Here is a 43565-nt window from a genome sequence, read left to right on the forward strand (position 1 = left end):
CGGGGCACCGGCTGGTGCCGTCGTTGCTGCCGGTCACCTTGCATTCCGACGCCCGCCGCCCGGCCGGGGAGCATGAGCGGGGCACCGGCCGAGCCGCCCACCGACCCGGACCGCGAGAAGCCCGCCGGACGGCATGTCGACCATGGTCGCGTCCTCTCCTCGGCCCGGGGCGGTCCGGTCGGTGGCCCGGTCGGCGATCGCGGCGCGGGGCGGATGGGTTCGGCCAGGTCCTCGCGGATCCGCTCTGCCGCGGGCACAGCGCGCTCAGTCGCGCGACGTGGAGGCCTCCATCCATGCCTGCGTCCGCTCGCGCACGTCGGCGTCGGTCACCGTGACCGTCTTCCTGCCCTGCTTGCCGCCCTGCAGGCGGACCTCCGGGCCGCGGCCGCCCGGGAGGAAGGCACTGTGGAACGCGAAGGAGAAGAGCCGCCACTCCCTGCGCTCCGGGTCCTCGACGAACCGGAACCACAGCGGTGAGGCGCGGCGCAGGTCCTCGCCGCCGTCGTAGGCGTTGACGACGTTTCCCTCCTTGAACACGACCGGGAGCCCGAGCGCCCCCAGCGGGAAGCGTGTGTCGTCGCCGTGTACGACCTCTTCGTACTCAGCGGTCTTGATGAAGGGGTCGTACCTGGCCTCTGTCGACCGGTTCGGACGCGGCGCCCGGAAGTGGCGGTACAACTCCCCGGCCTCGGCGGCCGCCTCGCGCCAGGTGCCGCCGCTCGGCTCGCCCAGCGCCGCGATGGTCGCCCCCTCCCCGAGCACGGGGTACCTCGGAGTGCCGCCGGTGCGCCCGTTCGCCTCGGGCAGGTAGTTCTTCGCGCACTCGGCCAGGGCGCCATCCGACACGGGGAGGTGGCCAAGGGCCCGGTAGTGGTCGATCCCCGGGGTGTCGGCGGAATGCTGCTGCCAGACCTTGGGCAGGGGGCCGTCCTGGTGGATCAGGCGCACGCCCCCGAACCCCTTCCGTGTGCGGGCACCGAACCCGCCGTAGGTGCACGCCAGCCACAGGCCCGCCATCGTCAGCGCGTCGGCGCGCTCGTCTCCGGAGAAGCCCACCTTGAGCGTGAAGGTGCCGCCGGGTTTGACGTAGGGACGCGTGTTGGAGAACTTCTTGGTCTCGCGGTTGTAGACGACGTGGCCCTGCCCGAGCAGGTAGGCGATCCATTTCCCGTCGTCGTCGGAGAGCGGCAGCGTCCCCGCGGCGCCCCGGTAAGTGTCCCTCGGCTGTGCGCTCAGGCGGAGCCGCACCGGGCACTTGCGCTCCGTGCTCCCGAAGACCGCCTGTTCGAGACGCGCCAGCCCTTTGACGTCGTCGCCGAACCGCGTCCCGGCCAGCGCGCGAAACCAGTACCGCATCGGGCCCTTGATGGACGCCACCCGCAGCCCTGTCGCGGTGTCGTCATGGTTGAACAGGGGCGTCGTGACCTTCAGCCCGAACGTCGTCCACGCCATCGGTGCCGCCCTCCTTTCTCAGACGTCTCGTCTGCGCCGTCGTCGTCTCCGCGTCTCTGCTCAGCGCTCCGAGCGCCAACGCTGATGGGACAGGGGCGCGGTGACCGGCTTGTCGTCCCAGAGGATCTGCGAGAAGACCCCGGCCGCCAGGCAGACCGAGGTGGCCAGCGCCAGGATCGCCGCGGGACTGCCCGGCCGCCTGGGCGGTTCCGCCGCCGGAAAGGCCTCCGTCGAGGCCCCGGAGGAGGGGGCGGCCGCGTCCCCGGTCCACGCGGTGCGCAGCCGGTCCCCGTCCTCGGAGAAGACCGGGGCGACGAGCACCATCCCCAGCAGCGCCACCAGAAAGGCGTGGGCCAGCCCCGTCCCCGTGGCCAGGGCGGCGCGGGCGACGACCCGCCCGCGGACCCGCGTCCGGCCGCCGCCTTCGGGCACTTGGCCGGAGTTGTGGTTGCGGACCTGGGTGAGCAGGTAGCCGAACGGCGCGGCGGCGATGAGCAGGGCCGTCCCGGCACTCGCCCACCCGAGGGAGAGCCCCGTCCACCAGTCGGGGTGGAAGGCGACCAGCACGATCAGCCCGACCACGGCGGCAGCGGGGAAGCGCAGCATCAGGGGCATCGCCCACCGGCGTCCGTAGGCGAGCGTTCCCGCCCCGATCACCGTGTAGGCCGCCCCCGCGAACGCGGCGGCGAGGTACCAGGAGCCCAGTGCTCCGGACGCGAGGGCCGCGACGGCGGCCGAGACCAGTGCCAGGAGGGCCGTGCCGAGTACGGCGCCGAACAGCAGCGCCTGCCCCTTCGCGCGCCAGGCGCCCGGCCTGCCCACGACCGCGGCCCAGGCCTCGACGACCGCGAACCGGGGCAGCAGGTGGTGCTCGACGGCGTCCTCCGTGACGGCCCGGTCTGCGGGCAGCCCGGTGGGGACGGCAAGGGTGGCGCCGCCCCGCCCACCCTGCTCGCACTGCGCGAGGTCGGCGAGAACGAGCGGACGCCCGTCGAACCCCGAGGCGAAGGCCAGCGCGCGCACCTCCTCTTCGACGGCGAACGGCGGCGCATGGTCGAACAGCGGCACGGACTGGTACCCGCCCAGGTGCGCGCGCCACGCCTCGCGCGCCTCGCGCGCGCGGCGGATCAGTTCGACCCCGGTGTCGTAGCCGAAGACCCGCCCCAGAGCGCTCGTCGACGCCCAGGACGGCTCCCACAGGCCGAGGTCCCGGAACGGTTCGGCCAGGACGAGGAAGCGCATACGGGCGATGAGCGGCTCCCACCGGCGGATCCGGTGCGCCCCCGCCGAGTCCCCCTGGGCGTACTCCCAGAGCGCGTCCACGGTTCCCGCCAGGACACACCACACGGACGGCCCCTGGGCCTCGGCCTCCTCCTCCGTGAGGTCCGGCCGGACTCGAAGCACGCGCGGAAGCCACGCGATGAACGCTTCCGGCCGGTGGACGAGGACGCGGGCGGTGTGCGGCTGCTCCTCCCAGAGGCGGAAGAGGCCCTCACCGGCCTGCCGGTAGCCGATCCCCTCGTCCTGCTGCGCCCTGTCGACCTGGAGCACGGCCTCCCGCAGCTCCTCCCCCGCCAGGGCGGCGGCGTCGTTGCCGGATGCCGCACCGCCCCGGCCGGCGCCGTCGCGTCCGGCGTCGGCCACGGCCCCAAGGCCGGTGGTGAGGCGCTCCGCCAGGGCGACGAGCATCGACGGCAGCGAAGGCCCAAGCGCGGCACGGTCCCCGTGCTCGGGGTGCGTTTCGCTCACGGCTCTTTCGTCGCCTCAGGGAGCATTTCGTTCAGCGCATACCCGAACGGGGTCAGGCGCCACTCCCGCTTGTCGCTGTCGAAGTCGTAGGCGAAACCCTGCAAGGGCTTCCCGTCGGGCGGCTCCGTCCTGAAGACCCCGTCCCCTCGTTCGACGCCCTTGAACTGGCGTTCCAGGAACTCCCTGTGGAACGACCGCAGCGGCATTTCGACCGCGCTGCCGGAGCTGAGCTCGTGTACGGCGTACGCCTTCACCATTCGGGGGCCGAGGATGCTGCGCAGTGCCTCGGCCATTCCGAGGACGAACGGCAGTGCGCCCTTGAAGCCGCCGGAGGTGTGGAAGCGGACCACGCGCTCACCGGCACCGTGCGCCCTGGCCCGCTCGACCATGCGGCGCACGCCCCGCCCCACACCGCCGAGGTCGCGCATGGCCTCGATGAAGCCCGCCGTGTCCCGAGCATCGAGTCCCGGGACGCGGACGATGACGATCGCGCCGTCGAGGGAGGCCACGGCGTCGGACGGGTCGTGCAGGTAGTGGACGCGCCCCAGGTCGCCGCCGGCCATGGCGGCGGCGTTGACCAGGGCGGCCCGCAGCCCGGGGCCGGTGTCGCTGGCGATGAGCACCGCCGTGTCCTGCGAGGGAAGGGCGCATGTGCCCGGGCCGGGTCCGTCGGCCGGGCGCCCCAGGTAGGCCGCCAGCGCGGACAGTTCGGCGCTCAGGCCCGGCTTCCACTCCTCCACGCGCACCTCGCGCAGGAGCGCGGTGAATTCGGTGTGGGCCTCCTCCCCCTTCTTCACGGCCCGGGCCACCCGCTCGGCCTGCCGGTCCCGGTCGCCGGAGTCCTCCGCGTCGCGCAGCCGCTTCCTCCGGGCATGGAGGCTCTCGGCGACCTCCCGGTCCAACCGGTGCCGCTCGGCCATCGCGGCCGGTTCCGCCCTGAGGTTGCCGAACAGGCTGAGGCCCACGCTGACGATGTGCACGGTCCCGGTGGCCGTCACGTGCGCTTCCCCTTCTTCGTCCCCTTGCCCGCCCCGGCCGGCCCCCCGGTGGAGGGGGCGGATGCCGGTCGGCACATGAAGTAGCCGTATCCGGCGGTGGTCCGGCCGCCGACGCCGCTCTCGTCCCCGGCGCGCTCCAGCCACTCGGCGGCGGTCCGCAGAGCGTCCTCGTCGTCGCCGAGCAGGTCCACGTGGAACGTGCCGCTGACCGACAGGAAGGGCACGGGGACCGGGTTGTGGTGCTCGGCGGGCGGGCGCGGTGCCGCGGGGCCACCGCCGGGCATGGTGTCGGTGTAGTAGGGCTGCTGGTGCGGGGTGATGACGTCGTCGTACACCCGCACCCCCTTCTCTCCGGGAAGGGCGTCCAGGAAGCGGACGGCTCCCCTCCCCTGGGGGCTTTCGCCGTCGGTGGCGGGGGACTCGCCGGGGCGGGGGCCGCCGAGGATCCGGCGGACCTTCTCGCGGAACGCGGAGATCCGCTCCGTCCGCTCCTCCGCCTCCGCCTTCCGCGCCTTCAGCTCCTCCTCCAGTTCCTTCTCCACGACGCGGGCGCCCTCGGCCGCCACGCCCTTGAGAGTCGAGGCGGGGATCACCGGCCACCCGTAGGTGCCGTGCATCGCCAGGCCGCTCTCCTGCTCGCCGTACTGCAGGCCCAGGCCGGTGACGATGCGCCACTCGGGCACCAGTTCCAGCCGTTCGGCGTAGCGCCGGGGCGTCTCCCCTGCCTTCCAGCGCTCGACGAAGGCGTGCCGACGTGCCAGAGCGCCCTTGAGCAGCTCCGCGTTGCCCTGCCCGAGCCCTGATTCGGCCGCCCACCGGTTGAGCAGCCCGCGCGCCTCGGCGACCTTGAGCTTCTGGTCCTCGTGCTCCTTCTCGAACGCCAAGCGCTGGAGGAGGACCAGGGCGTTGGCGCCCTTGTCGACGTCGCCCCCGCCATCCTTGAGGACGGTGGAGGGGCGGCCCTTCTTGCGATTCTCATCGACGGGGATGCGGCGCTCGACCTGCACCCGGGCGCCCAGCGGGCCGTACGCGCGGAACGGGTGGACCGTCTCGTCGTCCGGGTCGCCTCCCGCGCCCGGGGCGCGCTTATCTCTGGGCATTGTCGCTTCCCTCCCCGGTTCCCTCGTCGGAGCGGTCCCACAACGCGTCGGACAGCCGGGAGAGCCAGATGGCCAGGGCGTCGATCTCCGCCGAAGCGCGCGCGTACTCGATGGGGGTGGCGCCGGCCAGGTGCCTCAGGCACTCCTGCCGGGTCATGGTGTCCCCCGCCTTGCCGAGGATCCGCCTGTCCGCGAGGCGCTGGGCGATCTTGTCGGCGAGAAGGCCGTAAGCCTGCTGCAGCTTGTCCTTGGAATCGTTGGCGCGGGCGCAGATGAACGCGTAGGTCGCGGCCAGTCCTCCGCCTCTGAGGCGCGAGGGGAGCTGCCGCATGCGGGTGCGGACCTCCTTGGTCACCTTCTGCGGAAGGATCTCGTAGGCGGTGGCCGCCAGTTCCTGGTCGATGCGCACGGCTCCGCTCATACGGCGTCCGCCTCCCCCTTGACCAGGTGGGCCCACACCAGGCCCTTGCCCAGGGTCTCGTCGCCGCCGACCTGCAGGACCCGGCCGTCGAGCAGTTCGTCGACCCGGTCGGCCAGGCCGCTGGAGGCGGCGCCGTCGTCGCGCAGGGTCAGCACCGACACGAGCAGCGTCTCGGCGGGCAGGTACTCGCTCGTGAAGGGGCCGTTGGCGACGGTCTTGTTCTCCGCGTTCAGCTGCACGCGCACCGACAGTTCGGTGCACTCCCTGAGGAGCTGGCCCATGACCGTCTCGTCCACCACGATGAGGTCCTCGCGCAGCTTGCCCGCGAAAGGCGCGAAGAACGGCTCGTCGCCGATGCCCTCGCGGGCGATGAGGTCGGCCCACTCGGCCACCGGGTCGGATTCGCCCTTCTTGGCGCCGCGCACCGGCACCACGCACGGACCGAGCACCTGCCGGGCGTCCGCCCACTTGTCCTTGGCGCAGACGCCGCCGCCGTCGGGGACGGCGGGGAAGGGGCGGGTGCCGCGGTCGTCGCGGACGCGGGCGTGCTTGCGGGCCAGGCGGCTGAGCGCCAGGGCCGAGGTGGCCCAGGCGAAGGTGTCCTTCAGGGTCGGCACGGGGACGGCGAGGAGCTGGGCGTCGCCCACCACCAGGCGTCCCGCGTTGCCGTTGATGCCGGGGCCGTCGTCGCCGCCGGAGGTGGCGCGGCCGAAGAGCTCGTCCAGGAGGGTCCCGCCGTCGGCGGCGCCGTCTCGCCGGTCCCCCCACCCGGCGTCGTAGGCGGCCTGCCGGAGCGCGCCCTTGAGGCTCTGACCCCACACGAGGGGGTGGCCGGTCGCCGCCTCGCGCTGGATGGGCAGGTCGACCGAGCCGTCGGCCTCGGCTCCCCCGGCGTGCAGGGGCGATTCGGTGTACAGGTAGAGCAGATAGGTTCTCACGACCACACTCCGGTCAGGACGACTCCGAAACCCGCGGTGTCCATGCGCTCCCGTGCGGGCGGGCCGAGCGCGCGGGCGTGGTGCTCGGCGGCCCAGGCGGCGGCCTCCTCCTCGCCGGGGAAGCGCAGCAGGTAGAGCGATCCGGGCGGGACGGCCCAGGCGAGCACCCGCGTGTTCCAGAACCCCTCGTCCCCGGCCTTGGGCGAGGCGGAGGCGACCGCCAGGGGGTCGCCCACCACGGCCGAGACGAGTTCGGCCCCTGGGGGCGGTTCGGGGTGCCATCCCCGGGGCCACAGGGCCGGGGTGGCGACGTAGAGGAGGACGCGCCCGCCGGGGAAGCGCGCGGGGGCCCGGGGCCAGTCGGCGCCCGGGGCCGGGTCGACGTCGGCCATGCGGGCCAGCCCGCCGAACTGGACCGGGTCGGGCGGGCCGATGTCGACCTGGCGCTGCTGCCGGGGCTCGGGGGTCACGTGCGCGGCGAAGGCCCATCCCTGCCGCAGGCGCATGTGCGTGGTGCGGTAGAGCATCCCGGTGCGGACGGTGCGTGTGCGCGGGTCCAGCTCGATGCCGGTGCGCGGCTCGGGGACGACCGGGTCGTCGACCGCGTCGAGGACGTCATAGGAGGCGACGCTCCCGGGGGCGACCAGGGCGCCGTGGAGGTAGTCCTGGAGGGTCCCTCCGGAGAGGAGCGCATCGCAGGGCGCGGTCTTCTTGTCCTCGTCCTCCACGTCGTCGGGGAGGGCGGGCAGACGCAGGCCGCCGATGCCGCCCGCCTCGGCGGTGCTGTGGAGGTCGGTCACGGGTACCGCTCCGGCCCCGCCGGGCCCCGATCCGGGCTGCGCATCGGGGCCTCCTGGCAGGAACATGCGCCAGACCTTCGTGCGCACCGGGTCGGTATGCAGGTCATGGGGGGCGGGGAAGTAGGGCCGCCAACCGTCGCCCGTCCGCCGTACGAGGACGGGGCCGCGCACGCTCTGCGGGTCCTCACCTCCCAGGGCGGCGGCCAGGGCCCCGGCGATCGTGGAGGGCCACGGGCGCACGCTGTGGGCGATGCCTCCGGTCCCGGCGTCGAAGGAGCGCCCGTCCCGCACTTGGACGGTGTCGTGGGGCTGCACCACCAGCCAGCGGTCGGTCACGGGCGGGCGGGGTGTCCGTGCGTTCACAGCACCTCCTGGCGGAGGAAGACGGCCACACGCACGGCGTCCTCGTCGAGCAGGCGCCCTTCGGGCGCCAAGCGCGCGAGGGCCGCGACGGCGTCGTGCGCGAATGCGCGTTTCAGCTTCTCGTCGTCCTTTGGGGCGGCTTCTGGGGGAGCGCTGCCGCCGGGTGGCGGGGCGACGGTGGTGTGGCGCCGGATGAGGCGGCGCATTTCGGCTTCGGCGACCCCGCGCGGCAGCGGCCGGTGATCTTCCCCGGCGCCGTCGGCACCCCCGTCCAGGTGGGTCCGCTCGGCGATGAGGTCGGCCAAGAGGCGGGGCGAGAGGCGGATGCGGGCGCTGTCGCCCCGCGGCATGAAGACCCGCAGCGCCTCCTCGGGCGGGGCGCCGTCCGCCCAGCCGACGACGCATTCGGCGTGCGCGCCGCTGTTGCGGATGTAACCGATGCCCAGGCCGTGCTTGCCCTCCCTTCGCTTGGCCTCCGCGAGGAGTTCGTGCGCGCGGTGCAGGGCCTCGCGGAGCGAGGAGTCGTGGTGGAAGAAGAGCAGCCCGGTGCTGGCGGTGGGCAGCGGGGCGCGGACGGTGTCGTGGCAGGCGCGCGCCACGCCGAGGGCCTGGGCGGCGGGGACGAGCGCCAAGAGGTCGTCGCCCCCGGCGTAGACGACGGTGCCGAGGGCCTTCTCGACGGCGGAGCGCTGCTCTGCGGCGACCTCGGACAACTCGCGGGAGATCCGGCCGTGCTCCTCCGCCGTGACCTCCAGCGGTCCGCCGTCCTGGCCACGGCCCCTGCCGGACAGGAAGCGGCCCATGGAGTCGAGGTCCTGGACGAGCACGGCCAGGTGCGGAGACGGCGGCGCCAGCCCGGCCTGCTCGCCCGCCTGCGCCAAGGCCTTGGACGCCATCGCGCCCAGCCCGACCGCCTCCTCGAACAGCTCGGGCAGGCCGGATTCCCCGTCCTCTCCGGCCTCTCCGTCGTCGCCCTTGAGACCGAAGCGGTGCGCGAGCGCGTCGAGGTGCCACACCCCCGGGTAGACCCACTGCGCGCCCCGCCCGCGGAACCAGTCGGCGGCCGGGTCGCCGCCGCCGGCCCCCGTGACCTCCTCGGGGAACCCCGGTAGCGCCGCTTCGGAGATGTCCTGCCTGTCGACCTGGTCGACGCAGTCCTTGAGGTCCCTGACCGCCTCCGCGATCCCGGGCCGGTCCCAGTGGCGCAGGACCGCGGCGCGGTAGTGGGCCGACGCGATCCCCTTGGTAGAGGGGAACCCCTTCTGCTCGCCGCCGCCGCGCCTGTGCCAGAGACGCTTGACCCAGCTCGGGACGGAGAGGTCCTCGCCGCGCATGTGCTCGGGGGCGCGCTGAGGGGGCGGTACCGACCGCCAACGGGGCGAAAGCGTGCACAGCGGCCGGGAGGCGTCGAGGGGCTGGGCGAAGTCGCGGATGTTCTTGCGCCCGGCGAGCAGCCGCTGGGCCCGGCGCCACTGGGCGGCATGGTCACCGGCCTCCGCGGGAACGCTCACCCACTGGACGACGGGCCAGCCGGGGGTGTCCAGCTCTCCCCGGGCGCGCCTGCCGTCGTCCTCTCCGAAGACCTGCCCGACCCAGTGGGCCCACATCCCGTCGAGGTGGTCGCGCACCTGCTCGGCGGCCCGGGGTCCCGTCCCTGCCGCGACACGGGCGACGATGCGGTTGGGCATCCCGTCCTCGGCCCCGCGGGCGCGCCCTTCGACCGGGAAGACGATGCGGGCGTCCAGGCGGTCGTCCGCGAGCAGGCACTCGACACCGGCGGCGGCGAGCCCGGCGATGATCTGACTCCCCGACCGGAGGTCGGTGGTGGTGCGGGATTCCTCGATGTAGCGCTGCACCCCCGCCAGGGCGACGACGACGAGGTCACGTCCGGTCATGGGCGGTCCGCCAGGGAACACCTGCGAACCTCCCGCCCGGGAGGGGTCTGTGTGGGGGGCATGTTCTCTTTTCGGCGTGCGCTGTCGGTGCCTGCTCTCCGTCCACGGTCCGGCGGGCACGGCGGCGACGACCACCGGCCCGCCCGCACCGGAGGAGCCAAACGCTAGCAACCCGGCCCCCTCCACCCCGCCGGTTCTTTCACGAGTGGCCGGATGTGGCAGTCGCTCCTGTGAAGCCGGGAGGAAGGCGTCCTCCGATCGGCGCCGCTCCGCGCGCCCACGGAGTCGCCCGACGGTCCCCTCCGCCGCGTCCTCGCCCCTTTCCCCCCACGTGAACAGGACGGGCTCAATGCCGGCGACCGACTGACGCGTGGAGCCCCGGGGGCCGCACCGAGTCCGGAATTCTTGCCCGGCGGTCCGCCGAAAGTCCGGATCCGGCCGGGAGGGCTCATCCGTCCCGAGGGGGACCTCCGGTCCCTATCCTGGTGGACATCCCGCCCGCTGCCCCGCCCCCGCACCGGAAAGGCCCCCATGCCCCAGCTCGCGCTCGCCATGGACTTCCTCAGCCAGTACGCGGCACTGGAGAAAAGGGTGCGCGAGGCGGTCAACGCGGCGCTGCGCAAGTTCTCCGACACCTATTTCGCCGGCGGGCACCTGGAACGCCCCCACGAGGCGATGGACCCGCGGTGGCGGACACTGCGGATCACCCTCGGATACCGCGGTGTCGTCCTGGCGCCCGGGGACGGGGACATGTTCCTGCTCGTGGCCGTCCTCCCGCACGACGACGCCTACCAGTACTGCAAAAGGCGGCGCGCTTCGGTCAACCAGGCGTTCGGCGTACTGGAGTTCCGCGACGAGGCGAATCTGGAGACGGTCGGGGCCGCCCTGCGGCCGACCGCCGAAGGCGCGGAGAAGCGGCTGTTCGACCACGTCGCCGACAAGCACCTCGCCCAACTCGGGATCGACGCCCACACGCAGCGCATCGTGCGCCTGCTGCCCGACGAGACCCACCTGGACGCGCTCCAGCCCATGCTCCCGGCCGCCCAGCACAACGCCCTCGTCGCCCTGGCCTCGGGGATGACCGTGGAGGAGGCGTGGGCCGAACTCAGCAAGGACCTGGTCGAGGAGGTCGCGCCCTCCGACATCGACCCCGAGGACCTGACCGCGGCCATCCGCCGCACCCCGCAGCGGGCCGTCTTCGTGGAGGGGCCCGAGGAGCTGCAGGACATCCTCGACCATCCCTTCGACGCCTGGCGTACGTTCCTCCACCCGCGGCAGAAGCGGATCGCCTACAAGGAGGGCTACGGCGGCCCGGCCATGGTCACCGGCGGCGCGGGGACCGGGAAGACGGTCACGGCCGTGCACCGCACGGCCCACCTCGCCGCCCGGGTGCACGCCTCCGGACAGGAGGCGGGCGACAGCGGCACGGGGGAGCCGCCGATCCTGCTGACCACGTTCACCAAGACCCTCGATGCCGCGCTCCGCGCCCAGATCGACCTGCTCGCCGGCGCCTCCGAGGAACGCCGCCTGGTCGACGTGCGCAACCTCGACAAGATCGCCCACCAGGTCGTGCGCGAGGAGACGGGCGCCATGCCCGCGCTCCCGCGGACACGCGAGCTCATGGACCTGTGGGACGGCTTCGCCGAGGAGACCGGCTTCAGCGGCCGCTTCCTCCTCGACGAGTGGGAGCACGTCATCCTGGCGCAGGAGCTCACCACCGAGAAGGAGTACCTCAAGGCCCGGCGGCGCGGCAGGGGCGGGCGGCTGGGCGAGGGGCACCGCAAGGCGATCTGGTCCGCCGTCCTGGGGGCCACGGACCGGATGCGGGCCCAGGGCCAGTGGACGTTCACCCAACTGGCCTCCGAGGCCGCGGCGGTCCTCGCCCGTAAGGGGCGGCACCTGTACCGCCACGTCGTCGTCGATGAATCGCAGGACCTCCACCCTGCGAAGTGGCGCCTGGTCCGGGCGCTGGTCCCCGAGGGCCCCGACGACCTCTTCATCGCCGGGGACCCGCACCAGCGCATCTACGACCACCGCGTCTCCCTGGCGGCCGTCGGCATCAACGTCCGAGGCCGCAGCCGCAAGCTGAACGTCAACTACCGCAGCACGCAGGAGATCCTGTCGTGGGCCGTCCCCCTCCTCGGCACCTCCCCCGTCGAAGGGCTCGACGGCCTCCAGGACCGGCTCGACGGCTATTCCTCTCCCCTGCACGGACGCACGCCGGTCGTGCAGGCCTTCCCCTCCCGGGACGAGGAACTGTCGGCGCTGGCCGACAGGGTGACGGCATGGACGGCCGAAGGGGTCGAGGCCGACGCCATCGGTGTGGCCGCGCGGACCGACGCCCTTGCACGCGAAGCGGCCGCAGCACTCCGCACCCGCTCCATCGCCACGTGCGGGCTCGCCGAGAACAGCGGCGTGCGCGTCGGAACGATGCACTCGATGAAGGGGCTGGAGTTCCGGTGCACCGCCGTCGTCGGGGCCGACGCGGAGCATCTCCCCTACGAGCCCCACCTGGTCCCGGCCGACGAGGACCCCGTCGCCCACGCGCACGACGTCCAGAAGGAGCGCAATCTCGCGTTCGTGGCGTGCACGCGGGCCCGCGACTCCCTGTACGTCTCCTACACCGGCGAGCCGAGCCGGTTCCTTTCCCGCTGACCGGCCGTCAGCACAGGGAAGACCGCTTTCCCGCTGAGCGGCCCCTCCCACGACCAGTCACACCGACGAGAGCCCGGAGCATGAAGGCCTACGAAACCGCATTCCAGAAGATGGTCGAGGGGACCAAGCAGTTCCAGATCCCGCTGTACCAGCGGCCGTACTCCTGGGGGAAGGACGAGCTCTCCCGCCTGTGGGAGGACCTGCTCGAACAGATCGAGAACGACCGTGCGGCGCCGGCGGGCAGCGCCACGACGCACTTCCTCGGCTCGGTCGTCATGGCCCCGGGCGCATCCGCCGCCAGTGACATGACCCGGTGGCTGGTGATCGACGGGCAGCAGCGGCTGACGAGCCTGACCCTGGCGCTCGCGGCCGTCCGGGACCGCCTGCGCGACCTCGGCGACGGCGGGGACGAGGAGTCCGACGCCCACCAGAACGCCGACCGGATCCACGACACCTACCTGGTCAACCGGTACAAGAAGCGCGACGACAAGTTCCGCCTCCTGCCCACCCAGGTCGACCGCGCCGTGTTCAAGGCGGTCGTCGACGGCCGCCCCAAGAACGGCGACACCGACGGCGTCGAAGGCGCCCACCACTTCTTCCTCCAGAAGATGGCCACGTACTCCGAGGACGAGCTCCTCGAGGTCGAGGCGGCCGTCGGGCGCCGGCTGAGCCTCGTGGAGATCCAGGCGGACTCCGGCGACAACGTGTTCCGGATCTTCGAGTCCCTCAACGACACGGGCAAGGGGCTCAGCCAGAGCGACCTCCTGCGCAACTACGTCTTCATGCTCCTTCCCGAGACGGGTGAGGAGGTCTACGACGAGGTGTGGTCGCCCATGCAGGACGAGCTGGGCCCAGAGCACCTGGAGACCCTGGCCTGGCTCGACCTCGTGCTGCGCGGGGATGAACGCGCAAAACAGAGCGAGGTCTACTACGGGCAGCAGAAGCGGCTGAAGGAGGTCGCCGAACGCGGCGGCGAGGCCGCGGTCCGTACGGAGCTCGAACAGCTGTGGCGCCTCGGCCAGCTGCTGCTGCGCGTGGTCGAGCCCGCCCATGAGGACGACCCCGAGCTGCGCGCGGCGCTGGCCAGGCTGGTCGCGTGGGGCAACACGATCTACCGCGCGCTGGCCCTGCGCCTGCTCCAGCTCCGTGACCAGGACCACGCCTCCACCGAAGAGGTCGTGCGCGCGCTCTCCTACGTGGAGAGCTATCTGGTCCGGCGGCTCTTCGCCGGCATCCAGTCCCAAGGGCTCAACCGGATCATGATGTCCTCACCCGCCGCGGTCCAGACGGGCGTGCCGGTGGACGAGTCCGTTCACCGCTACCTGTCGCTCCCGCGGCACCGCTGGCCCTCGGACCGTGCGCTGCGCTCGGCGATCGCCACGCGCAACTTCTACTGGACGGGCCGTGCCCCGCAGAGGACGTTCGTCCTCCGTCGGCTCGAAGAGAGCTACTGCGGGGACGAGCCCGTCGACTTCCGCAAGGCCAAGCTGTCGATCGAGCACGTGATGCCCCAGTCGCTCACGCCCCACTGGGGCGAGGTCCTCGCGGGTCAGGCCGACGACGATGAAACGCCCGCCGAACTCCACGCGCGGCTGCTGCACACCCTCGGCAACCTGACCCTCACCTCGCAGAACTCCCGCCTGTCCAACCACCTGTTCGAGCGCAAGCAGCAGATCCTCGACCGCAGCGCTCTGGAGATGAACCGCGAGATCGCGGACGCGGACAGTTGGGGCCGCCCGGAGATCGAGAGGCGTTCGGAGCGCCTCGCGGACAGGGCGATCGCCCTGTGGCCGGCGCCGCTCCCCGCGGAGGAGGGCGAGGAGGGCCCCGAACTGATCGGAGAGCCGACCCGGGCCGCCCTGGCCGCGATCCCCTCCGGCGGTTGGACGTCCTACCGGGATGTCGGCCAGCTGGTCGGGGCCAAGGCGGCGACCATCGCCTCCCTCCTGCGGCAGGGGGCGGGACTGCCCAATGCGCACCGCGTCCTGGCGACCGACGGTGTGCCCGCGACGGCGGAGGCCGAGCAGGCGCTGGCCGCGGAGGGGGTCGCCTTCACCGGCACCGGCGCGGCCGCCCCGGACCGGCGCCTGTCGGCGGCGACGCTCGCCACGCTCACCGGCATGGAGGTGAACGAGCGCGTCGAGCAGGAGCAGATGTTCCTCGACCAGCTCGCCGCCCACCTGTCCGCCGACGAAGCGCAGGCCGTCACCGGGCTGATGGAGACCTGGGAGAGGCTGGGCGGCGTCCTGGACTACCGGACCTCATCGAACCAGGCCGTCAGCTGCCGCCTCTTCGCCTGGGAGCGGTCGACCTCACCGGATATCCGCTGGCCCCTGGTGACCTACCCCCAGTACGGCAACATCGAGGTGGTCTTCCAGTACCTGCGCACGCGGCCGCCGTTCGATGATGCGGACCTGCGCCTGGAGCTCTTGAAGCGCCTGAACCAGGTGCCCGGTATCGAGCTGCCGGAAGCGGCTCTGGAACGGCGTCCGAGCTTTCCCGTCTCGGCGCTCACGGGCGAGAGCCAGGAGATCGTCCGCGAGACGCTGGAGTGGTTCCTCGGCCACTGCAGGGAGTGGCTCGCCGAACGCAGGTAGCCGTAAGGCCGCCGTCTGTCGGGGCGGGAGGCGTGCGCCTCCCGCCCCTTGCCGCTTCGGGTCAGGTCAGACCTTGCGCCATTCGGGGACCCAGGTGCCGTCCTCGTCGACCGTGTAGTCGCCGAACAGGGACGGGGCCTCCTCGCGGACCGCTGCGGCGATCTTGCCGAACAGCAGGCGGATCTCCTCCTCCGCGCCGGGGGCCGTGCGGGCCTCGATGGCGTGGCGCAGGGTGCGCACGTTCGCCGTCCAGACCAGGCCGGTGGCCACGCCCTCGGGGGCGAAGCGGCGCATGAACGACGTCTTGTGCTTCTTGTCGGCGAACTTCTTGCCCTCTTCGTCGAGCTCGAAGTGGTCGGCCATCCAGAGCTGGAACTCCTCCATGCGCCGCAGCATGTCGGTGGCGCGCTCCATCAGCTCCGGGTCGTCCTGGGCCCACTCAGGGAACCAGAACGGCAGGTCCGTCAGGCGCACGAAGCGCAGCGACTCCTGGGAGACCGCCACGCCGGGCCGGTGCCGGATCAGCTCGTGGGTCAGGACGCGGCTCACGTTGTGCAGCACGAAGCTGAAGCTCACGTGCTCCAGCACCGACCCGTGCAGGCTGCGCAGGATGTTGCTCAGGTAGGCGTCCTGGTCGGTGCGCACCCGCGTCACGTTCGGGTTCAGGCCCGGCTCCCAGGAGCGGTAGCACAGGCGCCCGGCGAACTCGGCCAGGTTCTGCGGGTCGTTCAGGTGGGCGTCGAGCTCGCCCCGGTCGAACCGCTCCAGCCACTTCTCCCCGCCGACGTCGGCGAGGTAGCTCGCCACCTCGCCGTAGTCCAGCTGCGGCTTGGCGACCAGGTGGACCTCGGGCTCGACCTGCTTCATCGTGCTCCCCCTCGACGAACGCTCGCGCCGCGGGGACCGCCTCGCCCCCGGGCCGCATCGACCCTACCGGGACCTGGCGGGGGGCGGGGACGGACGGGCGGGGAGTGGCGGAGGGCGGACGGTGCCGCTCCGGCACGGGCCGGAGCGGCGTGCCTCACTCCTGCGTGCCGCCTCCCGGCAGGTGCGGCGCCAGCGCCTCGGGGCCCGCGAACGCCCCTCCCTGCGGGCCGCCGTGCCAGAACGGGTCGTCGTCCGGGAACTCCCCGGAGTACACCGCCGCGTCGTCCACCGGCCGGTAGCCCAGCTCGTTCTCCCCCGCCGTCAGGTCCCAGAACCGGCGCGCATTGGCCGACACCGCATAGGCCGCGACGAAGTTCACGTTGTCCGCCGTCAGCGCCGCCTTCACGAAGCCGACGCAGTCACGCGGGCTGAGCCACGTCGCCAGGTGCCGCGTCTCGGTGGGCTGCTCCTCCAGGGAGCCGATCCGCAGCGCCACCACCTGCATGCCGTAGGTGTCGGCGTACAGCTGCCCCAGCGCCTCGGCCGCCACCTTGGTCACGCCGTAGAAGCCGTCCGGGCGGGGCGGCTCGTCGGGGAACACGTGGTGGTGGATCGGGTAGTTGCCGGTGACCCGGTTGCTGGAGGCCAGCACCACACGCCGCACCGAGGCGCGGCGCGCCGCCTCCAGGACGGCCAGGGCGCCCTCGACGTTGGCCCTGAGGAGGTCGGGCATCGCGGCCTCGTCCGCGATCGCGGCGAGGTGCACGACCGCGTCGGCCCCCTCGAACGCCTTCACCATCGCCTCGACGTCGGTGATGTCGGCCTCGACGGCCGTCTCCCGGTCGGCGTCGGCAGGCTCGGGCAACGGGGACCGGTCGATCAGCACCAGGTGCTCCGCGTCGCCGAGCCCTTCGCGCACGGTGCGGCCGACCTGTCCCGCCGCTCCTGTGACGGCCACTCGTCCGAGTTGTGAATCCATATGCCGAAGCCTACGAGTGACGCGCCTTTTCAGCATCGCGGACGCGGCCGACGGCCGCCCCCGCACGCCGGTGAACAGGGGCGGACGGGGGGCGGACCCTCTTCAGGCGGGCCGCCGTGCCAGCCGCAGCGCGCGCTCCACGATCGCTTCGCCCACCTCGGCGGTGAGAATGGACTCAGGGTGGAACTGCACCGCCCACCTGCGCTTCTCCGGGTCCTCAATGGCCATGACGACGGATTCGGGCCCGTCCTCGGTCACCGCGGTCACCCGGTAGCCCGCCACCTTCTCCGGTGTGGAGTAGACCGAGTGGTAGCGCGCGGCCTGGAAGGCCTCCCCCTCCCCGAGGGCACCGAGCAGCTCCCCGCCGGTCACGCGCACCCGGCCCGGTTTGCCGTGCACCGGCTCCTTGAGGGTGAGCAGCTCCCCGCCCGCGTGTTCGACCATGGCCTGCAGTCCCAGGCACACGCCGAAGACCGGCAGCGACCGCTGCTCAAGGGCGTCGAGGAGCGCGTCGGTGTCGAAGTCCGACGGCAGGCCGGGTCCGGGCGAGAGCACGGCCAGGTCGGGCGCCATCTCGTCCAGCAGCGCGGGGTCGAAGCCGTAGCGGACCGTGGTGACCTCGGCCCCGTGCCGGCGGAAGTAGTCGGCCAGGGTGTTGACGAACGAGTCCTCGTGGTCGACCAGCAGGACCCGCATGCCCTCCCCCGCCGGGGCGGCGGGCGCGGCCGGGGCGTCCTTCGGGGCGCGCGGCCCCTGGTCCTCCTGGACCTCCTCCTCGACGTCCTTCAGGGTCTCCAGCAGCGCCCGCGCCTTCAGGAAGGTCTCCCGCTCCTCGGCATCGGGGTCGGAGTCGTAGAGCAGGGTCGCCCCGACCCGCACCGTCGCCACTCCGTCGCGGATCTGCGCGGTGCGCAGCGTCAGCCCCGTGTTCATGGAGCCGTCGAAGCCGATGACCCCCACGGCGCCGCCGTACCAGCGGCGCGGCGAGGTCTCATGGCGCTCGATGAAGCGCATCGCCCAGGTCTTCGGGGCGCCGGTGACGGTCACCGCCCACATGTGGGTGAGGAAGGCGTCCAGCGCGTCGAACTCGGGCCGCAGCACCCCTTCGATGTGGTCGACCGTGTGGATCAGCCTGCTGTACATCTCGATCTGGCGGCGGCCGATCACCCGCACGCTGCCCGGTTCGCACACCCGGGACTTGTCGTTGCGGTCCACGTCCGTGCACATGGTCAGCTCCGACTCCTCCTTGAGAGAGGACAGGAGCGCGCGGATGTTGTCGGCGTCGCCGAGCGGGTCGTCCCCGCGCTGGATGGTGCCGGAGATGGGGCAGGTCTCGACCCTGCGGCGGCCGTCGGAGCCGGTGCCCACGCGCACGAACATCTCCGGCGACGCCCCGACCAGGTACTCCCCTTCACCGAGGTTGAAGAAGAACTCGTAGGGGGCGGGGTTGCGCTCGCGCAGCCGCTCGTAGAAGCGCGCGGGCGAGGAGCAGGGCCCGTAGGTGCGGTGCCCGGGGACGACCTCGAACAGGTCGCCCCTGCGGAACCGCTCCTTGGCCTCGGCCACGATCGCCGCGTAGGAGCCGGGTTCGGGCTGGCCGGGCACCTGCGCCGGGACGACCTCGGGGGTGGGCCCGGTGGTGCGCGGCAGGCCGTCGGTGGTGGACGGGCCGTGCCCGCCGGTGCCGGGGACGGTGAACTCGTAGGTGTAGCGGAAGCAGGTCTCGCGCTTGCGGTCGTGCACGATGACCGCGTCGGGCAGGTGCAGGACCAGGTCGCGGTCGTCGGGGTCGCGCTCCTGCACCCGCTCCACCGGCTCGAACTGGAAGGCCAGGTCGTAGCCGAACGCCCCGTACAGGCCCAGGTTGGGGTCGGCGTCGGAGGAGAAGGCGGCGACCAGCGAGCGCAGCACGGTGAAGACGCCGGGGCGGCGGCTGCGCTCCTCCTCGGTGAAGAAGACCCGGGGGTCGGGTTCGGGGACGGCGACGGCCGCCGTCGCCCCGTCGGGGCCCTCGGCTGCCACCGGGCCGTGCTCGGCCAGTGCGGCGGCGACGGCCGGCAGCAGGACGCGCCCCCGGTCGTTGAGGGCGGTCGCGCTCACCCTGCGGCCGCGCGCGGCGATCTCCAGGCAGGGGTCGACGTAGCCCAGGTGCCACCGGCTGTAGCGCCCCGGGTACTCCATCCCGGAGGAGAGCACGCCGCCGCGGCGCCTCTCCACGGACTCGACGAGGCCGGTGAGCGCGGCGGGGTCGCAGGGGGCCGCGGTGCGGCGGACGGCGATCCCGCCCGCGGTGGTATAGGCGGCGGGTCGGGCGTCGTTGCTGGGTTCCACGGGCGGTCCTTCATCGCGCTGGGTGGGCTCGAGGCCGCCGCGCCGCCTGTCCGGGGCCGCGCCGTGCACGCGATGCGACCGCCGTCCGGGGGCGGTCGCCGTGGCCTGTGGAAAGGGCTGAACTCGGAGCGCCGCCTAGGAGCGGCGCCACCACTGCTTGAGCGTTCGGGTGGTCTCCGGGTTCCGCATGTGCCGAAGTGTAGCGCGAGTGCGGCCGTGATGGGGAGCACCGGGCGTTCGGCCGGGGAGGAACCGTGGAGAAAAGCGGGAGGGATGATGCGGCGCGGGGCGGCGGGAAGGCACGCGCGCGCACGCCGTGGTAGGGTGTCCCCTCCGAAAGAACGAAACGGGCCACACTCGTCCACTCAATATGGAGTGTACCAAGGCAATGGAGCAGAGTCAAAGCGTGGGCCACAACCCCCTCGCCGTGTCAATCCGCGCCGAGCAGGACCGCGTCTCGGCGCTCTACGGTCACCTCGACGCCGAGCGCGCGCACGCGGCCGACACCTTCCGGCGCGCCCAGCGCGCGGGCGGCAGCGGGTACGGCGCCCTGATGGATCGGGAGGCGAGCGTCGACGAGCAGGCGCGCCGCCTCACCCGCCTCGAATCGGTCGAGGAAGGGCTGTGCTTCGGACGCATCGACCTGCACGGCGGCGACGGCGCCCCAGGGGAGACGCTGTACATCGGCCGCATCGGACTGCGCAACGGCGACCGGGAGGTCGCCCTGGTGGACTGGCGCGCCCCGGCGGCGCGCCCCTTCTACTCGGCGACCCCCTCCACCCCCTCCGGCCTGGCCCGCCGACGCCACCTGTACACCCGGCGCCGGACGGTGATCGGCCTCGACGACGAGGTCTTCGACCTGGAAGGACTGAGCGACGACGACCGGAGGTCGCTGGTCGGCGAGGCCGCGCTGATGGCGTCCCTGCGCGCCGGGCGCACGGGCCGCATGCACGACATCGTCTCCACCATCCAGAGCGAGCAGGACCGGGTGATCCGCTCGTCCCTGCAGGGGGCCCTGGTGGTCCAGGGCGGGCCGGGCACGGGCAAGACGGTGGCCGCGCTGCACCGCGCCGCGTTCCTCCTGTACACCCACCGCGATCTCCTGGAGCGGCGCGGCGTGCTCGTGGTGGGGCCCAACCCCGTCTTCCTGCGCTACATCGGCCAGGTGCTCCCCTCGCTCGGCGAGACCGACGTCGTCATGACGACCGTCGGCGGCCTCTTCCCGGGGGTCCAGGCCGAGGAGGGCGACGGGCACCGCGCCGCCACCGTCAAGGGGTCCCTTCGGATGGCGGCACTCGTCGAGGGGGCGGTGCGCGACCGCCAGCAGGTGCCCGAGGGCGGGTTGGAGGTCACCGCCTCGGGGACCGACCTGTTCGTCGACGAGGACGTCTGCCGCACCATCCGCGACCGCGCACGCGAGCTGGGCGTCAAGCACAACGCCGCGCGCACGTTCTTCGCCAACGAGATGCTCACCGCCCTGGCCCAGGACCAGCACGACGTGCTGGAGAACTCCATCCGTGAAGCGGAGGAGGCGGCCGCCTGGGACGGCGCCTTCAAAGGGGTTCCCGAGCTGGAGGACCCCGACGCCCCGCTGTGGACGGAGGAGGACCTGCAGTCGGCCCGGGAGACCCTCTGGGAGGACACCGCGGTACGACAGGCGATCGACGGGCTCTGGCCGGACCTGACCCCTGAGGCGCTGATCGCCGACCTCCTCAGCGACGCCGACCGGCTGGCCGCCGCGGCCCGCGAGGCCGCGCGCATCTCCCCCTCCGACGCCTTGGAGCAGGAGGAGCTTGGCGCGCTGGTGCGCCCGGCCGGGTCCGCGTGGACCGTCGGCGACGTCCCGCTGCTGGACGAGGCGGCCGAGCTCCTGGGGGACGACGGTTCGGTCCGACGCGCGCGCAAGCGGGCCGAGGAGCGGCGCCGCCAGGAGGCCGAGCGCTACGCCGAGGGCGTGCTGGAGGTGACCGGCCTGTCGGAGCAGCGGACCGCCGACGGCGACCTGGTCGTGGACGCCGACATGCTCTCCGAGCGCAACCGCTACGACGGGCCCGAGCGCACCACCGCCGAGCGCGCGGCGGCCGACCGCACGTGGGCCTATGGGCACGTCATCGTGGACGAGGCCCAGGAGCTGTCGGAGATGGCCTGGCGGACCGTCATGCGGCGCATCCCCACGCGCTCCCTGACCGTGGTGGGCGACGTCGCCCAGACCGGCAGCGCGGCGGGCGCGTCGTCGTGGACGTCGATGCTGGAGCGCCACGTCGGCTCGGGGCTGCACGAGGAGCGGCTGCTGGTGAACTACCGGACACCCGCCCCGATCATGGAGGTCGCCGCCGCCGTGCTGAAGGAGGTCGCCCCCGGCCAGGACCCGCCGGAGTCGGTGCGCGAGGGCGGTGACGCGCCGCGGGCGGTGCGGATCGCCCCCGGCACGTGGGAGGAGCGGCTGCCCGGCGTGGCCGAGGAGGAGGTGCGCGCCGTACAGAGCGGCGGGGGCGGCGACCCCGACGGGGTGGCCGGCCGCGTCGCGGTGATCGTGCCCGACGCCCGGCACGCCGCGTTCGCGGCGCTGCTGCCCGAGGCGGAGTCGCAGGCCTCCCCCGAGGTGCTGGACGCCCCGGTCGCGGTGCTGACCTGCACGCAGGCCAAGGGGTTGGAGTTCGACGCGGTGGTGGTGGCCGCCCCGGACGAGATCCTGGAGCAGTCGCCCCAGGGCGGGCGCGACCTGTACGTGGCGGTCACCCGCGCCACGCGGCGCCTGACCGTGCTGCACGAGGCGGACCTGCCCGGGATGCTCGGGGGACTGTCCCCGGCCTGACCGGTCGGCGCGGTCGGCGCGGTCGGCCGGGACGCCCCGGGCGACCGCGTCCGTTCGGCCCGGCGAGCCACTGCCGTCAGCGCCGCGTAACCCCGGGCGGGAAACCTGTCTGATCCAGCGCCGTCCCTTCCCGGCCCCTTTCCGGGAGGGGACAGTGACAGGACGACCCGACGGGGGCCGACACGTGACGCCATCGACCGACCACAGCACCGTCCACATCCTGCGGCACGGGCAGAGCGCCTTCAATGCGGTCTTCGACCAGACCGGGCGCGACCCGCTCCTCTTCGACGCGAAGCTGACGCCGATGGGAGAGGCGCAAGCGGCGGCGGCCGCGGACGGCGTGCGCCGCCTGGCGCCCGAGCTGGTCGTCACCTCGCCCCTCACCCGGGCCGTGCAGACGGCGCTCCTGGTGGCGGGCGGCCTCGATGTGCCCATCGTCGTGGAGCCGCTGCACCGCGAGCACCTGGGCAACAGCTGCGACATCGGCCGCCCGCCGCGCGCGCTGGCCGGGGACTTCCCCGGGCTGGACTTCGGCCACCTGCCCGAGACCTGGTGGTACTCGGGCGAGCCGGACGAGCGCGGCGTCCCGGTGGAGCCCGAGGACGTGCTGCGGGAGCGCGTGGCGGCGTTCACCGACTGGGTGGAGCACCGCCCGGAGCGGTCGATCCTGGTCGTCGGCCACGCGGTCTTCTTCAGCCGCCTGGGCCACCCGAACATGCACAACGCCGAGCTACGCGAGTGGCGCGTTCCCGCCAGCGTCTGACCCCTCCGACCAGGCCCGTGGGGGCGGACGCTCGGGCCGGCCCCGGCCATAGAGCACGAATGTCTGCATTAGTGCCCGTTCGGGAAGTCAGAGCCGTTCGTTGACGGCGGCGCTGGACGGTGGCCTCGCAGCGAAGGGCGGGATCGTCGCGGCGTGTGACCACCGCGCGGTCGCGATCGGGCCGACGAGCGGCGGTGATAGGGCTCGACGTCGCGTAATACACGTATTACCCTGATCGCATGTCCAAGGTGCGGATCAGTATCAGTCTCGAATCGGACCAGGCCGAGCGGATCAGGTCCCATGCGGAGCGCGCCGGGATGGACGTCTCCGGCTACATGGTCAACGCCGCTACGCTGCAGATGGCCGAGGCCGAAGCGGCTGAAGCCGAGTTCGCGGCCGTCGACGCCCTGATCGCCGAGGCCGAGGGGCAGGCTGCAGAGGACCACGAGCCGGTCAAAGTCGACGACGGCGCCCTGTCCGCGGATGAGCGCCGTGCGGTCGATGAGGCCTTGAGCCTCGTATACGGCGTTGACGACGCAGCTCACCGCGACCGCGGCGACGCGGCGTGACCCCTCGGGTCCCCGTGTACGACACGGGGATGCTCATCGGTTTGGCCGCTCGCAAGGCGAAGGCCGTCCGGCTGCACCAGGGCCTGGCTGGAACCCCGCATCGCGCTGTGGTCCCCGGCCCCGTCCTCGCCCAGGTGTGGCGCCCGGACCCGGCGACCGTGCACGCCATGAGCGCGGTGCTCAAGGAGTGCACGGTTCCTCAGGCCTGTTCATCTCCGACCGCGCTGCGCCCCACAGCGGCGGGACAGGTCGAATGCATCGCCTGCACGACCGCGCCCGACATCGCCGACTGGAGGCGCATCGGAGCCGTATTGGGCAAAGCGGACCTTCCCGCGAAGAAGAGACCGGACGCAGTGGACGCCATCGTCGTGTGGACTGCGGTGAAGCACCGAAGCGCGGTCGTGTTCACCAGCGATCCCGGGGACATCGGGGCCTATGTCGAAGCGATCGGCGCCGAAGACGTGCACACCGTCACGGTATGACGCCTACGGAGGGGCGCCGGGGCCTACTCGCGCTCAGAGCGCCCGCGACCGCTCGTGCCACGGCTCCTAACCGAAGATCCGTCGCGCCAGTTTGCGGGTCAGCAACTGCCCGAGGTCCAGCGCGAGCTTCATCGGCACCTTCAGTGCCCAGTGCTTGAAGAGGCCCCACTCTCGCGCCGCTCCGCGAGCGTGCTTCGTAAGGTGATGGTCGGGACCGAGGATTTCCGCGCACTCGTCCGCCAGGACGCGCATCTCCGATTCGGCGCCCGCATAGTCGCCTCGCGCGGCGCGGGCCCCGATCACGTCGTAGCGGGCGAACAGGACCCGGTAGTGGTCTTTTCCGAAGACGCGGGCCATCGGCTCCATGATGCGCGTGTAGTCCTGCTCCGACCGGTGGTAGTCGCAGTAGACGTGCGCGAGCGCTGCGTGTAGGTACTCACTGACGAGTGTGTCGGCGTGCCCGGGACCCAGGGCGTTCGTCTGGACGGCGGCGAGCTCCATGAACTCGGCGAGGGCCGTCTGCCGCCTCCACTGTCGAGCGGCGACCCAGGCCGTTCCCGCCTTAGCGCGCCACCTCACCCTCAGGGCCTCGTCGACCACGGACGAGGTGCCGTCCACCACCTTGAGCACCCTGTCGAACAAACCTTGCGCGCGTTCGGTCACCAGACGCCCGGGGGCCTCCAGCTCTGCGAGGCCGATGGCGGTATCGGCACGAATCCCCACCCCGGGCACGGACATGTACAGTCCACGCACCCGCTCCAGCCCGGTACGGTCGACCGGGACATCGTGGCCCGCCCAGAATTCGAGGACGCCCAGAGCGGTCTCGGCAGCGTGGACGGGCCCCATGTCCGTCCGCATGCAGCGCGCGACGCGCGCGTCCAGTCCGACCGGCGCCCACGGGCCCTCCCCTCCCAGGGAGAGAAGGCGCTGCTCCGCCAGGAGGTCAAGGATCCGCCGGGTCTCCTCCTCGGAAGCCGATCCGGCGTCCGCCTTGAGCGCCCCGCACCAGCGCCGGGGCACTCCCCCGGGCGCCGTGTCCGCACCGACGGCGGCGAGCACTTCCAGGACCCTCCTCTTGCCGATGCCGTGTGGACCGTCGAGGACCGCGTCCAGGTGCTCCCACGCCCGCAGGAGTTTCACAGCCTCCTGGCTTCCTTCCTCCCCAACGGCGGAGGCCGCTTCGAACAGCCGCCTCGGCCTGCCTCCGCACGAGGCGACCGCCTCCTCCAGGACACGGCCCTCCTCCGCATCCCGAGGGGGAATGCGCTCGTGGAGCAGGGTGTAGGCCGCCCCGTCGTCGAGCGGGGCCAAGGCGTGGCGCCGACGGGCGCTCACCGCGCGCCCGGAGCGTCCCGTCAGCAGGACACGACACTCGCCGCCGACCCCCTCCCATCCGTTCGCCACCGCGCGCTCGGCGCCGCTGCCCCCTGGGCCGCCGTCGGCCCCGTCGATGACGATCAGGGCCGGAGTGCGCTGCGCTCCGGCCACCTCGCGCGCCCAGGAGATGCCGTCCTCGGGCGCTGCCCACAGCAACTCGCGGGCACGGACGTGCGAGCCACCCAGCCTGCACGCGGCATGGAGGAGTCCGTGCAGGCGCCTGCCGTGGCGGATCCAGAAGACGGGCCATCCCAGGCCGCCGCGCACCCTCTCGGCGACCCCGGCGGCGACCGTCGAGGTACCGGCACCCGCCGGACCGTGCAGCGCTCTCGGCCCCGGCGTGGCCTTCAGGGCCTCGACGGTTCGGGCGGCGACGGTGTCCCAGTGGGGGATCCGCTCCGCTCCCTCCGGGAGTTCGGGCGGGGACACGTCGATGAACGGGAGGCCGCCTTCCTCGGTCCGCTCCGCGCCGACGTGAACACTGCCGTGGACCGCCCCGAACTGAAATGTGTCACCCGAATTGCACGCCGCGCGGTTGTTGACGTTCTCCGCATCGGGCATGCGCGCCTCCCCGGTCCCACGGGCCGTCCGGCCTTCCGTCGCCCCTCGGCGGAACCGACGTTAGTCCGGGTGCGCTGTCCGATGGAACCGATCGTGGGAGCCCGCCCCGGGGCGTTCTTCATGGCGTTCGGTCTCAGGGGCGGCGTACCGTCGCGGGTATGTGCCGCAACATTCGCCGGCTGCACAATATGGAGCCGCCGGTCACCGATGAAGAGGTCCGAGCCGCCGCGCTGCAGTACGTGCGCAAGGTCAGCGGGTCGACGGCGCCGTCCGCTAAGAACCGGGAGGCGTTCGACCGGGCGGTGGAGGCCGTGGCCGCCGCGACGGCCGAGCTCATGGACGAGCTCAGCACCACGGCCCCGCCGCGTTCCCGGGAGGAGGAGGCGCGCAAGCGCAAGGAGCGCTACACGCGCAGGTTCGAGGCCGTCACCGAGTGATGGCCCCCACCACGGCGTCGGTGAGGTCGTCGATGACCACCTCGTCGCCGACCTCCGGGTGCTCCAGCCACCACTCCCCGGCCGCCTGCACCATGCCCACCACCGAGTGGGCGACGATCTGCGCCCTGAGCGGGTCCAGGATGTGCCCTTCGGAGACCAGCATCCCGGCCAGCTCCTCGCCCAGCCGCCGCACCATCATGCCCACGTCGCCGCGGGTCTGCGGGTCCTCGGAGGTGGCCCGGTCCATCAGGAACCGGTACAGGTTCAGGTTCCGGCGGATCATCTGCAGGTAGGCGCCCACGGTGGCGCGCGCCCGCAGGCGCAGCGTCTGCTCCCCGTGCAGCTCGGCGCGGATCCGGTCGATGAGCGGGTCGACGTGCCGCTCGGCCAGCGACCTGTAGAGCCCTCCCTTGTCGCCGAAGTGCCGGTACAGGATCGGCTTGCTGATCCCCGCCTCGGCGGCGATGGCGGACATGGGCGCGTCGGGGCCGTCGCGCTGGATCACCCGGTCGGCGGCGTCGAGGATCGCGCGCCGCCGTTCGGGACTGCGCCCGCGCGCGGGACGGGTCGGCTGTGCGGATTCAAGGGCCACACCGCACGAGTGTAAAGCGCGCGGGCGCGGTGCTCTGCGGTCAGCCCGCGGCGCCGAAATCCTTGGGGTCGATGACGATCCAAGTCGCCTCGGCGGAGGCGATGCGCGCCCCCTCATGGTCGAACAGCGCCGTGGCGGTGAAGACCTTGCGGCCGTCGGTGCGCAGCAGGCGGCCCATGACCACGTGCGGCTTGCCGATCTCGGGCAGGCGCACGACCTCGGCGGTCATCCGGCCCAGCACCATCGGGCGCTCGTGCACGTCGCTGGCCCAGCCGCCCGGGCAGTCGAGGGCCGCCCAGGCGGCCTCGGGACCGGTGGTGCGGGGGTCGTCCCCGGCCATGGAGGCGTCGGGGGTCCACGGCGCCGCGACGAGGCCGCCGTCGGAACCGGGGACCGGGCCCGCCAGTACGCGCAGCCCGTCCCCTTCGGCGCGGTCGGTGCCGCAGACGAAGCAGCCGGCGAACGGGTGGCCGCTCTGGCCGCGGAAGCCGCGCGCGGCCCCGGCGGCGGTCTCCGGGGAGACGGGGCGCAGGTCGGTGGAGGGCGCGTCGGCGGGCTCGGCCTCGGCGACCAGTGCGTCGCCGTGCAGGAGGCGCAGCGGGCCGTCACCGCCGGGGGCGACCTCCATGGGCGTCTCCAGCGGCGGAGGGGTGCGCAGGGTGACCCGTACGGCAGGGGCGCCCACCCGGCGGGCGAGGAGTCCGGCCAGGTATCCGCCGTTCGCGGAACCGGGAGGGCCGTTGAACCGGCGCCCGACGGTCAGCTTTGCAGGGGCCTCGTCGCCCGTGGAAACGCTCATGGGATCCCACATTAGGACGCGGTCGGCCGGGCGCCCTCATGCGGGGTGCGCGTGCGCCGGGGCGGAAGTGGAGCGCGCTACACCGACACCGCGCCGCGGGTCCGGAAGAATCCCCATCATGAACGATTCCCCTCCCGCCGCGGCCTCCCCTCGGTCGACGGGCGGCCCCGGTTCGGGGCGGCCGGGTCGATCGGGGCGGCTCGCCGACGGTGTGCGCGCCGCGCTCTTCCTGATCACCACGCTGCCCTTCGCTCTCGCCGCCCTCCTGGTCCCCCCGCTCCTGCTCGTCGGGTTCGTCACCGTCCCGATCGCCGGGCTGGGGCTGCTGCTGGTCCCCGCGCTGCTCCTCGGGCTGCGGCAGTGGGCCGAGTTGGAGAGGCGGCGGGTCGGGCGCTTCCTGGGCGAGGAGATCGCCGTCGCCTACCGCCCGCTGCCGGAGAGACGCGTCGCCGCCTTCACGACGGCCGTGACCGACCCGCAGACGGTGCGAGACCTACGGTGGATCGCGACGCTGATCCTGCCCGGCCTTCTCGTCGGCCTGTTCGGCTTCGTCACGGTGGTCGGGATCCCCACCACCGTCGTGCAGACGCTCACCTGGTGGATCGTCATGCCCGGTGAGGCACTGACCGTCTTCGGGATCGACGTGGTGTCCTGGCCGCTGGCGCTCACCCTGGGCCCCGCGCAGATCACAGTGATCGCCCTGCTGCTGTGCTTCGGCGCGGCCCCGGTCGCTCGCCTGCACGCCCGCCTCTCGGCGCGGATGCTCGCCCCCTCGCCGGAGGCGCGCCTCACCGAGCGCATCGAGACGCTGAGCCGGACGCGGGAGGGGGCGCTGGACGCCCACGCGTCGGAGCTGCGGCGCATCGAGCGGGACCTGCACGACGGCACCCAGGCGCGGCTGGTGGCGCTCGCGATGCGGCTGGGCCTGGCGCAGAAGGTGGTCGGGGACGACCCGCAGGCGGCGGCGCGGCTGCTGACCGAGGCGCAGAACGGCGCCGAGGAGGCGATGGCCGAGCTGCGGACGGTGGTGCGCTCCATCTACCCGCCGGTGCTGGCCGACCGCGGGCTCCCCGGCGCGGTGTCGGCGCTGGCGGCCGGCGCCCCGGTGCCCGTGGCGGTGGAGGCCGCCCCGCTCGGCGAGGTCCCGGCGGCGGTGGAGTCGACGGCCTACTTCGTGGTGGCCGAGGCGCTGACCAACGTGGCCCGCCACTCCGGTGCCGCCCGCGCGCAGGTGCAGCTCGTCCGGGACGGCGGGTCGCTCGTCGTGCGGGTGCGCGACGACGGGCGCGGCGGGGTGGACGAGCGCGACGGGACCGGGGTGGCCGGGATGAAGCGCCGGGTCGCGGCCCTGGACGGGTCGATCGCGGTGTCCAGCCCTCCGGGCGGCCCCACGGCGGTGGAGGCGGTGCTGCCGTGCGGATCGTGATCGTCGAGGACAACGCGGTGCTGATGGAAGGGCTGGACCTGCTGCTCACCGCCTCCGGGTTCGAGGTCGCCGCGAAGGCCTCCGAGGCGGCCGGGTTCCTGGAGGCGGTGCGCGCGCACCGGCCGGACGCCGCGGTGGTCGACGTGCGCCTGCCGCCCTCGTTCACCGACGAGGGCCTGCAGGCGGCGCTGGCCGCGCGCGCCGCGCTGCCGGGCCTTCCGGTCCTGGTCTTCTCGCAGTACGTGGAGCAGGTGTACGCGCGCGAGCTGTTGGCGGACGGCGCCGGCGGAGTGGGCTACCTGCTCAAGGACCGGGTGTCGCGGGTCGACGACTTCCTGGACGCGGTGCGGCGGGTGGCCGCCGGGGGCACCGTGATCGACCCGGAGGCGGTGGCGCAGCTCCTCGCGCGGCGCCGCGACCCGCTGGAGCGGCTCACCGGGCGCGAGCGGGAGGTCCTGGGCCTGATGGCCGAGGGGCTGGGCAACCGGGAGATCGCCGGGCGGCTCGTGGTCACCGAGCGGGCGGTGCACAAGCACATCGGGAACATCTTCGCCAAGCTGGACCTCGGCCCGGACGACGGCGGGCACCGCCGTGTCCGGGCCGTGCTGGCCTACCTGGGCTCCTGAGCGCGCCCCGGGCGCCTCGGACGCTTCAGGGCGCGGCGGCCTCAGGGCTTGTAGGCGATCGCTCCCATGAGGATGCGCTGGTGGGGTTCGAGGTCCTCGGCGGCAGGGACGTCGGCGTCCGGCTCCCCGGGGTGCCAGCGCTCCAGGAAGTCCAGGCCGGGGGGCACCAGGGGCAGGCCCAGGAAGTGCTCGCGGATCCGCTCGGGTGTACGGATCCAGCCGTTGCCCAGGCTCTCCAGGCCGGCCCGCTCCATGGCCTTCTGCAGGTCGTCACCGGTGTCGACGAAGTCGGTGATGAACAGGTGCGACCCCGAGGGCATGGCGTCGATCAGGGTGCGGATCCACTCGCCGGGGTTCTCATCGTCGTGGAAGTGCATGAGCAGGCCGACCACCATGAGCGCGATGGGGCGGTCGAAGTCCAGCAGCGCGCGCACGTCCGGGTGGTCGAGGATCTCCTGGGGCCGCCGGAAGTCGGCGGTGACCACGGTGGTGGTGTTGTTCTCGGCCAGTAGGGCCCTGCCGTGCGCCAGCACGATGGGGTCGTTGTCGACGTAGACCACACGGGCGTTCGGGTTGATCTCCTGCGCCGCCTCGTGGGTGTTCTTGACCGTGGGCAGGCCGCTGCCGATGTCGAGGAACTGGTCGAGTCCCGCGGTTCGGGCCAGGTACTGCACGCCCCGCACGAGCGCGGCGCGGTTGTCCAGCGCGCACTGGCCCGACATCGGCACATACTTGATGTAGAGGGCGGCGCCGTCCCGGTCGACCTGGAAGTTGTCCTTGCCGCCCAGGAGCGCGTCGTAGACCCGGGCGATGGTCGGCTCCGTCGTCTGGATGACGGGGGCGCTCGTGGGGGCCCAGTCAGAGGCCTTCGACTGTCCGTCAGTGTCGGTCATCGGCGGTGCCCTTACCTGGTTCGGGGGGAGGGGAAGTCCGCGCCATCGTACGTCGGCGATGTGAGCCGTACCACCGATTCCGGAATTCAGGCCGACCGGTTCTAGACAACGGCACGCGCGAAAGGAATACGGCGGATCATTTCGACGACCGCCAGGCTGGCGGCGATCACCACCACTGCGTACCCCGCGGCGGCCACGACGGACCACGGCCCCTCCGCGGGCATGCCGAAAAGATCCCTCAGGGTGAACAGCACCATCACGTGCACCAGGTAGACGCCGAAGCTGGGGGCGGCGGCCCAGCGGGCGGTCCGGGACACGAGCGCGGCGGCCCACCTGTCCGAGGACGCGAGGCGCAGGCCCGCCTCCCTGAGGACCAGGAACGCGCCGATGGAGGCGGCGATCACCGCGGGCGAGAGGAAGTCGAAGACGTAGTCGGCCCCCGCCCCCCACTCCCCCGCCAGCTCCGCCAGGGCGCCCGCGCCGACCGCGCCGGCGGCGCTCCCGGTGACCAGGAGGGTGAGCCCGAGCCGCAGCGGCCGGGTGCCCGTCGGGCCGTGGAAGAGCAGCCACCCGAGCACGTAGTAGCCGACGTAGGGGAGGAACCGGGCGACGGCGGTGGTCCCGCCGACCCCGTCGATCAGGCCGAGGGCCTGGTCCGCGGCGCCGAAGGCCAGGGCGGCCCCGGTGAACCACCACAGGGCGCTCCGGGACGCCGCGCCGGCCAGCGTGCGCAGGAACGGGGTGAACACGTAGAGCCCGGCGATGACGTACAGGAAGTACAGGTGGATCCCGGGCTCGCCGGAGGCGGCCTGCTCGACGGCGCCGGACAGGGTGAGGCCGGTGCGCCACATGTCCCAGGCGAGGTAGGCCACGGTCCACACGACCAGCGGCACGCCGATGCGGGCCCAGCGCTTGCGGTAGAAGTCGGGCGCCGCCTCGTCCCGGGGGCCGAGCAGCAGGGCGCCGCTGATCATGACGAAGAGGGGCACGCACCAGCGCAGCGCGGCATCCAGGGCGGTGGAGGTCCACCAGGAGGTGCTGCCCTGGCCGGTGTAGACCTCGGTGACCAGGGGCGAGTAGGCGTGGATGAGGACGACGGCCGCCATCGCCGCCACCCGGGCCAGGTCGATCCAGGCCGTGGACGGTGTGGGCCGGGGCCCGGCCCCGCCGGCCCCGGCAGCCGTGTCGGGACCGGCGGCCGTCTCGCCGCGGTCGGGTGCGGTGCGGATGTCGTCGACGTACACGCCTTTACCGATATCAGACCGTTATATAAAGAGTGGATCAACCCCGACAACCGGACCACGTTCTCCACGTCGCCCCCTCCCGCCCCTCGGGGCCGGTTCCGGCCGCCCGCAATGGTCGCCACGCGCGATCGACGGGTAGCACAGTGTCACCGAAGCGCCTCTATCGATTCCCCGTGTTCCGTCTAGGTTGGAGGATGCGGCGCCGCCTCCCGTATCCCGTCCGCCTCGAACCCGCGGGGACACCGCCTTCCCGGAGACCTTCATGCCCGATGCCGCCGCGTTCCCCTTCCCCTCGGACCACCCGCTCACGCCCGCCCCCGCCCTCGCCGAGGCCCGCAAGGACGGCGTCCCGGTCCGGGTGCGCCTGCCCTTCGGCGACCCGGCCTGGCTCGTGACCCGCTACGAGGACGCCAAGGACGTCCTGAGCAACCCTCGGTTCGGCCGGGACGCCGGACGCGCGGGCATCCCGGAGGAGCGCACCGCCCGGATCGGCCCCATCGACGTGTCCAACCGGACCATCATGAACATGGACCCGCCCCGCCACACCCAGGTGCGCGGCCTGGTCGGCAAGGTGTTCACCCCGCGACGGGTCGAGCGCCTGCGCCCGTGGACCCGGGGCGTCGCCGACCGGCTCGTCCAGGAGATGCGCGACCAGGGGCCGCCGGGCGACCTGGTCCGCGACCTCGCGCTTCCGCTGCCCATCGAGGTCATCTGCGAACTGCTCGGCGTGCCCTCCTCGGACCGGCACTCCTTCCACGCCTGGAGCGACGCGTTCCTCAGCACGACCGACAGCACCGACCGGGTGCAGGAGAACCAGGCGCGCATCGACGCCTACCTGACGGAGATGGCGTCCCTGCGCAGGGACGACCCGGACGGCGGGCTCGTCGGCGCCTTGGCGCGCGAACACCACGAGGGCAGCCGCCTCACCGAGGAGGAACTCCTCGGGCTCCTGCGCGCGCTGCTGATCGCGGGGCACGAGACGACCGCTTCGCTCGTCCCCGGCTTCTTCTACCTGCTGCTGAAGGAGGACGGCTTCGCCCGCCTGGTCGCCGACCCCGGGCTGGTCCCGGGGGCGGTCGAGGAGCTCCTCCGCCTGGTGCCGCTGATCCGCCCCGGCTCGTTCACGCGGTACGCGCTCGAGGACACCGAGGTGGGCGGTGTGCGTGTGCCCGCGGGCGACCAGGTGATCGTGGAGCTGTCGGCGGCCAACCGCGACCCGGACGCCTTCTCCGACCCCGACCGGTTGGACTTCGATCGGGGCCGCACGCCGCACCTGGCCTTCGGACACGGGATCCACCATTGTGTCGGGGCGTCGCTGGCGCGCATGGAGCTCCAGGTGGCGCTGGAGGCGATGGCGGAGGGCCTCCCGGGGCTGCACCCCGCCGCGCCCCTGGACGATCTGCGCTGGAACGAGGAGCGGTTCGTCCGGTCGGCCGAGGCGTTCCCCGTGGCCTGGTGAGGGGCCGGTGACGGGCACGCGCAGGGGCCCCGCCGGCGGCGGGGCCCCTGGCTCCCGGTACTGAACCGCGCCGTCGCGGCCAGGGCCCGGACACGGTCAGGTGGAGGACACGGTCAGGCGCCGGACGGCTCGACGAACACCGTCGGGACGCCCTTGCCGGGCAGCGAGCACATGACGTCCTGGCCGCCGGTCGGCCCGTAGACGCCCTCGTCGTCCTCGAACCGCAGGTAGACCTGGATCCCCGCGACCGGCTGGGGTTCGCAGTCCTCCTCCGGGTAGTTGAGCGGGTTGGGCTGGCGGACGGTCAGGTCCGCGACGCCGCCCGGCTCGACCACGAAGGGCTCGGGCGGGTCGTCGTCGTAGCGCGCCCAGTCACCGACCCGCTCCCCCTCGAAGGTGTCGATCCAGTGCATGGCGACCGGGGTGTACTGCACGCACGGTTCCTCGCCCGGCCCATCGCCCATGATGCGGGCCATGGCGAAGCGGATGTACATGGTCCCGGCGGCGGCCTCGCGCCCTTCATAGATGAGTTTGTAGTCGCCGGACTCGCACGCCCTGATCCCCGCAGGGGCTCCCCCTTCCGCGGCGCCGTCCGCGGCCACGGGCACGGACACGCCCATCGTCAGCGCCGGGACCGCCACTGCCGCCGCGAGGACGCCCGCCCTGCGGCGGGCCCTGCGCGGTGGCCCTCCGGCCCGGCCCTCGGCACCCGCGCTCGCGCCGGTCGGTTCTGTCGGCATCACGACTCCCCCTTCAACGCCGGGCCGTTCGGCCCGGACCCCCGGATGGATCACACCCGGTGGGACGCCCCGCGCCCGCCCGGGGTTCGCCCGGCCGCGCCTCCGGAAGGCGTCCCGATCCGGCCGTTCCCGCCGGTCATCCCGGGTGCCGCCGTGGGCCCCCGACCGCGCCCGCCCACCCTTCCGGCGGCCCGAGACCGCGTGTTACCGTTGGTAACACTAGGGCGGGCGGCGCCCCCGCGGCCGCCCGTGCCCTCCCCCGAGACCCGACGCCCGTCTCCCGGCCCGCCGCCGGGACGAACGAAGGACGTGTGCACATGACCGACTCCGCAGGCGCCCCCGCGTTCAGCCTGGAGCTCAGCGAGGACGTCCGCGACGTCCGCGACTGGACCCACGGCTTCGCGCGCGACGTGATCCGCCCCGCCGCCGCCGAGTGGGACGAGCGCGAGGAGACCCCCTGGCCGATCCTCCAGGAGGCCGCCAAGATCGGCCTGTACTCGCTGGACTTCTTCGCCAACCAGTGGCTGGAGCCCAGCGGCGTGGGCATCCCCGCCGCCTTCGAGGAGCTGTACTGGGGCGACCCGGGCATCGCCCTGTCCCTGACCGGGACCGGACTGGCGGCCGTGGCCGTCGCGGGCAACGGCACCCAGGAGCAGCTCTTCGAGTGGGTCCCGCAGATGTTCGGCACCGCCGACGACGTCAAGCTGGGCGCGTTCTGCTCCTCAGAGCCGGACGCCGGCAGCGACGTGGCCTCCATCCGCACCCGCGCGGTCTACGACGAGGCCAAGGACGAGTGGGTGCTCAACGGCACCAAGACCTGGGCCACCAACGGCGGCATCGCCGACGTGCACGTCGTGGTGGCCTCGGTCGACTCCGAGCTGGGCTCGCGGGGGCAGGCCAGCTTCGTCGTGCCCCCGGGCACCCCGGGCCTGTCGCAGGGGCAGAAGTTCGCCAAGCACGGCATCCGCGCCTCGCACACCGCCGAGGTGGTCCTGGACGACGTGCGGGTGCCGGGCCACTGCCTGCTGGGCGGCAAGGAGAAGCTCGACGAGCGCCTGGCCCGCGCGCGCGAGGGCCGCCGCTCCGGCGGCCAGGCGGCGATGAAGACCTTCGAGGCGTCCCGCCCGACCGTGGGCGCGATGGCGGTGGGGTGTGCGCGCGCGGCCTACGAGTACGCGCGCGACTACGCCCGCGACCGCGAGCAGTTCGGCCGCCCGATCGGGGAGAACCAGGCGGTGGCGTTCACACTGGCCGACATGGCGACCCGGATCGACGCGTCCCGGCTGCTCGTGTGGCGCGCGGCCTGGATGGCGCGCAACGACAAGGACTTCGCCCAGGCGGAGGGGTCCATGAGCAAGCTGTTCGCGAGCGAGACGGCGACCTGGGTGACCCAGAACGCGATCCGCATCCTGGGCGGGAACGGCTACACGAGGGAGTACCCCGTGGAGCGCTGGCACCGGGACGCCACCATCTTCACGATCTTCGAGGGCGCCAGCGAGATCCAGCGCCTGATCATCGGCCGCTCGGTGACCGGCCTGCCGGTCAAGTAGCCGCACGGCCGACGTGGCCGATATGGCCAACACGGCCGATCCCCGGTGCCGCGGCCGCCGGGCACCGGGGATCCTTCCACGGCCATCTGATCCGCCTCCTAGTCCGCCTCGTGGCGTTCCAGGAAGGTATAGACGTCCGTCTCGTCCACGCCTGGGAAGGTGCCAGACGGGAGGGCCGAAAGGACGTGGGAGTGGGCCCTCGCCGACGGCCAGACGTTGCCCTCCCAACGCGCGGCCAGGTCCGAGGGGGGCTGAACGCAGCACTCGCCCGACGGGCAGTTCGACTTCGTCCTGTTGGTCGTCTCCCTGCCCCGGAACCAGCGCGACTCCTTGTAGGGCACCCCGAGGGTGATCGCGAAATTGCGCTCACGGCTGGGGTCGACGTGCGCCACGCACCAGTGGGTGCCGTTGGGCTTGTCCGTGTACTGGTAGTAGATCGAGTACCGGTCCGGCGACGTGAACACCTGGCGGCCCGACCAGTAGCGGCACATGCGCTGGCCCTCGATGGCCCCGCTCTCGTCCGTGGGGAACACCAGGCCGTCGTTCTCGTAGGCCTTGTAGATGATCCCGGTCTCGTCGTTGCGGATGAAGTGGCACACCAGGTCCAGGTGCCGGTTGGCCAGGTTGGTGAACCGGTGGGCGGCCATCTCGTAGGAGACGGAGAAGACGTCCCTCAGGTCCTCCACCGACAGGTCGCGCGCCTTCTTGGCCTCCTGCAGGTAGGTCACCGCCGACGTCTCGGGGATCAGCACGGCGGCCGCGTAGTAGTTGGCCTCCACCCGCTGCCGGAGGAAGTCGGCGTAGTCGCGGGGCTGCTGGTGCCCCAGGACGAAGTGGCCGAGCGTCTGCAGCAGGATCGTGCGCGGGCTGTGCATGCCCAGCGACTCGCGCTTGAGGTAGAGGCGGCGGTTGCGGGTGTCGGTCACCGACCGCACGGAGCGCGGGAGGTCCTGTACGTACCTCAGGGTGAACCCGTGGTGCGTCACGATCGACAGGATCTGGCCCTGCGACAGCGCTCCCCCGCTGTAGCCGACGGCGTCCAGCGTCTCCTGGGCCGCCTTCTCGATTCCGGCGAAGTAGTTGCCGCGCTCGCGCATCTGCCGCCGAAGCTCGGCGTTGGCCCGGCGCGCCTCCTCGGGGGTGGCGGTCGGCTTGACGCTGCGCCGCCGCAGCTCGTCGTAGAGCCCCACGATGTGCTCCAGCACGTCGTTGGGGACCCGCTTGCCGACCTTCAGGTGCGGCAGGTCCAGGCTCTGGTAGACGGGGTCGCGCTGGGCCTCCTCCAGGGCGATCTCCAGCTGCGCCCTGCGGCTCGGGGGCTGCCGGGAGAGCAGCTCCTCCACGGACACGCCCAGCGCCTGGGCCAGCGAGGTCAGCAGGGAGAGCTTGGGCTCGCGCTTGCCGTTCTCCAGCAGGGAGAGCTGGGAGGGGGCCCGGCCCACGCGTTCACCCAGGTCGGCGAGGGTCATCCCGCGCGCCCGCCGGAGGTGGCGCAGCCGCTGGCCGAAGGTGACCAGGTCCAGGTCACCCGGCAAAGACGGGATTTCTTCGGTACCAAAGTACGTCATGGGTTCATACTAAGGAAAGATTCGAAGATCTTCACACGGATTCCGCTCGAAAAACCCTGGAACTTTGCGAAGAATCGTTGGCACAGGCGGGGAACACACCGCACCGGATGGGCCCCGGGCCCACGGGTACGGGTCTCCAGCCTCATCGTCGACCAGGGGAAACAAGAAGGCGGGAAGCACATGAGCATCACCGGCCGTCAGCAGGAAGCCGCCGCGGCGCTCGAGCGGGAGTGGGAGTCCGACCCCCGCTGGGCCGGCATCGAGCGCACCTACTCCGCCGCCGACGTGGTCCGCCTGCGCGGGTCCGTCACCGAGGAGCACACCCTCGCCCGCCAGGGCGCCGAGCGGCTCTGGAAGCTACTCCACTCCGAGGACTACGTGAACACCCTCGGCGCGCTCACCGGCAACCAGGCGGTCCAGCAGGTCCGCGCCGGGCTCAAGGCCATCTACCTGTCCGGGTGGCAGGTCGCCGCCGACGCCAACCAGGCCGGCCAGACCTACCCCGACCAGAGCCTGTACCCCGCCAACTCGGTGCCCCAGGTCGTCCGCCGGATCAACAACGCCCTGCTGCGCGCCGACCAGATCACCTGGTCCGAGGGCGATGAGGACGCCCCGCACTGGATGGCGCCGATCGTCGCCGACGCCGAGGCCGGCTTCGGCGGGGTGCTCAACGCCTACGAGCTGATGAAGGGCATGATCGCGGCCGGCGCCGCGGGCGTGCACTGGGAGGACCAGCTCGCCTCCGAGAAGAAGTGCGGCCACCTGGGCGGCAAGGTCCTCATCCCGACCGGCCAGCACGTCAAGACGCTGAACGCCGCCCGCCTGGCCGCGGACGTCGCCGGGGTGCCCTCGCTGGTCGTGGCGCGCACCGACGCCCAGGCCGCGACGCTGATCACCAGCGACGTCGACGAGCGCGACCGCCGGTTCGTCACCGGCGAGCGCACCTCCGAGGGCTTCTACCGGGTCCGCAACGGGCTGGAGGCCTGCGTGGCCCGCGGCCTGGCCTACGCGCCCTACTCCGACCTGCTGTGGATGGAGACCTCCACCCCCGACCTGGAGGTGGCCCGCCAGTTCGCCGAGCGGATCAAGGCCGAGTACCCCGACCAGATGCTCGCCTACAACTGCTCGCCCTCGTTCAACTGGAAGAAGCACCTGGACGACGCGACCATCGCCAAGTTCCAGCGCGAGCTGGGCCACATGGGCTACAAGTTCCAGTTCATCACCCTGGCCGGCTTCCACAGCCTGAACCACTCGATGTTCGACCTGGCCAAGGGGTACGCCCAGGGCGGCATGAGCGCCTACGTCCAGCTGCAGGAGGCCGAGTTCGCCGCCGAGGCCGACGGCTACACCGCCACCCGCCACCAGCGCGAGGTCGGCACCGGGTACTTCGACCTGATCTCCACGGCGATCACCCCGGACGCCTCCACCACCGCGCTCACCGGCTCCACTGAAGAGGACCAGTTCTCAGCGGCTCACTGATACTGGATCCTCGTCCCTGACGGGCCGCCCGCCCCGCTTTCGTGGCTGGGGCGCGGCGGGCGGGCCGTCCCCCCGCCGCCGGTCCCACGGCATCGTGTCACCCGTGGGACCGGCGGCTTCTCCGTGCGCGGGGTCCGGTGTGCGCAGGCCCGGTCCCCCGCGCCGCCCTCCCGGCGGGAGCGGGTCCGCACGCCGCCGGAAGGCGTGCGATGATCGGCCGCATGTCCGAATCCACCCCGGCCCCGGCCCCGCCGCCCCCTCCGGAGGGGACCGCCCCTGACGGACGGGAGCGGGCGCGCCCGGCCCCCGCCCTGCCGCGGCCCGCGCCGGTCACCGGCCGGACCATCGGCTGGGAGATCGCCTGCGTACTGGCGCTGTCCCTGGGCGCGTCCGCGGTGTACGCGGTCATCTCCTTCACCGGCGCCCTGACGGCGCCGGGGTCGCTGGCCGACCAGAGCGCGAACCTGGTGGCGCCGCGCGCCGAGGCCGAGCGCCCGTGGCTGGACCTGTCCCGGCAGACGGCCTCGCTGGTGTTCGCGTTCGCCCCGGTGGCACTGGTGCTGTTCCTGCTGCACCGCACCCGCGAGTCGGCCGCCACCATCGGCTTCGACCTGCGCCGCCCCGGCCCGGACCTGCTCGGCGGCGCGGCGCTGGCCGCGGCGATCGGTCTGGGGGGCCTGGTGGTGTACCTGGTCTCCTGGCGGATGGGCCTGACCGTGACGGTCGCGCCCAGCGCTTTGGAGCCGCACTGGTGGCAGTACCCGGTCCTGGTCCTGCAGGCCGTGAAGAACGGCGTGCTGGAGGAGGTCATCGTGGTCGGCTACCTGCTGCTGCGGCTCGACCAGCTCGGCTGGTCGCCGGTGCGCGCCATCCTGTTCAGCTCCGTGCTGCGCGCCGCTTACCACCTCTACCAGGGCGTGGGGATGTTCTTCGGCAACCTGGTGATGGGGGTGGTGTTCTGCTGGGCCTACAAGCGCTGGGGGCGGGTGATGCCGCTCGTGGTCGCCCACTCCCTGATCGACATCGTGGCCTTCGCCGGGTCGGTCGCCCTCATCGGGAAGGTGGACTGGCTCCCGGGCGGGTGAGCCGTCCTCCCTCTGGGCCGCCGACACGCGTCGGGCCCGGTGCGCCGCCCCCTCCTCCGCGCACCGGGCCCGTGACCGCTTCTGGCCTTATGCGGAGGCCCCGGTCCGTGCGGCCGCGCGCGCGGACTTGCGCTCCAGCGCGTCCTCCAGGAAGCGCGGGCGCCCGAGGAACATGCCCACGACCATGTTCCCGGTCACCAGCACCGCCACCAGGGCCAGCGGCGCGTGCCAGCCTCCGGACAGGTCGTGCAGCAGCCCGAACAGGAAGGGGCCGAGCCCGCCCATGAGGTAGCCCAGGCTCTGGCTGGACGCCGACATCGCCGCCGTCGCCGCCGACGTGCGCGTGCGCACGGCGAAGAAGGTGAGCGCCAGGGTGAAGGTGCCCATGCCCATGCCGATGAGCACGGTCCACAGCCACACGCCGCTGGTCGGGGCGATCCACAGCCCGCCCAGGCCGAGCACGTAGCAGACGTAGAAGAACGCGACGTACCCGCGGTGGTCCCGGGCGCGGGCCATCAGGCCGGGCAGCACCAGCGAGGTGGGCACGGCCAGGGCGGTCAGCAGCGACAGCGCCAGCCCGGCGCTCCCGGCGCTCATGCCCTGGTCGCGCAGCATCTGGGCGAACCAGCCGAACATGATGTAGGCCACGGTCGACTGGGTGCCGAAGAACAGCACCGACTGCCAGCCCATGGCCGTGCCCAGCACGGTCCGCAGCGAGGTGGCCTGGGCGGGGTCCTGCTTGGCGGGCTCGTGGCGCAGCACCAGCACCCACGGGACGGCGGCGATGAGGCCGAAGACGGCGTACATGCCCAGGGCGGTGCGCCAGCTCCCGGTGGCGTCGAAGACCGGCACCGTGGCCGCGGCGGCCATGGTCGTCCCGGCGGCGAGCGCGGTGGTGTACAGGGTGGTCATCGTGCCGACCCGGTCGGGGAAGTGCTGCTTGACCAGGGTGGGCAGGAGCACGTTGCCGACCGCGCCGCCGGAGAGCGCGACCGCGCTCAGCACCAGGAAGGTCCCGGGGTCGCCGACCAGCGCCCGCGCGGCGAGGCCCGCGGTGAGGGCGGCCAGCGCGGCCACGAGCACGTGGTGCTCGCCGAAGCGGCGGATGAGGGCGGGCGTGGCCGCCCCGAAGGCGGCGAAGCACAGCACCGGGAGCGTGGTCAGCACGCCCGCGACGGTGGTGGACATGCCCAGGCCCGCGGACACCTCGTCGAGCAGGGGGCCGACGCTGGTGATCGCGGTGCGCAGGTTGATCGCCGCCAGGGCGACGCCGGCGATCAGCAGCCAGGCGACGTGCCGGCGGCGCCCCCGGCCCGCGTCCGGACCGGTCTCGACGACGCGCTCGGCTGTGGCGCTTGTCACTCGCCCCCCTTATTCATAGGATGACAGGATCTACATCGACAGCGTAACGCATTCGCGGGGACGGCCTGTTCCCCGCGCGGGCTGGTCTAAGCTCCGGCTTTAACCGACCCTCATGATCTGGCCCCCGGAGGGCCGACACCCGTAGGAGGTAACCGCGTGCCCCTCGCCTCGACGCGCCGGACCGGCCTGGTCGACCAGGTCATCAGCCAGCTCAGAACACAGATCGACTCTGGCGAGTGGGATGTCGGCGACCGCATCCCCACCGAGTCGGAGCTCTCCGACCAGCTGGAGGTGGGCCGCAACACGGTCAGGGAGGCCGTGCGCGCCCTGGCCCACGCGGGCCTCCTGGAGATCCGCCAGGGGGCGGGCACGTTCGTACGCGCCTCCAGCGAGCTCGGGGGCGCGCTCCGCCGCCGCCTGGAGCGGTCCCGGATGCGCGAGAACCTGGAGGTGCGGCGCGCCCTGGAGATGGAGGCGGCGCGCCTGGCGGCGGGACGCCGGTCCGACGAGGACCTGGCCGACATCGACCGCGCGCTGGCCCTGCGCGACACCGCGTGGCGCGAGCGCGACATGTCCTCGTTCGTCGAGGCCGACTTCACCTTCCACCGGGCGGTGGTCAACGCGACGCACAACCCGCTGCTGATCGAGCTCTACGACGACATCGCGTCCGTCGTCTACGACAGTATCGCCCAGTCGGCGCTGATCCAGGCCCCTCAGGAGGACCTCGACCACAGGCGCCTCGCGGACGCCATCCGCGCGGGCGACGAGGGCGAGGCCCTGCGCGAGGCCGCCTGCTACCTGGACGAGCTGCTGGCCCGCGCCGACGACTGAGTGGGCGCGAACGGCGGAACCGGGCCCGCGCCCGGCCGCGGGGACCGCCTCTTCACCCCCATCGGAAAAGGCGGATTTCACGGTCGGACGCGGGCCCGTTCCCTTACCCGCGGCCCGGCTCGTCCGCGATGCGGTCAGGCGGGCGGGGCGGAGGCGGGCCGGGGGCAGCCCGGTGGCAGCCCGGTGGCAGCCCGGTGGCAGCCCGGTGGCGGAACGGAGGGCGACCGGGGGCGGGCCGGGAACCCACGGCGGCCCGGCCGCCGCAGGGCCGCTCCCCACTGAGCACGCCCGGGGTTCACGATCCACCTGACAGGTGGGAACACCGACCGGCGCGCAGGTGCCCGTTCCTCAGCGCTCGGCGGCCGGGGCGGCCTCGAAGCGGCCGGGGCCGCCCTCCCAGCCCGCCACCCGGGTCGGGTCGAGGTCGAGCAGCTCGATCGTGCTCTCGCCCGCGCACACGGCCTCGACGAGCTCGCGGTCGGTGGTGGCGGCCCGCAGCGCGTCGGCCACGATGTCGGCGGCCCGGCCGCGCGGCAGGCACACCACGCCGTCGTCGTCCACGGCCACCCAGTCGCCCCGCCGCACGGCCACCGGCGCGCCGCCGGTGTTCATGGTGATCTCACGGCCGACCGCGCCTCCGGCCTCGTGCGCGGTGCCGCGCGGGGACACCCCGGCGCTCACCACCGGCAGGCCGGTACGGGCGATGGCACCCAGATCCCGCACGCACCCGTCGACGACGATCCCGGCCAGGCCGCGCATGCGCGCCGCCACCGCGAGGATCTCGTCGACGTAGCCGAACTCGGGGTCGGCGGAGGCGTCCACGACCAGGGCGGAGCCGGGCGCCGCCTGGGCCACGGCCACGTGCAGGGCGAGGTTGTCGCCGGGCGCGCAGCGCACCGGCAGCACCGTGGCCGCCAGCCCCTCCCCCGGCTGGACGGGAAAGAGGTGGGCCCCGAGGGGAAGGGCCCCGCTCCTGGTCAGCGCCGCTGTTCCGACCGCCGTCAAGGTATCCGCAAGCGCCACGTCGACCTCCCCGAATGCACCGCGCCTGAAGCGGGCCGCGCACGCCGGAGAGAGGGTCCGGCGGCGGCCCGACTCCCTCATACTCATGGGTAACTTCCCTGGTGCGCAAGACGTGCAGGAAGGAATCGGTAAAAAAACGCTACCGCCGGTTACACGCCCAGGCCTGCGATGTCGTCGGCGCGACCGCGACAGGGCGGCCCGGCGGCGGGTGGGTGGGTGGCGGGTGAGTGCGTGGCCGGTGTGGGGGCAGGGGCGGCCGGGGCGAGCGGTCCGTCGGTCCGGCTTGCCATCCGCACGCCCACCCCTCGCAGTACAGGCGGGCGGGACGGCTCGACGGGTACCCCGCTCACGGATTCCAGCCGTCCAGCGGATCGCCGGAGTGCCAGGCGGACCGCGGCGACGACGAAGGCCAGCGGCCCTCACGGCAGCGTCGACGGCCGCCCGGCGTGTGCGTGGTCACCGTGATGGGCGGCGACAGCCAAAGCGGGGCGGTTCCCCGGGCCTGCCTGCCGGGCGGCGGGCTGCTCACGGTTCAGGTGGGCGGGCGGCTCGGCCGGTACCCCACTGACGGACCCCGGCCGGGTAGCGGGTGGTCGGGGTGCAGAGTGGAGGGCGGCGACGACGAAGGTCGGCGGCCCTACCTGCTGTTCTGTCGGCCGCCGGGCGTGTGCGTGGTTCGGGTGGTTGGCGGCGACGGCGGAAGCGGGGCGGTTCCCCGGGCCTGCCTGCCGGGCGGCGG

34 protein-coding genes and 1 pseudogene are annotated in these 43565 nt (G+C 73.0%); 14 read left to right on the forward strand and 21 right to left on the reverse strand.

The features are described 5' to 3' along the window. Positions 1-264 precede the first annotated feature (264 nt). The 9 genes and pseudogenes from cmr1 to O4U47_RS31345 form a co-directional block, all read right to left on the reverse strand. The gene (cmr1, locus tag O4U47_RS24920; protein WP_270680400.1) at positions 265-1452 is read right to left on the reverse strand and encodes a type III-B CRISPR module RAMP protein Cmr1; all 1188 of its coding nucleotides are present in this window, start codon (positions 1450-1452) and stop codon (positions 265-267) included. A gap of 60 nt (positions 1453-1512) precedes the next feature. Continuing rightward, positions 1513-3201, reverse strand: coding sequence for a hypothetical protein (locus O4U47_RS24925; RefSeq protein ID WP_270680401.1), 1689 nt, complete (start codon positions 3199-3201; stop codon positions 1513-1515). After that, on the reverse strand, positions 3198-4199 hold the full coding sequence (locus O4U47_RS24930; RefSeq protein ID WP_270680402.1) for a hypothetical protein: 1002 nt from the start codon (positions 4197-4199) through the stop codon (positions 3198-3200). Before O4U47_RS24930 ends, O4U47_RS24925 begins: the two co-directional genes overlap by 4 nt. Continuing rightward, a complete protein-coding gene (gene cmr6 / locus O4U47_RS24935) occupies positions 4196-5299 on the reverse strand; it encodes a type III-B CRISPR module RAMP protein Cmr6 (protein ID WP_270680403.1) in 1104 nt (367 codons plus the stop codon). The genes O4U47_RS24930 and cmr6 overlap by 4 nt, the downstream gene beginning before the upstream one ends. Next, a complete protein-coding gene (locus tag O4U47_RS24940; RefSeq protein ID WP_270680404.1) occupies positions 5286-5720 on the reverse strand; it encodes a type III-B CRISPR module-associated protein Cmr5 in 435 nt (144 codons plus the stop codon). Before O4U47_RS24940 ends, cmr6 begins: the two co-directional genes overlap by 14 nt. Continuing rightward, positions 5717-6658: a type III-B CRISPR module RAMP protein Cmr4 gene (gene cmr4, locus O4U47_RS24945; protein ID WP_270680405.1), complete on the reverse strand. Its 942-nt coding sequence runs from the start codon at positions 6656-6658 to the stop codon at positions 5717-5719. Before cmr4 ends, O4U47_RS24940 begins: the two co-directional genes overlap by 4 nt. Continuing rightward, a complete protein-coding gene (locus O4U47_RS24950; protein ID WP_270680406.1) occupies positions 6655-7821 on the reverse strand; it encodes a type III-B CRISPR module-associated Cmr3 family protein in 1167 nt (388 codons plus the stop codon). The genes cmr4 and O4U47_RS24950 overlap by 4 nt, the downstream gene beginning before the upstream one ends. Further along, positions 7818-8717 (reverse strand): type III-B CRISPR-associated protein Cas10/Cmr2, encoded by a 900-nt coding sequence (gene cas10 / locus O4U47_RS31340; protein WP_408639027.1) that lies wholly within the window; start codon positions 8715-8717, stop codon positions 7818-7820. The genes O4U47_RS24950 and cas10 overlap by 4 nt, the downstream gene beginning before the upstream one ends. Before the next feature lie 837 nt (positions 8718-9554). Further along, positions 9555-9716 (reverse strand): annotated as a pseudogene (locus O4U47_RS31345) (type III-B CRISPR-associated protein Cas10/Cmr2); the annotation flags it as partial. Positions 9717-10247: 531 nt separating this feature from the next. Here O4U47_RS31345 and O4U47_RS24960 point away from each other — a divergent pair. Together O4U47_RS24960 and O4U47_RS24965 are read left to right on the forward strand one after the other, a co-directional pair. After that, on the forward strand, positions 10248-12371 hold the full coding sequence (locus O4U47_RS24960; RefSeq protein WP_270680408.1) for a UvrD-helicase domain-containing protein: 2124 nt from the start codon (positions 10248-10250) through the stop codon (positions 12369-12371). Between the two features lie 80 nt (positions 12372-12451). Further along, on the forward strand, positions 12452-14968 hold the full coding sequence (locus O4U47_RS24965) for a DUF262 domain-containing protein (RefSeq protein ID WP_270680409.1): 2517 nt from the start codon (positions 12452-12454) through the stop codon (positions 14966-14968). Between the two features lie 66 nt (positions 14969-15034). Here O4U47_RS24965 and thyX read toward each other — a convergent pair whose 3' ends face one another. The 3 genes from thyX to O4U47_RS24980 form a co-directional block, all read right to left on the reverse strand. Further along, positions 15035-15835 (reverse strand): FAD-dependent thymidylate synthase, encoded by an 801-nt coding sequence (thyX, locus tag O4U47_RS24970; protein WP_270680410.1) that lies wholly within the window; start codon positions 15833-15835, stop codon positions 15035-15037. Positions 15836-15989: 154 nt separating this feature from the next. Further along, on the reverse strand, positions 15990-16814 hold the full coding sequence (locus O4U47_RS24975; RefSeq protein ID WP_270680411.1) for an NAD-dependent epimerase/dehydratase family protein: 825 nt from the start codon (positions 16812-16814) through the stop codon (positions 15990-15992). 102 nt (positions 16815-16916) lie between these two features. Continuing rightward, positions 16917-19145 (reverse strand): anthranilate synthase component I, encoded by a 2229-nt coding sequence (locus O4U47_RS24980; RefSeq protein WP_270680412.1) that lies wholly within the window; start codon positions 19143-19145, stop codon positions 16917-16919. 388 nt (positions 19146-19533) lie between these two features. Here O4U47_RS24980 and O4U47_RS24985 point away from each other — a divergent pair, with 388 nt between their 5' ends. From O4U47_RS24985 to O4U47_RS25000, 4 genes are all read left to right on the forward strand, one after another. Beyond that, on the forward strand, positions 19534-21960 hold the full coding sequence (locus O4U47_RS24985; protein WP_408639026.1) for a HelD family protein: 2427 nt from the start codon (positions 19534-19536) through the stop codon (positions 21958-21960). Positions 21961-22144: 184 nt separating this feature from the next. Continuing rightward, on the forward strand, positions 22145-22723 hold the full coding sequence (locus O4U47_RS24990; protein WP_270680413.1) for a histidine phosphatase family protein: 579 nt from the start codon (positions 22145-22147) through the stop codon (positions 22721-22723). 239 nt (positions 22724-22962) lie between these two features. Continuing rightward, on the forward strand, positions 22963-23292 hold the full coding sequence (locus O4U47_RS24995) for a hypothetical protein (RefSeq protein WP_270680414.1): 330 nt from the start codon (positions 22963-22965) through the stop codon (positions 23290-23292). 29 nt (positions 23293-23321) lie between these two features. Beyond that, positions 23322-23774, forward strand: a complete 453-nt coding sequence (locus tag O4U47_RS25000; RefSeq protein WP_270680415.1) for a hypothetical protein — start codon at positions 23322-23324, stop codon at positions 23772-23774. Between the two features lie 66 nt (positions 23775-23840). Here the strand turns inward: O4U47_RS25000 and O4U47_RS25005 are convergent, their stop codons facing one another. After that, a complete protein-coding gene (locus tag O4U47_RS25005; RefSeq protein ID WP_270680416.1) occupies positions 23841-25712 on the reverse strand; it encodes a hypothetical protein in 1872 nt (623 codons plus the stop codon). Between the two features lie 158 nt (positions 25713-25870). Here O4U47_RS25005 and O4U47_RS25010 point away from each other — a divergent pair, with 158 nt between their 5' ends. Next, positions 25871-26149 (forward strand): DUF2277 domain-containing protein, encoded by a 279-nt coding sequence (locus O4U47_RS25010; protein WP_270680417.1) that lies wholly within the window; start codon positions 25871-25873, stop codon positions 26147-26149. On the opposite strand, the gene O4U47_RS25015 is transcribed toward O4U47_RS25010, so the two are convergent. Then, positions 26139-26741 carry a TetR/AcrR family transcriptional regulator gene (locus O4U47_RS25015; protein ID WP_270680418.1) on the reverse strand — a complete coding sequence of 201 codons (603 nt, stop codon included), beginning with the start codon at positions 26739-26741 and terminating at the stop codon, positions 26139-26141. The two genes, O4U47_RS25010 and O4U47_RS25015, sit on opposite strands and share 11 nt — an antisense overlap. 40 nt (positions 26742-26781) lie before the next feature. Beyond that, entirely contained in the window at positions 26782-27540 is a 759-nt protein-coding gene (locus O4U47_RS25020) for a hypothetical protein (RefSeq protein WP_270680419.1), read from the reverse strand. Positions 27541-27658: 118 nt separating this feature from the next. On the opposite strand from O4U47_RS25020, the gene O4U47_RS25025 reads away from it, so the two are divergent. Together O4U47_RS25025 and O4U47_RS25030 are read left to right on the forward strand one after the other, a co-directional pair. Then, positions 27659-28966: a sensor histidine kinase gene (locus O4U47_RS25025; protein WP_270680420.1), complete on the forward strand. Its 1308-nt coding sequence runs from the start codon at positions 27659-27661 to the stop codon at positions 28964-28966. Continuing rightward, a complete protein-coding gene (locus tag O4U47_RS25030; protein ID WP_270680421.1) occupies positions 28954-29592 on the forward strand; it encodes a response regulator in 639 nt (212 codons plus the stop codon). The genes O4U47_RS25025 and O4U47_RS25030 overlap by 13 nt, the downstream gene beginning before the upstream one ends. Positions 29593-29633: 41 nt before the next feature. Here the strand turns inward: O4U47_RS25030 and O4U47_RS25035 are convergent, their stop codons facing one another. Both O4U47_RS25035 and O4U47_RS25040 read right to left on the reverse strand, forming a co-directional pair. Beyond that, on the reverse strand, positions 29634-30485 hold the full coding sequence (locus O4U47_RS25035; protein WP_270680422.1) for an SAM-dependent methyltransferase: 852 nt from the start codon (positions 30483-30485) through the stop codon (positions 29634-29636). Positions 30486-30586: 101 nt separating this feature from the next. Further along, positions 30587-31729, reverse strand: a complete 1143-nt coding sequence (locus O4U47_RS25040) for an acyltransferase (protein WP_270680423.1) — start codon at positions 31727-31729, stop codon at positions 30587-30589. 262 nt (positions 31730-31991) lie between these two features. Here O4U47_RS25040 and O4U47_RS25045 point away from each other — a divergent pair, with 262 nt between their 5' ends. Continuing rightward, the gene (locus O4U47_RS25045) at positions 31992-33188 is read left to right on the forward strand and encodes a cytochrome P450 (RefSeq protein ID WP_270680424.1); all 1197 of its coding nucleotides are present in this window, start codon (positions 31992-31994) and stop codon (positions 33186-33188) included. A 113-nt stretch (positions 33189-33301) separates the two neighbouring features. On the opposite strand, the gene O4U47_RS25050 is transcribed toward O4U47_RS25045, so the two are convergent. Next, complete coding sequence (locus O4U47_RS25050; protein ID WP_270680425.1) at positions 33302-33928, reverse strand: hypothetical protein; 627 nt, start codon at positions 33926-33928, stop codon at positions 33302-33304. A 317-nt stretch (positions 33929-34245) separates the two neighbouring features. On the opposite strand from O4U47_RS25050, the gene O4U47_RS25055 reads away from it, so the two are divergent. Next, on the forward strand, positions 34246-35478 hold the full coding sequence (locus O4U47_RS25055) for an acyl-CoA dehydrogenase family protein (protein WP_270680426.1): 1233 nt from the start codon (positions 34246-34248) through the stop codon (positions 35476-35478). A gap of 98 nt (positions 35479-35576) precedes the next feature. Here the strand turns inward: O4U47_RS25055 and O4U47_RS25060 are convergent, their stop codons facing one another. After that, positions 35577-37013 carry a helix-turn-helix transcriptional regulator gene (locus tag O4U47_RS25060; protein WP_270680433.1) on the reverse strand — a complete coding sequence of 479 codons (1437 nt, stop codon included), beginning with the start codon at positions 37011-37013 and terminating at the stop codon, positions 35577-35579. 213 nt (positions 37014-37226) lie between these two features. Here O4U47_RS25060 and aceA point away from each other — a divergent pair, with 213 nt between their 5' ends. Together aceA and O4U47_RS25070 are read left to right on the forward strand one after the other, a co-directional pair. After that, the gene (gene aceA, locus O4U47_RS25065; protein ID WP_270680427.1) at positions 37227-38525 is read left to right on the forward strand and encodes an isocitrate lyase; all 1299 of its coding nucleotides are present in this window, start codon (positions 37227-37229) and stop codon (positions 38523-38525) included. A 209-nt stretch (positions 38526-38734) separates the two neighbouring features. Beyond that, positions 38735-39610, forward strand: coding sequence for a CPBP family intramembrane glutamic endopeptidase (locus O4U47_RS25070; RefSeq protein WP_270680428.1), 876 nt, complete (start codon positions 38735-38737; stop codon positions 39608-39610). A gap of 87 nt (positions 39611-39697) precedes the next feature. Here O4U47_RS25070 and O4U47_RS25075 read toward each other — a convergent pair whose 3' ends face one another. Beyond that, on the reverse strand, positions 39698-40972 hold the full coding sequence (locus O4U47_RS25075) for an MFS transporter (protein WP_270680429.1): 1275 nt from the start codon (positions 40970-40972) through the stop codon (positions 39698-39700). Positions 40973-41128: 156 nt separating this feature from the next. Between O4U47_RS25075 and O4U47_RS25080 the strand changes: the two genes are divergently transcribed. Continuing rightward, complete coding sequence (locus tag O4U47_RS25080) at positions 41129-41803, forward strand: FadR/GntR family transcriptional regulator (RefSeq protein WP_270680430.1); 675 nt, start codon at positions 41129-41131, stop codon at positions 41801-41803. 348 nt (positions 41804-42151) lie between these two features. On the opposite strand, the gene O4U47_RS25085 is transcribed toward O4U47_RS25080, so the two are convergent. Next, positions 42152-42826: an RraA family protein gene (locus tag O4U47_RS25085; protein WP_270680431.1), complete on the reverse strand. Its 675-nt coding sequence runs from the start codon at positions 42824-42826 to the stop codon at positions 42152-42154. Between the last annotated feature and the right edge of the window lie 739 nt (positions 42827-43565).

Origin of the sequence: Nocardiopsis suaedae (genome assembly GCF_027706745.1) — a bacterium.
Classification (GTDB): Bacteria; Actinomycetota; Actinomycetes; order Streptosporangiales; family Streptosporangiaceae; genus Nocardiopsis_A; species Nocardiopsis_A suaedae.

Bases quoted from the DNA above. Each gene is read 5' to 3' on its own strand.
- cmr6 (WP_270680403.1), bottom strand. From the start codon at position 5,299: ATGCCCAGAGATAAGCGCGCCCCGGGCGCGGGAGGCGACCCGGACGAC.
- thyX (WP_270680410.1), bottom strand. From the start codon at position 15,835: ATGAAGCAGGTCGAGCCCGAGGTCCACCTGGTCGCCAAGCCGCAGCTG.
- O4U47_RS25025 (WP_270680420.1), top strand. From the start codon at position 27,659: ATGAACGATTCCCCTCCCGCCGCGGCCTCCCCTCGGTCGACGGGCGGC.
- O4U47_RS25055 (WP_270680426.1), top strand. From the start codon at position 34,246: ATGACCGACTCCGCAGGCGCCCCCGCGTTCAGCCTGGAGCTCAGCGAG.
- O4U47_RS24940 (WP_270680404.1), bottom strand. From the start codon at position 5,720: ATGAGCGGAGCCGTGCGCATCGACCAGGAACTGGCGGCCACCGCCTAC.
- O4U47_RS24995 (WP_270680414.1), top strand. From the start codon at position 22,963: ATGTCCAAGGTGCGGATCAGTATCAGTCTCGAATCGGACCAGGCCGAG.
- O4U47_RS25045 (WP_270680424.1), top strand. From the start codon at position 31,992: ATGCCCGATGCCGCCGCGTTCCCCTTCCCCTCGGACCACCCGCTCACG.
- O4U47_RS24960 (WP_270680408.1), top strand. From the start codon at position 10,248: ATGCCCCAGCTCGCGCTCGCCATGGACTTCCTCAGCCAGTACGCGGCA.
- cas10 (WP_408639027.1), bottom strand. From the start codon at position 8,717: ATGGCGTCCAAGGCCTTGGCGCAGGCGGGCGAGCAGGCCGGGCTGGCG.
- aceA (WP_270680427.1), top strand. From the start codon at position 37,227: ATGAGCATCACCGGCCGTCAGCAGGAAGCCGCCGCGGCGCTCGAGCGG.
- O4U47_RS25000 (WP_270680415.1), top strand. From the start codon at position 23,322: ATGCTCATCGGTTTGGCCGCTCGCAAGGCGAAGGCCGTCCGGCTGCAC.
- O4U47_RS24985 (WP_408639026.1), top strand. From the start codon at position 19,534: ATGGAGCAGAGTCAAAGCGTGGGCCACAACCCCCTCGCCGTGTCAATC.
- O4U47_RS25020 (WP_270680419.1), bottom strand. From the start codon at position 27,540: ATGAGCGTTTCCACGGGCGACGAGGCCCCTGCAAAGCTGACCGTCGGG.
- O4U47_RS25035 (WP_270680422.1), bottom strand. From the start codon at position 30,485: ATGACCGACACTGACGGACAGTCGAAGGCCTCTGACTGGGCCCCCACG.
- O4U47_RS24965 (WP_270680409.1), top strand. From the start codon at position 12,452: ATGAAGGCCTACGAAACCGCATTCCAGAAGATGGTCGAGGGGACCAAG.
- O4U47_RS25005 (WP_270680416.1), bottom strand. From the start codon at position 25,712: ATGCCCGATGCGGAGAACGTCAACAACCGCGCGGCGTGCAATTCGGGT.
- O4U47_RS25070 (WP_270680428.1), top strand. From the start codon at position 38,735: ATGATCGGCCGCATGTCCGAATCCACCCCGGCCCCGGCCCCGCCGCCC.
- O4U47_RS24975 (WP_270680411.1), bottom strand. From the start codon at position 16,814: ATGGATTCACAACTCGGACGAGTGGCCGTCACAGGAGCGGCGGGACAG.
- cmr1 (WP_270680400.1), bottom strand. From the start codon at position 1,452: ATGGCGTGGACGACGTTCGGGCTGAAGGTCACGACGCCCCTGTTCAAC.
- O4U47_RS25010 (WP_270680417.1), top strand. From the start codon at position 25,871: ATGTGCCGCAACATTCGCCGGCTGCACAATATGGAGCCGCCGGTCACC.
- O4U47_RS25050 (WP_270680425.1), bottom strand. From the start codon at position 33,928: ATGCCGACAGAACCGACCGGCGCGAGCGCGGGTGCCGAGGGCCGGGCC.